The following is a 55,120-nucleotide window of genomic DNA, read 5'->3' on the forward strand; positions in this document are numbered from 1 at the left end:
CTGTCAAATACTTACCGTTGTTGTTTGCCGCCTGGGCCAGCTAAATGACCCGGGCGGTATTGCAGAGGATGTTGGCATGGTTGGGCTGGCGCGCCAGCCCGGCAAGTTCCTCTGTCCAGCAAATGGCCGCGCGAATGCCCTGGTGCTTATTGGCCGTGATAGCCACGCCGTTGGCGCTGCCACAGACCAAAATGCCCAGGTCGAATTCTTTATTTTCCACGGCGCTTGCCACGGGGTGGGCAAAGTCGGGATAGTCGGCCGAAGCCGTGCTGTATGTGCCGAAGTCTTTCAGGCCATAGCCGTTCTTTTCCAGCCATACTTTCAGCGCCTCTTTATATTCAAAACCGGCGTGATCGCTTCCTATCGCTATTTTTTTCATGATGCTTGTTCTTGCTGTTCGCGTAATCTCTCCTCTTCTTCTTCTCTGAGCTTCTGCTTCTGCACGCGTGCCGAGATCAGGATGCTGATCTCAAACAACAGGTACAGCGGTATCGAAATGATCGTCTGGCTCAACGGATCGGGCGGCGTAATAATAGCCGCGATGATCAGGATGATAATAACCGAATGTTTCCGGTATCTCCGCAGAAAGGCCGGTGTAATCAGGCCCAGCTTGGAAAGGAAATAGATCACGACAGGTAACTGGAAAAGGAGGCCTGCACCAAATACCAGCGACACAAAGGTCTGCACATATGACGTGATGTCAAACTCGTTGACGATCATATCATCGATGCGGTAATTTACCATGATGTAGACCATCAGCGGCGCGATAATGTAATACCCGAAAGAAATACCGGCGGCAAACAACGACGATACGGCCGCTACTATTCCTGTGGAATTACGGCGCTCCCGCGTGTGCAGCCCCGGCCGGATGAAGCGCCAGATCTCCCACACGATGTACGGGAAGGCAAAGATCAACCCCAGTACAAAGGCCGCTACGATCGTGATCGTAAACTGTCCCGTCATATACCGGCTTTGCAACTGCAGGGGAATGTCCTGAATACAGAGGTCCTCGGAACTAAACGTCTGGCCGAGCTTACAAAGCATGCGCCAGGTCCAGAAGTCGGCTTTGGCGGGTGCGAGAATGATGTTCTTAAATATCCATTTTACCTCTACAAACGCTACAATGGTAAAGATTACAGTGGCCAGGAGTGAACGGATGATGTGCCAGCGAAGCTCTTCGAGATGATCGAGAAACGACATCTCCTTTTCGCCACTCTCTTCTTCAATCGGATCTTGATCTAAAGGCATGGTATACAGGTAAAATGAACCTGCCCTTCCGGGATTGGACCAGGAAGGGCAGTGATATGATTAATACAGGGGGAATTTCTCCATCAAGCGGTTGACCTTCTTCTTGACAGCTTTCTGGTGCTTGCTGTCTTCGGGTTTTTGGAGTGACTCGTCGATGAGGTCCACCACCTTCACCACGTCCTTCTCCAACAGCCCGCGGGTTGTAATGGCCGGGGTGCCGATGCGCATGCCCGACGTTACCATCGGCGATTGCGTATCAAACGGAACCATGTTCTTGTTGATGGTGATGTCGGCCTGGACCAGAGCGCCTTCGGCCAGCTTGCCGTTCAGCTTCTTCGAGCGCAGGTCGATCAGCATGAGGTGGTTGTCGGTACCGCCCGAAATGATCTTGTAGCCGCGGTCCAGGAATGCCTGGGCCATGGCCTTGGCGTTTTTCGCGACCTGTACGACATACTCCATGTACTCGTCCGAAAGGGCTTCCTGGAAGGCAATGGCCTTGGCGGCGATCACGTGCTCCAGCGGTCCGCCCTGGGTGCCGGGGAATACGCCCGAATCCAGCAGGGAAGTGATTTTGCGGATCTCACCCTTCGGTGTCGTGATACCCCACGGGTTATCGAAGTTCTTGCCGACCAGGATCATACCGCCGCGCGGGCCGCGCAGGGTTTTGTGCGTGGTGGTCGTCACGATGTGGCAATGCTCCATAGGGTCGGCCAGCAGACCGCGGGCAATAAGGCCAGCGGGGTGTGAAATATCAGCCAGCAGAATAGCGCCTACGGCGTCGGCTGCTTCGCGCAGTTTCTTATAATCCCAGTCACGGCTATAGGCAGAAGCACCGCAAATGATCATTTTGGGTTTCTCACGCTTAGCCGTTTCGATCACTTTGTCGAAGTCGATCAGGCCGGTGGATTCCTCCACACCGTAGAAGTGCGGCTCGTACAGCTTACCAGAGAAGTTTACAGGCGAGCCGTGGGTCAGGTGACCCCCGTGCGACAGGTCAAAGCCCAGGATCTTATCACCCGGCTTCAGGCATGCCAGCATGACGGCGGCGTTGGCCTGTGCACCCGAGTGCGGTTGTACGTTTGCCCATTCGGCGCCAAAAAGCTCTTTGGCGCGGTCGATCGCCAGCTGCTCAATCTCATCCACCACTTCGCAACCACCGTAGTACCGCTTGCCGGGAAGGCCTTCCGCATATTTGTTCGTAAGCACGGTGCCCATCGCTTTCATTACCTGCTGTGAGGTAAAGTTTTCGGACGCGATCAGCTCAATGCCATGCTGCTGACGCAGCTTTTCCTTTTCAATGAGGTCAAAAATGACTTTGTCTCTTTTCATCGTGGATGAGGTTTTTATAAGAAGGCTCAAAAATAAAAGAGTGCACGGAAACCGCATAATCCGACCCCCCTAGTTACCAGAGATTCACGGATTAATTTCGGCTCTGTACACGGGCGGTATTTTGCCTGGATCAAGGCTGGTTCTTCTGTTGTTGCGCGACCCACTGGTCGATGCGCGATTCCAATACATCCAGCGGCAGACAGCCGTATTTCAGAACCTCGTCGTGGAAGGCTGCTACGCTAAACCGGTCGCCTAAGGCTTCCGATGCTTTTTTGCGAAGGGCCAGTATTTTGAGCTGCCCGATCTTATACGACAGCGCCTGGCCGGGAATGGCCATATACCGCTCGATTTCAGCCACGGCGCCCTGTTCATTGATCGGCTCGTTTTCCATCATGTATTCAATAGCCTGCTCGCGCGACCACTGCTTGGTGTGGAGGCCGACATCCACCACCAGGCGAATGGCCCGGTGTATACCGTCGCCCAGGTGCCCGAAATATTGATAGGGATCGGTATACAGGCCCAGCTCTTTACCCAGCGACTCCGTGTACAGTGCCCACCCTTCGCCGTAGGCGCCATACCACAGGAACCGACGGAAGTGGGGGAGCTCTTCATTCTCCATTTGCAGGGAGTTCTGGTAATGGTGGCCGGGAATAGCCTCGTGCAGGAAGAGGGTCTCCATGCCGGTATAGTTAAACGTCTTCGCGTCGAGGATCGGCACATAAAAGATACCCGGGCGGGAGCCGTCCGGCGTACCCTGGTTGTATTCGGCGCTGGCAGACGCCGCCCGGAAGGCTTCGGTCTGCCGAACTTCGAACTTAGATCTGGGCACCAGGTTGAAGAGCTTCTTCAGTTGCGGCTCCATGCGGGTGTTGATGGCGCGGAACCCTGCCAATACCTCCTCGGGAGTTTTGTAGGGCATGAACTTCTTGTCATTGTTCACGTAGGCAAAGAATTGTTTCAGATCGCCTTTAAAGCCTGTCTGGTTCTTAACATTTTCCATTTCGGTACGGATCCGTTTGACTTCATCCAGGCCTGTTTGAAAGATCTCCTCGGGTGTGAGGTCGGTCGTGGTCCAATACCGCACGAGGAATTTATAGTAGTCTGTACCTTGCGTAATGCCGGAGATGCCCGCCGTTGTGCGTGTATGCGGAATATACTCTTGCTGCAGGAAGTCGTATAGCTTTTGGTAGGCGGGAACGATCTTCTCCTGGATGGCCCGGGTATAGGCCGCCTCCAACCGCTTGCGGTCGTCGGCCCCGATGCTGTCGGGGAAGTTGGCCAGGGGCATCCAGAAGATGCTTTTCGTTACATCTTTTACCACCATGTCCTTTGCTTGCGGCAATACCCGCTCCATCAGGATCCTGGGAAAGGTATATCCTGCCGCCAAGCCTTTGCGCATGTTTACAATGGCGGTGTCCATCCATACGGCAAAGCCATCGATGCGACTCAGGAAGTTGTCATAATCTTTTACCGTCTTGAAAGGCTGTGCGCCCTGGCCGCTACCAAGCTGTGGCATGGTTAACGTCATGCCCCAGAACTGCTGGATGGGCATATAGTGCTCGGGGAACCTGAGCCGGTCGAGGCTGATCTCCATCTCGCGCACGAAGACGTCGTAGCTCACCTGCTCCTGCTCGGAAAGCCGGGTCCGGTCATACGCACGGATGCCAGAGTCGTAGCGGGTATAAAATGCTTTGAGTGTATCGCGAAAGGCCTGACTGATATCGTTTGGCAGCAGGTGGTTATAGCGGTTGTCGCCCGCCGTGGTGGCTTCCAGCGGATAGAGCGGCAGGCGCTCTTCATAGTATTCTTCCAGGAAATCATGGAGGGACTTTGCAGGGGTCATGACTTCTTTTTTTGGTTCATGCGAACACGCGGCCAGTGCTACGGCCAGCGTAAGGAGAGAAAAATATTTCATGTGCTTAAACGATGTTTCTAAAACACTACCAGGAGCCGCTCGCACCGCCACCACCAAAACTACCGCCGCCGCCGGAGAAACTGCTCCGGGAAGAAGAGCTGCTGCTACTGCCGCCCGACCATCCACCCGACCAACTACCGCCCGACCAGCTGCCACCACTCCGACGGCGGCTGCTATTTTTGGCGGCCTTTTCGGCCATCCGTTTCCCCCAGGGTGTCTTACCGACAATGAGCTTCGCCAGGGGAAAACATACTAAATATAAAACAAGCAAAATCAATCCTCCGGTGGTATTGAGGATGAACATCGGAAATGTGGCGTAGAACGGTATCAGAAACGCATAGAGGAACCAACCGCTGCAGCCGGGCACAAAAACACCGACTGCGGTGAAAATACCCAGGATGGTAAAGACAAACAGACCCATGAACAGACGTTCCTGCCACGACAGGCCCGGTTGCAGGCTGTCGTCCGCTGCATCCGCCTGGTATTCGTTCCGAATGGCCTTTATGATGGCCTGTACCGCGGCCGTAACGCCTTCTTCATATTGTTGTTCGCGAAAGTGGGGCGCCATTTCGTTGCGGATGATGCGGCTGCAGATGGCATCGGTCAGCACACCCTCCAACCCGTGTCCTACTTCAATGCGCATCTTGCGATCTTCCAACGCGACCAGCAACAACACGCCGTTATCGCGATTCTTTTCTCCCAGTTTCCAGGCGTCGTGTGCTACCCGTATCGAGTAGCCTTCGAGGTCTTCGCCTTCGAGTGAAGGAATGATGAGTATGGCAATTTGGTTGGTCGTAGAGTCTTCATGCTCCTTCAGGAGAACTTCCAGCCGGTCGATGGCTGCTTGTGACAACACGTGCGCTTCGTCGTGCACACGGTGGCCCCACAGGTCGGGGATTGCGCGCTGTTGCGCGGCAGCCCCTGTGACCGCCGAAAGAACCATCAGAAAAAGAACAAGCGTCTTACTCATTGTTGCTATCACGTCGTTACCATGAATCACTCGACCCGCCACCGCCGAAGTCGCCACCCCCGCCGTAGTCAGAACCACCGCCGGAGCCCCACGAGCCCGAGCTGGAACCGAAGCCACCGCCGCCGATGGGCGGGAACCAGCCGCCCCCCGACGACCAGTAGCCGCCGCCGCCACCCCCACGCCGGCGTGACAGGAAGATGATCACAGCAATGATAATGATAATCGTGAGGATCGAAGAGTTGTTTCGTTTTGGTCGCTTAGTACGGGGTTCATCGTTCTTGTATTCGCCCTGGATGGCTTTGGTGATGGCCACCACGCCGGCTTTCACGCCGCTGTCGTAATCACCCCGGCGGAAATGGGGGGCGATTTCATTCCGGTCGATACGGCTTGAGATCGCATCGGTCAGGCGCCCTTCCAGGCCATAGCCGACCTCGATGCGCATGCGCCGCTCGGCGATGGAAATGAGCAGCAGCACGCCGTTGTCGTTATTGTCTTTCCCGAGCTTCCACTCCTCTTGCGCGACACGCAGTGAATATTCTTCCATCGACTCGCCCTGCAAGGATGGGACGATCAATATCGCAATCTGGTTCGAGGTCGAGTCGCGCTCGGCTTTCAGCATGTATTCCAGCTCGGCCACCGTCTGAGCCGACAGCACATGGGCTTCGTCGTGTACCCATCGGCCATCGTGGGCCGGTATTGCCAGCTGCGCATACAGGAAAGGAGACGCCAGGAGCAACCCCGCCAGCAGGCAGGTGTAAAGCAGGATAGGTCGGAAACGTACGTTCACAGGGCAGGGAAAATTCATTGGTCAATGCGGAGGTCATCCCGCAGCTCATTGATATCGTCATCGGTTTTGTGGAAACCCTTTTCCAGCAGAATTTCTCCGCAGCGTTTAATGGCCGCCTCCATGCCTTCGACGATCTTGCCGGCGCGGATGCTGCCGATGAGCCCGGCCACGATCTTGTCCCACTGTTTTTGTTCGACCACCTTGCTGATGCCGCGGTCGGCGATAACGATCACTTCGTGTTCAAAAAATGAAATAAAGATCATGATGCCGGTGCGGTGCCGGGTGTTAAAAACTTCTTCTTCCAGGAAAACATTTTCCGCGCGCTGGCGCGTGGCATAGTCCAGCTGCACCTGGCCCACCAGCATGCGCTTCAGGCCGCCCAGGTAGTTGGGCAGCAGGCCGCCGAGAATGCCGCCCAGGGCGACCACCACGAAAACAAAGAGGGGGTCATAGTATAGGGCATACGAGGCATCGGCAATGATGTAGCGGTCCAGGATGATGGTAATCACAAACGTAAAGGCCGCCGCCAGCAACGCGCTGCGGTAGTTGGCCAGGGTGTACTGGCCGCTACGCTCGACAATAACGGGCACGATCTCGCCCGAGATTTTATCTTCGGCCTGTTTCACCGCGGCTTTGATGCGGTCCAGGTCCTGGTCGCTGAATTTTTGTTTCAGGGTCATGATTGCGCGTGATTTGTTTTCAAAGATACGGCGAAGAGTTAAGAACTGAACATGCGCCGGTGGTAAGAAAGTATTCCATTATGACGATAATTGTCTAATTTTAGTCTCTATGGAAGGTTTTTTCGTCGATACACTCGGGTTCTCAGAGAGCGTTTTCAGCTACATCTTTTTGCCCCTCATGATTTTCTGCGCCCGCATTGGCGACGTCTCGATCAACACCATCCGCATCATTTACGTGTTAGGCGGCCGTCGTGTTACCGCCACTGTGCTCGGCTTTTTCGAGTCGTTCATCTGGCTGATGGCTATACGCCAGATCTTCGAGCATCTCGACAACTGGATCTGCTATGTTGCTTACCCCGGGGGCTTCGCCATGGGCATCTTCGTCGGCATGATCATCGAAGAACGCATTGCCTATGGCAAAGTGATCGTGCGGATCATCACCCGCAAAGAGGTGCGCGACCTGTTAACCTACCTCAACCAGCAGCGGTTCCGTTACACCCGTGTGCCTGCCGTCGGCCCCGATGGCGACGAAAACCTGGTGTTCACCGTGCTGGAGCGCGAGCGGCTGGACGACCTGCTGGTCAAGCTCAAAGACATTCTGCCGACAGCATTTTATACCGTGGAGAAAGTGAACCGGGCTGCCGAAAGCGGCACGGTAGTGCAGGAAAATACGCGGTGGAGTATCGGCTCGTGGTTGAAGAGTGTAAAAGGCGACTGAAACAGGGCTACACCTCGGCCATCATGCGCAGAATATCGTCGACATACTCGCGATTGTTCGACAGACGGGGCACTTTGTTCTGGCCCCCAAGCTTACCGCGGCTTTTCATCCAGTTGTAGAACGTACCTTCTTCCACGCTGTGGATGATCGGCGCCACCAGTGCCAGGTCATGCGCACGCTTGGCGTCGTAGTCGGAATTGATCTTGCGCAATGCCTGGTCCAGTACATGGCCGAACTCATGCAGGCTTGCGGGTTTGACTTTAAACTCGATGATCCACTCGTGACCACCTTTTTTACCTTCCGCCAGGTATACCGGTGCAGCGGTAAAGTTGTCGATCACGGCACCCGTGTGGTCGCACGCCGTGGTAATGGCGGCCTCGGCGTTTTCCACGATCACCTCTTCGCCAAAGGCGTTAATGAAATGTTTGGTACGGCCGGAGATCCTGATGCGATACGGCGACAGCGACGTGAACTTGATGGTATCGCCAATGCTATACCGCCAGAGGCCTGCATTGGTCGTGATGACCATGGCGTACTGCTTGTCGAGCTCTACTTCGCTCAGCGGTATCGCGCGGGGATATTCCTTATCGATCTCACCGACCGGGATAAACTCATAGTACACACCATAATCGAGCATGAGCAACATCTCTTCCGAGTTCTTTTGGTCTTGAATACCAAAGAACCCCTCACTGGCATTGTAGATCTCCCAGTAACGCATGCCCTCGAAGGGGATCAACGACTTAAAAAGATTTCGGTATGGTGTAAACGATACGGCGCCGTGGAAAAATACTTCCAGGTTGGGCCATACCTCCATAATGTGTTGTTTCTTTTTCAATTCGACCACCTTCTGTATGAGGAGGATGGTCCACGTGGGCACCCCGGCAATGTTGGTGACGTCGTCCATCGAGCTTTCCTGGGCGAGCTTCTCGATCTTCTCCTCCCAGTTGCTCATCAATGCCGTTTCGAGGCTGGGTGTGCGAATGAACTGCGCCCAGGGGGGGAGGTTGCGCATGATGACCGCCGACACATCACCATAGTAGGATGTGGCCGAGGGGTCTAATTCATTGATGCGATGGCTACCGCCCACGGCCAGGCCCTTGCCGTCAAACAACTTTGTATCGGGGTAGTTGTTTACATAGATCGACAGCAAGTCTTTGCCTCCCTTGAAGTGGCAATCTTCCAGCGCCTCTTGCGACACGGGTATAAATTTGCTGCGTGCATTGGTCGTGCCCGATGACTTCGAGAACCATTTGATCTCCGACGGCCACAGCAGGTTCTGCTCGCCGCGCATCTGGCGTTCGATATAGGGAAACAGTGTTTCGTACGAATGAATGGGAACACGCTCGCGGTACTGCTCGTAGGTTTGAATGCCGCCAAAGTCATAACGCGAGCCGAACTCGGTCAGTCGCCCGGTCTGTAAGAGCTTTTTGAATAGCTCATCCTGTACCTCATGCGGATACTTCATGAAAAGCTCCATTTGGTGGATGCGCTTTTTCATGACCCATGTTAGTATGGAATTGATCAGCCCCATTGCAGATTACAGTAACTTCAAAAATAGCGAAACTTCTCTGGAATATAACGGGTCGCCTGCGCCGTCAATCGTTTTTCGGGATGGTTATTTTAGCACGTCGCAACTCGAAGTTTTGACCCAGATACACCTTGCGCACTTGCGGGTCGCTGGCCAGCTCTTCGGCTGTACCGGATTTAAACAACCGTCCGTCCACCATCAGGTACGCGCGGTCTGTGATCGACAGCGTCTCGTCTACGTTGTGGTCGGTGATCAGGATGCCGATGTTCTTGTTCTTGAGCTTGGCAACGATGGTCTGAATCTCTTCCACGGCGATGGGGTCTACGCCGGCGAAAGGCTCATCCAGTAAAACGAATTTGGGATCCACGGCCAGGGCACGGGCAATCTCCGTGCGGCGGCGTTCGCCACCCGACAGCGACATACCCAGGTTCTTGCGTACCTTGTGGAGGCTGAACTCGTCGATCAGCTCGTCCACCTTCGCCTTGCGATCGGCCTTGCTGATGTCGCGCATTTCCAGCACCGACATGATGTTTTCTTCTACCGTCAGTTTGCGGAACACCGATGCTTCCTGCGCCAGGTAGCCCAGTCCGATGCGTGCACGCTGGTACATGGGCAGGGGTGTGATCTCCTGGCCGTCCAGGTAAATATGGCCCTCGTTCGGTTTGATCAGCCCGACGATCATGTAGAACGACGTAGTCTTTCCGGCACCGTTCGGTCCCAGCAGCCCGACGATCTCGCCCTGTGCCACCTCTACCGACACGTCGTTCACCACCGTGCGTGTTTTATACTTCTTTACCAGGTTTTCTGCCCGCAAAATCATACATCAGAGAAATTTGAGATCCTTAATACGCAGTTGTATAGACGTTGTACCGTTAAAAGTATTTTCCTCGACCGTAAAAGCCATCTTAAACATATCGCGTTTCGACAGGCGGTCATAATGCTCGATCATATCAAAGCCCACCACCGGAAAGACATTGTCGCTGCCATCCTGGCCAGCCAGAAAACGTATGTGTTTATCCTTAAAGCTCGACAGCGCATTAAACACATAGACGTTGTTAGCCTCAAACATCGGCCGGGGGTTCTCGGGACCAAACGGCGCCATTTGCTTCAGCACGTTTACGAACTTCGGCGAGATGACATTAAAGCTCAACGGCATGTCGATGTCGATCATCGGCGTCAACATGTCTTCGGTAATTTTAGAAGAGACCACTTCTTCAAAACGGCGCTGGAATAGCTCGAGGTTTTGCACATCGAGCGTGAGGCCCGCGGCATATTTATGGCCGCCGAATTTCTCCAGCAGGTCGCTGCACTCGAGAATGGCATTGTAGAGATCAAATCCTACAACGCTTCGCGCCGAGCCGGTGATCTTGTTGTTCGATTCTGTCAGGATCACCGTGGGGCGATAATATTTCTCCACGCAGCGCGCGGCGACAATGCCGATCACGCCTTTGTGCCAGGTGTTCTTAAAAAGCACTGTGGACTTTGCCGAGCGCAAGGTCAGATCACCTTCGATCATCGCGATGGCTTCTTCGGTAATGTCAGAGTCGAACTGCTTCCTCAGATCGTTCTTGACATTGATCTTCTCGGCCAGCGCACTCGCTTCTTCTACGGTCTTTGCCGTAAGAAGCTCTACCGCGCCGCGGGCGTGAGCCACACGGCCGGCAGCATTGATGCGGGGCCCGAGTGTAAACACGATACCCGATACGTCGAGATCGTTTTTGATGACGGCAATATCTTTCAGGGCTTTTAAACCCGGCCCCGGGTCTTCGTTCAGTTTCTTCAGTCCAAAGTGGGTCAGCACGCGGTTCTCGTCCACGATCGGTACGATGTCAGACGCTATGCTGACCGCGACCAGGTCGAGATAATGAAATACTTCCTGTTCATCGCGAAAGCGCTGCGCATACGCCTGCATCAACTTAAAGCCGATGCCACAACCGCTCAACTCTTTGAACGGGTAGTGGCAGTCCTTCCGCTTGGGGTCAAGCACGGCTACCGCCTGCGGAATGTTATCGTCGGGCAGGTGGTGGTCGCAGATGACAAAGTCAATGCCTTTTAATTTGGCGATGTTCACGAGTTCGGAAGACTTGATGCCGCAATCCAAGGCAATGATCAGGCCACATTTGCTTTGTTCGGCCCATTCGATACCGGCCAATGACACGCCATAGCCTTCGGCGTACCGATCGGGAATATATACTTCGCAGTTGGTGTAGAAGTTTTGCAGGTAATTATATACGAGCGACACGGCCGTGGTACCGTCTACGTCATAGTCGCCGTAGATCATGATGCGTTCGTTCTCTTCGATCGCTTTCCGCAGTCGGGCCACGGCGGCTTCCATGTCTTGCATCAGGAAGGGATCGTGCAGGTGGCTGAGCTCGGGCCGGAAGAATTTGCGGGCCGTATCAAAGTCTTCGATACCGCGCTGAATGAGGATAGCCGATAAACAGAAGTTTACATTGATGGCCTGCGAAAGTTGCTCGACCTGCTCTTGTGGGGGCTCGGCTCTTTTTAACCAGCGTTTATCCATCTGCCTTAATTCGATTCGAAATTTATTTTGCCCAATCCGCCGGGTATGCCGCTGGTACTTTCTGTTCCGGGTGTGCCGTCCTTGCCGTTCCTGCGCGACGGGCCGAGGCCCGCGGCGCCATGATAACCGGCTCTGCCGGGCCTGCCGGCGTGGCCGCCCTGCATCCTGACGATGATCTTTTTACCGACCCAATCTTTTATTTCCGGCTGCTCGGCACAGCTTAGCGTCAGGACGCCGCCGTCGGCCCCGTTGCCACCGGCACCCGCATTGCCGCCGTTTGCGCCGTTGCCACCGATGCAGTGTACGGTGCCTTGACTGCCACTGCCGCCATTGCCACCATTACCGCCGTTGCCGCCATTGCCGCCCGCCAGATCGATAACGAGTATTCCCGGCAGGCTTATTCTCTCAAGATACAGAAAAAGATTGACCCCCGGCGTGCCGGCCAGGCCATTGGTGGCATTTCTTCCGGGCGTGCCGTTGCCGCACGGCCCGATCGGTGTGTTGCCGGCTTTGCCGTTGCGTCCGGGCTGCCCATCGAGCCCCCGGCCGTCGATCGTACAGTATTTTCCAAAGATGGCCACCTTGGCGCGAATATAGTTTTCGCGTTTCAGCTGGTTCAATACCAGCACCGACGAGTCCATCATGATGAGTGTATCGGCCACAACAATATCTGACTGCACCACCTCATACTTTTCCCCGGCATTGATGCGCAACGTGCCTACACGTATCTGAGCCTTGCTTAGTGTGGCGGTAATTGCACACAAGAGAAAACTCAGAATTCCTGTACGGCTTATGGTGGCGCAAAAATAGGACTGCAAGGGTCTTGTGAAAATTTAAGTACGAGTACAGTTGTGGGTAGATGGAAACGAAGTAAATAAATAAAAAAAGCAGTGCCAACCAAGGCACTGCTCTTCTGTTGCCAGACGTTTTTTGGGAAACTATTTCGTGCTGGCGGCTTTGTCGTTGATAACACCTTCCAGTACGTCTTTGATCTCCACGCGCTGGCCGTCGCGGTACGGCACGATCCAGGCGTCTTTTACGCCCATGTCGCGCATATATTTCTTGAAGGTATCGGCTTCCCAATAGTCGCGGAAGATGCCGATCGTAATCTTTTGCGGTTCGCCGTCACGGGCTTCACCACCAAAGTTGGGGTTGTTGTCAAAGTATTTAGCCAGGTCTTTGTTCTTGAAAGCACCTACCTGCACCTTGAAGACGATGCCTTTGGAGAAGTCCATCGGGTTTACCACCGGTGATTCCTTCAGCTGCGCCAGCTCGGCTTTGGTGGACGTCAGCTGACCGCGCAGTTGCTGAAGCTCATCTTCCAGCGAGGTGATCTTGGCGTCCTTGTCGCTGATGCTGGATTGCATCTGCGTTACCTTTGTATTCAGGGACGAAACTTGCTCGTCGGCGGCGGCTTTATCTTCAGTGAGCTGCTTCAGGTTGGCCGGGTTCTTGGAAAACTCTTTGGCCTTCTTCTTCCACTCTTTCTTTTCTTTCTTCGAGAGCTGTGCGAAGGTCTGTGTCGAGACTGCTACTAATGACAGGCAGAGTAGTAGTACAATAACTTTTTTCATTCTCGGATTGGTTAAAATCACATTAAAGGTACAAATAATTGTGAATAATTGTACATCAGTCGAGGCTGCCTACCATTTTCTCCGGGCGCACCCACTGATCAAACTGCTCCGAGGTGAGGAGGCCGAGCTCTATGGCTGCTTCGCGGAGCGTCTTGTTCTCCTTGTGCGCCTTCTTGGCGATCTTCGCGGCGTTCTCATAGCCAATGTGTGTATTGAGCGATGTTACCAGCATCAGGGAGTTCTCGAGGTGCTGCTTGATCACCGGCTCGTTCGGTACGATACCGTCGGCACACTTGTCGTTGAACGATACGCACGCGTCGCCGATCAGGCGGGCAGACTGTAATACGTTGGCGGCGATCACCGGCTTAAATACGTTCAGTTCGAAGTGGCCCGTAGCACCGCCGATCGATACGGCGACGTCGTTACCAATGACCTGTGCGCAAACCATCGTCAGCGCTTCGGGCTGTGTAGGGTTTACCTTGCCCGGCATGATCGAAGAGCCCGGTTCGTTGTCGGGAATGATGATCTCGCCGATGCCGCTGCGTGGGCCGGAGCTCAGCATGCGGATGTCGTTGGCGATCTTCATAAATGATACCGCCGCGCGCTTCAGGGCGCCCGACAGCTCTACCATGGCATCGTGTGCAGCCAGGGCCTCAAATTTATTCGGAGCCGTAACAAACGGAAGACCGGTAAGCTCGGCAATCTTCTTAGCCACCAGTACGTCGTAGCCTTTGGGTGTATTGAGCCCGGTACCGACAGCCGTACCCCCCAGGGCCAGCTCACGTACCACTTCCAGCGCATTTTTGATCGCCCGTATACTGTTGTCGATCTGTTGTACATAGCCGGAGAACTCCTGGCCCAATGTAAGCGGGGTAGCATCCATAAAATGCGTGCGACCGGTTTTTACAATGCTCTTATAGGTCTCCGCCTTTTTCGCCAGCGTGTCGCGCAGCTTCTTCATGCCCGGCAGGGTTATGTCTACTACCTGCTTGTAGGCGGCGATGTGCATGGCGGTGGGAAAGGTATCGTTAGACGATTGCGACTTGTTGACGTCGTCGTTGGGGTGCAATACTTTTTTCTCGTCGGTGAGCTGGCCGCCGTGCAGTACATGGGCGCGGTAAGCAATCACCTCGTTTACGTTCATGTTGCTTTGTGTGCCCGAGCCGGTTTGCCAGATCACGAGGGGAAACTCCTGGTCGAGCTTACCCGCCAGGATCTCATCGCATGCTTTGCCGATCAGGTCGCGCTTGTCGGCGGTAAGAACACCCAGGTCGTGGTTGGCTTGTGCTGCCGCCTTCTTCAGATAGGCGAAGGCATAAATGATCTCTTTCGGCATGCTGGCCTCGGGACCGATCTTAAAATTGTTGCGCGAGCGCTCCGTTTGCGCGCCCCAATATTTGTCGGCAGGAACCTGCACTTCACCCATGGTGTCTTTTTCGATGCGATAGCTCATACATTGAATAATTTGCGGCAAAAATAGGCACTGGAGCGGGTTTTTGGAACGTTGGGGACCTTTGATTCGCAGAATTGTTGCCCCAACCGCTATCCCGATGGCTATCGGGAGGGGTGGTGGCGGTGGATCAGGCGCTTATCCACCCAGTGAAGAAGGAGCACAAACGCCACGCCGAAGGCCAGGAGGCCCTTGTAGTCGGCCATGCCGCGCAGGAAACCTGCTTCGAACGTAAACTCGGTCAGCATTACTACGGCTGCACACGCACCGATCAGCAGCACGATACCGGCTGCCAGCCAGGCATACGCCACGCGCAACGAGCGCTGTTCTTTCCGTTCAACTTTGCGGAGCACATTGTCGGCAAACGCGTCGGACAGGGCGTAACGCGGTGGTTTTTCCAATGCCTGGAATACCTGCCGGTAAGCCTGCGTATCGGCATGACCGTCGTCAACCCCCATGTTGGCTTCGATCTTTTCCTGAAGTTTTTCTTCGTCGCGGTTCATAGCAGCTCCTCTTTGCCAAGGTACTTGATAACTTTATCTTTTAAAAGGGTACGCGCCCGGAACAGATAGCTCTTGACCGTGCCCTCGGGCATGCCCGTTATTTCACCGATCTCGTCGTAGCGCATGCCCTCTACGTGGTACAGCATCAACACCATTTTATACTGCGGCGGAAGTTTGTCGACCAGCTTCAGCACCATGCCGTCACTGTCTTCATCTTCGAGAATCGCCGCCGGGTTGCGCTCTTCCACAAAGAGATCTGTAAAACGCTCTTCTTCGGGAATGTCGAGAAACGACATCTTTTGTTTTCGCAGGTGGTTGATGGCCAGGCGGTAGGCAATGGTGGCGATCCACGTAGAAAGCTTTGACTGAAAGTTGAAGTCACCGATCTTTTCGAACACACGCATAAAAACATCCTGGCAAAGCTCTTCCCGCTCCTCGTCGTGTTTTACCACCCGCGCAACCATATGGGCCACAAGCCTTTCATGCTGCGTAATGAGCAGCCTGAAAGCCTGTCTGTCTCCTTGTAAGATCCGAGAGATCAGCGCCCGTTCATCTATCATGGATGGGTTAGACAATGCTTCGTTACAGAATGTTGCAGGAATATAGAAAAATAGCGGTAAGACCGGGGGAACAAAAAATATTTAAAGAAATTGCAACACCTGTGCCCGGGCCTGTGTCCTACGGGCAAGATCAAAAAATAAAATACTATGGATGATTTGGTTAAAATATTAATGCCGGTCTCGATCATGGGTACTTTTGGCGCCGCCCTGGTGGCGTTTACCCGCACGCTGACAGATTATATCCTGAAAAAGCGAATGATCGACAAAGGATATGTCAATGAAGATACGCAAGCCATTTTCAAACAACACACCGTTCCGCATGTGGCCGAAAGCCGGTATCCGTCGTTGAAATGGGGGTTGATCATTTTCTTCGCGGGGCTCTCGCTGATCCTGATGGAGTATATTCCGCACGATGTCGAGTCGCCGCTGCCCTATGGCCTCTTTGCCCTTTCGGTGTCCCTGGGCTTCCTGATCTACTTCTTTATTGTCCGGAAGGACCAAAAATAATGCTCGCAGCGCATTGGGAATAAACAAATAAGGGACAGATCAACTGTCCCTTATTTGTAAACAATAGCTGCTATACTACCGATCTTTTTTCAGCGCCTCTTCGTGCGACTTCATCTGTTTGTCCAGCTGTTTTTTGTCGCCTACCAGTACCAGCGTCATGTTTTCATACTTGAAATACTCCCTGGCCAGCGACTGTATCTTCTCCGGTGTTACCGCATAGATGTTCTTCACACGGTTGTTGAGGTAGTCGTCACTCAGTCCGTGCAGGTCGATAAAGTTGAGTTGGTTAATGATACCATTCGGCGTGGAGTTCTGCAGCACAAAGTTGCCGGCTTCGAAGTTCTGAATGCCTTCCAGCTCTTTCTTGTCGACGGGCTCGGTCTGCAGGCGTTTGATCTCTTTGGAGATCTCTTGCAGCGAGGCACCGGTGTGCTCGGTCGTTACGTCCGCTCGTTCAGCCCAATAGGCGCCCTTTACATTGGCGTTCATCGAGGCATACGGTGAATAAGTGTAACCTTTGTCTTCGCGTATGTTAGAGGTGATGCGCGAAATGAAAGAACCGCCCAACAGCGTGTTCGTTACTTGCAAGGCCAGGTAGTCGGGTTGCGAAGGGTCGATCACCGGCAGGCCGAGCATCACAGTGGTTTGTGGCGCGCCCGGGCGATCGATGATTTCCGCCGGGCCATTCTTCGCCGGCTTTGCCACCGGGTAATCTACCGCCGGGCCTTTCTGCCATGATGTAAAAGATTCGTCAATAGCTTTTGTTACCGCATCTTCATCGAACTTCCCTACGACGTACACCACGGTGCGTTGTGCGCCGAAGTTTTTATCGTAAAAAGCTTTGGCGTTCTCCAATGTATAGCTGTCCAGCATCGCCTCGGTTGGAAAGTAGCGACCGTAGGGCTGGTCAGGATACAACGTCTTGCCAAAACGTTCGAACGCCTGGCTCTGTGGTATGCTTTTCTGCACGGACAGTCCACGCTTTAGATCGTTCTTCAGACGGTCCACCTCCTTTGCCGGGAAAGCAGGGTGTATGACAACGTCGGCGAGGACCTTTATCAGGTCCGGTGCATACTCTGACAACACCGACCCCGAAAGGGTGGTTTGGTTCAGGCCAGTGGAAATATTTAATTCACCGCCCATCAGCGCGACTTTCTTCGCCAGCGCTTTGGCGTCAAGTGTTGCGGACCCTTCATTTATCAACTTGCCGGTAAAATCGGCCAGCCATACTTCGTTGGCACCTTCGTGTACGTTGCCTGTCTTGACAATAACACTCACGGTCACTTTCGGTGTAACGCCGTACTCCACCAGCGTCGAGCGCAGGCCGTTGGGCAGCGTATTGACCTTTTTGGCGGGCAGTTTAAAGTCGTGCGGTGCGCCGCCGGGGGGCGGGCTTTGCTTTTGAGCAGAGGCGGCACCTGTCGCCAACAACGTCAGCGCCAGGGTATATACATATAGCGAGGATCTCATAGGTTTGTGGCTTTGGGGTCAATGATGAGGATCGTGCGGTTGGTGGCACGCAGGTATTCTTTGGCGGTCTTTTTGACGACATCGGGCGTGACCTTTTTGAATTCGCTTTCCAGCAGGTTGATGCGGTTGGGATCATCATCAAATAGGGCAAAAGAGGCCAGCAGGTCTGCGCGGCCGAAACCCGAGAGGCGATCCATGGTGTCGTACAGGTCGGAGCGGACTTTTACCAGCGCGAGGTCTACATCTTCCTGCGACACGGCATCGAGTTCCAGGATAGCCTGATCAAACTGGTGAATGATCGAGTCTGCCGGCAGGGCATTGTCGTAGATCAGGTTCGCCATCCATACCATCGGGCCGTTATAGTTATACATATTACCGAGGTAGTTGATGCCGCCGTTCACACGGTCGGTGTAGCCCTTGTCTTGCACGATGCGTTGTGCAAGCTTGCTGTCGTTACCTTGTACCAGCAGCTGGTCGATCAGGCCCATGGCAAAATACTCCGGTGTGTTGCGTTCCGGCATCTTATAGGCAATGGCGATGGCCGGTTTGCTGGCCAGCTTATCTTCTTTGATGTGCCGCTTCTCTTGCTGCTGCACCGGCTCGCTGATGTCGGGCTTCGCCGGCAGTGTTGCCGCGGGCAGGGGAGCGAAGTATTGCTGCACCCACTTTTTGGCTTCTTCCGTGGTAAAGTCGCCTACGATCGTGATGACCGCGTTGTTCGGAGCATAGTATGTCTTAAAGAACTTATCGACATCTTCCAGCTTGGCCGAGTCGAGGTCTTTCAGGTCGCCGTAAAAGTTGTGGGCGTTGTACCAGTTCTCGTTAGCATACTGCGGCATGTCCAGCCAGGGAAATCCGCCGTAGGGTTGGTTGAGCACGTTTACTTTTACTTCGTTCTTGACAACGCCCTGCTGGTTGGTAAGATTCTCCTGCGTGATGGCCAGACCCTTCATACGGTCGGCTTCCGCCCACAGGGCCGTTTCGAGCTTGTGTGCCGGCATAACCTCAAAATAATTGGTAAAGTCAAAACGCGTCGAGCCGTTTAGCAGGCCGCCGTTCTGTTGCACCAATTTGATGAACTCCATTTTGCCCAGGTTCTCCGAACCCTGAAACATCATGTGTTCGAACAAGTGTGCAAAGCCGGTGCGGTCCTTCGGCTCGATGCGAAAGCCGATGTTATAGTATACCGCCACCACCACGGTCGGAGCATGGTGGTCTTCTGAGAGCACAACACGCAAGCCGTTGTCCAGCTTGTAGTACTCTACGGGTACACGAAAGGAGGATGCATCCGCCGTCTCTTGTTTCGCCTCGTGACCGGAGCATGCTGCCAGCACGAGCGCCAGCACGGCCGCCGGCCAGGCGTGTAAGGGTATTCTGGATCGATTCATGGGTTAACTATATATAGTTTGGTTAATGATGACGAAAAATATAAAATCGTTTGTTAAACCGTGGTAATTATTTTTGATGGGCTCGCCGGAACAGGGGAGAGACGGTAGTAATAAGAATAAGTTACACCGGCTTGGGGGATATACTTTGCGATAATTGTAAATTCTTCCCTTATCGGTGTTGAATGGTTGCGGCGATCTGCCGCGCGGCCAGGTGAGAGGTAGTCCATGCGGCCTGGAAATTAAACCCGCCGGTTTCGCCGTCGATATTTAATACCTCGCCCGCGAAGAACAGATTTTTTACCACCCTGCTTTCTAAGGTCTCGGGGTTGATCTCTTTCAGGTCCACACCGCCACAGGTCACAAACTCTTCCTTAAAGGTCGTCTTCCCTTTTATCTGGAAGGGGCAGCGAATGAGATATTCCAGTAATTTATTCAGATTCTTCTGCGGCAATTCCGCCCAGATCCTGGATTCGTCAATCGTGGCAAGCGTACAGAGCTTTTGCCACAACCGTTGTGGCAGCGAAAAGAGCGGATGGCTGTAGATCCGTTGCTTGCCGTGCGCGGCCTTGTGTTCTTGCAGCAGTTGACGCGTAGCCTCCTCTTGCGCCGGCCCGATCCAGCTGACCAGTGCGGTGCATTGGTAGTGGGCTTCGTGCAGGTAGGCGGCAGCCCAGGCAGAAAGTCTGATCACCGCCGGGCCACTCAAGCCCCAGTGTGTGATCAACACCGGGCCGGTCTCCGAGAACTTCGTCGTGGCGATGCGCACCTCGGCATGCGGAACCGCAATGCCCATCAGATCACGAAAGTCCTTTTGCGAATCATTTAACGTAAATAAGGAGGGTATCGGGCGCACTACGGTATGGCCAAGCGCCGCCAGCCATTGATAGGCCTGCGGGTTGGCATGGCCACCTGTCGCAACCAGTACCTGGTGTGCCTGGAGTGTCATACCGTGTTGCGTCGTGAGGGAGAAATGTGCCGGGCCCGGCTGCACCGTAACTTCGCCGGTACCGACTTCGATAGCGACACGGTGGCGTTGTGCTTCGCGCCGAAAGCAGTCGATGATCGTCTCCGAGCTGTCGGTGTCGGGAAACATGCGGCCGTCGTCTTCGACTTTCAGGTTTACACCCCGGGAGGCGAACCAGGCCACGGTGTCTTTTGCCTGGAACGCCCGGAAGAGGTTCTTCAGCAGTTTTTCGCCGCGGGGATAGTGGCGGGACAGGGGCCCGGGCTCAAAACAGGCATGGGTAACGTTGCAGCGGCCGCCGCCCGAGATGCGGACTTTTGAGAGAAGCTTGTTGGATTTTTCGAGAATGAGAATGCGGCTGCCCGGTTTCATTTCGGCTGTCTGCAGGGCGCCAAAAAAACCTGCAGCTCCGCCACCGATCACCGCCAGGTCGTAGACTTGCATGGCCAAATGTAAAGGGCCGGAACACGTAAATCAATCCCCTCCTGTAACCAGGAGGGGACCGACCTAATCAGAGGGGGAAGTGTTTATTGTGTAGAGAGGGTCTTTACGAAAACCAATTATAAAAGATGGCGCTTAACTAATTAAGCCGGGTATTAGAAAGCAGGTCGTTCCAATCCTTGTCTGCTTCAGGCTTCACACGTTCCTGCACGATGTTCGCCAGACGGTCGTCGACGTCACGTTCTACAAGCGTAGCGGCGACACCCAGGGCGTTTCCTAAATGGAGAGTTTTTTCGTTTACTTCATCGGCAATAAAGATAACGGGGGTATTACGGTTAACGGAGTGGGTACGGATTGATCTTACTAGCTCGAATCCTGTGACCACAGGCAGGTCAGTGCCGCAGATTATGAGATCGAAATGTTCGATTCGCGAGGTTAGGAGCCCATCCAAACCAGACTCGGTGTGAAGCACAACGGGATTACATCCGCTAAGCACTGACTTTATCTGCACAACTGTGTCTTTCTGCCTGTGAACCACAAGTATTTTCATTACTTCTAGGAGTGCTGAGTTAAACATCACCTGATCGTGTTGATCGTGTAATTCCTTGAACCTTTTATGAAAGTTCGCGAATTGATCCCGATCGTTCCGGCAGAAGTGGACCGACGCGATGATTGTTGAAACAATGATCCGGCGAAAACCGTGAAAAAGAGATGAATAGGTAGTTACCGACGGAAGGGCGCTGGTAAAAAAGTACCATAAAAATAGTACAATTGTACTAGGCCACCTTTTTGGGGAAATTAGCTCACAATCCCGGCTTCGTACGCAAACTTGACCAGGCCGACTGTATTATTAACACCGATCTTGTCCATCATGTTCACGCGGTGATTGCGTACCGTGTTCTCGCTCAGCGAGAGTTTTTGTCCGATCTCGCGTATCGTCAGCTCGCGACAGATCAACACCAGAATCTCCTTCTCGCGCTCGGTTAGCTCGGCGCTGCGAAACTGCGGGCGCTGCCCTGACTTGCGTTCCGTAACGTTCTTGCGCAGCACGGCCGCCACCAGGTCGTTGTGATAAAAGTCCTTCTCAATAACGGCGTAGATCGCCTTTTCGAGCTCGTCCGGCTCGGTGTTCTTCAGCAGGAAGGCATGCACACCCATTTCCATCATGTGGAGGATGTATTTGTTGCTGTCGTGCATGGTCAGGATGATGATCTTGACCTCGGGGTGTTTCTTGATAAGCTGTTCGCAGGTCTCGGCGCCGTCCATCACGGGCATCTGCAGGTCTACGATCGCCACATCGGGTTGCTCGTACTTGATGAGCGTCAGCAGCTCCTTACCGTTCTCGGCGTCCTTTACTTCCAGCACACGGTGAAACGACCGCAGCAGGTTTACCATGGCTTTCCGGAAGAGCGTATGATCGTCGGCGATGTAAACTTTATACTTTTTCATACGGGATAACCAGGGTGATTTTGCTTCCATGCGAGCGTGTCGTGTCAAACTCTACCGTCGCGCCCAGCAGGCGCGCGCGGTTCTGAATGTTGAACAGGCCCAGTCCCTTGCCACTTTGTGACGAGTTTTTGATAATTCCCGGATCAAATCCCACGCCATTATCCTCCACGGACAGTTGCAGATTGTGGCTCGCATGCATCTGCACGGAAATTTCCGTTGCCTGCGAGTGCTTCAGGGCGTTGTTAAGCAGCTCCTGAACAATGCGGTACAACATCAGCTCGCGGCTTTTTTCAAAGCTTCTGACTTCTCCTTGCTCTATGCAATGTATGGGCAGAAGGGATGTCGCGTGAAACCGCTCACATAATTCCTTCACGGCATGCGAGAAACCGAACTTCTCCAGCGTGGAGGGCATCAGGTCGCGGCTGATGCGTCGCACCGATCCGATCGTGTCGTCCAGCATTTGCTTGGATTGCTCCAGCGCCTCGGAGTTGGAACCGAGCCGCGCCATGGTGGTGATACCCACCCGGATGGTCGAGAGCATGGCCCCGATGCTGTCGTGCAGCTCGCCGGCCAGGCGTCGTCGTTCGTTCTCTTGCGACTCCAGGGCCGCTTCCATCATCTTTTGCTGGTAGGTAAGCTCGAGCTGCTGCCGCTTGAACTGCTCCTGGATCATCTTCTTCTGGTAAAATACCATGAACAGGATAATGGCAATCGCCAGGAAGAGCATGCCTACGGTTCCAATAGCGATGATGAGGGCGATTTGATATTCCGAAGGTCCTGCCATAGTCCGATCATTACAACCAAAAGTTGTATGACATTCATGATGTTGTGAAAAGTCCAGTAAATCAATAAATCATTATGCAGAACTTCAACTAAATACGTCGTAAAAAGATAAAGAAATAACGTTCCAGCATTAAAAATCAGCATACCGGCATTGAACCAGAACATCGGCACGCGGTGCAGATGCTGTACGGGTAGGTCTACCATGAGGCGGTAGAAATACAAAATGCTATAAAACAGGAATACGATCGCACTGAACGTGTAGTTGTACGTATTGATCTCATCCTTTTGCACGAAACAAAGGTTTGATACGGCAAACACCAGGTACAAAAGGCCCACGATCGTGAAACCGCGATGGTACCGGCCGTTGAGGGCCTTGTCGTATAGCAAGCTTAGCGGAATAAAGGAGACAATGCCGTAAATGGCACTGGCGATGTTTACTTCCTTGCCGCGCAACGTGAGGATATCGGCCATCTGATCATTGAGAAAACTCAGCAGGAAGGTCAGTCCCAGCAACTTGACCTCGGCCTGTCGTTTATCGAAATAGATAAACGACAGGACCGTTACCAGGGCTGCCAGGACTGTTTGAACTTTAAACGTTAACAGGTAGGTCTCCAACGTCATTGGGTGCGGTGCTTACAAAACGCTTAGGGGCAATAAGGGGGACACTGAAGTCCTTTATCATAGGGATTTTGGGCGTCCATTACCTTCATGGCAGCGGCATCCGTGCCGGTTGATTTTGCCGTAGCCTTGATCGTACCGTCTTCGTAGGTAGGATAAAGCACCAGCTGAACGGTCTTTTTGTTCGGGTCAGCCTCTGTCGGCTTCAGGGCCAGGTAAAAGGTGATGCCGGTGGTACCTTCTTCCGACAGCATCTTCAGCAGCGCGTCACGACCATAGAAGACCGCCTTTGTGTCCACCAGTTTGTCTTTCCGCATCACGCGGTCATACTCGTCGATCCATTTCTGCGCTTCGCCGGCATCTATCTGGCGGCCAACATTTGGTTTAAACTCTTTTGCCATAAATTTTAATTGTTGAGGTTAAGTGAAACATGGCCGTAAAGTATTGAAAAATTTTTAATGTAATTTTTTGGTCCCTATACGAACCTTACTTTAGTAGCATATATGATACACGGCAAAACTTCTAAACTCACCCAAAGTATTCATGCCGGCTCGCATGAGTACCTGGCCCATGGGGGCGTAGTGACCCCCATCTTTCCATCGTCAGCCTACGACAACGAGGGGGGCGGCCCATTGCAGTATCCCCGGTACTTTAATATACCCAACCAGCGGGCAGTGGCGGGCAAGGTCGCTGCACTTGAGAACGCCGAGGCCGGCGTGGTCTTTTCCTCCGGCATGGCGGCAATCCTGACAACCCTCTTCAGTCTGCTCAAGAGCGGCGATCACGCTGTTTTCCAGCGCGACCTGTACGGCGGTACGCACCACGCCCTGGCACAGGAAATGCCCCGCTTTGGTATCGCCTACACATTGGTGGACGGCGCTGATCCTGCCAACTTCGAAAAAGCCATTCGCCCCGAGACGCGCCTGCTCTACATCGAGACGCCTTCCAACCCCACGCTCAAGATAACCGATATCCGGGCCGTGGCCGCCATCGCGCGCCGCCATGGCCTTTTGACCCTCATCGACAACACCTTTGCTTCGCCCGTCAACCAGAATCCCATCGATCTGGGCATTGACATCGTGCTGCACAGCGGCACCAAGTATATCGGCGGGCACAGCGATCTCTGCTGCGGTTTTGCCGTAACGACCCAGGACCTTACACAGCGTATTCTGGCCAGCGCCGTGAACTACGGCGGTAGCCTCGATGCCCACACCGCCTGGCTTGTCGAGCGAAGCCTGAAGACCATTGTGCTGCGTGTGCGCCAGCAAAATGAAAATGCACTGGCCATCGCCCGGTACCTGAAGACCGACGATCGCATCGGCCGGGTGTATTATCCCGGCCTGGAAGACCATCCCGACCATGCCATCGCCAAGGCGCAAATGCCGGGAGGCTTCGGCGGCATGCTTTCGTTTGAGGTAAAACGTGATGCGCAGGCATTCATGAGTAAGCTGGCACTGATCCAGCGCGCGGCCAGCCTGGGTGGTATCGAGTCGACCATTATCAGCCCGGCGCGTACCTCACACGTTAAATTGAGCGCCGACGAACGGAAGGCCATCGGCGTCACAGACGGACTGGTGCGCTTGTCTACGGGCATTGAAGAGGCCGGCGATCTGATAGACGATATTAAGCAGGCACTCGCATGATCACGACCAGACGCGCTACGCCCGCCGACATTCCTGTGCTGATCGATTTTCAGCAGCGGCTGGCGCAAGAGACAGAGAACATCGCGCTCGACGCAGTGGTATTGCAACAAGGCTTGCAGAATTTAATGGCCGATCCCGCCAAGGGTTTTTACGTCGTGGCCGAACTGGACGGTGCCATCGCCGGCTGTCACATGGTGACGTACGAATGGAGCGAATGGCGCAACGGTACCGTGTGGTGGCTGCACTCCCTGTATGTGCCGGTGGCATACCGCCAGCGTGGCGTGTTCCGGGCGATGTTCCAGGCGCTCACAAAAACCGTGGAGGCCGACCCCTCGCTGCGCGGCCTGCGGTTGTATGTCGACAAGACAAATGCCCGCGCCATGCGTGTGTACGATGCCATGGACATGAACGGCGAGCACTATACAGTATACGAAAAGATGAAATCATGAAAGAGAAAAACCGATGCGGCTGGTGCCTGGGGTTTGATGCGTATATCCGCTACCACGACGAAGAGTGGGGCGAGCCTGTGCACGACGACAACATACATTTTGAATTCCTCATCCTCGAAGGCGCGCAGGCCGGCCTGAGCTGGTCCACGATCTTAAAGAAACGCGATGGCTACCGCAAGGCGTTTGCCGGCTTTGATCCGACAAAGGTTGCGCGCTTTACAGAAGCAAAGCTGGAAAAGCTCCTGCTGGATCCCGGTATCATTCGCAACCGCCTGAAGGTGTATGCGGCTGTAAATAATGCCAAACGATTCCTGGAAGTTCAGGAAGAGTTCGGTACGTTCGACAAATACATCTGGAGTTTTGTCGGCGGCAAACCCATCGTCAATAAATGGAAATCGCTCGGCGAAGTGCCGGCCACCACACCCGAGTCCGACGCACTGAGCAAGGACCTGATCAAACGCGGGTTTAAGTTTGTCGGCAGCACGGTGATCTATGCCCACATGCAAGCGTGCGGTCTGGTAAACGACCACCTGGTGGACTGCTGGAAGCGGGCTTCGCGAAAGAAATAGTACGCGAAGGGATCAACAAAAAAAGGTGCGCCGACGGATCTGCCGGCGCACCTTTGTTGTTGTGTATAGTTGCTGCGTTACTTGCGCGGCATTTTTTCGTCGCGCACGGCGGCGAGCCAGGCGAACGCCGCAACAATAGAAGCGTTTTGTTTGAGATCTCCCTCGACTGCTTTGTCGTATACGTCCATGCTGGTGTGGTGCGTGCGGGTGCCGTACTCCAGCGGGTCCTGGATGAACTGGAAGCCCGGCAGGCCGATGGCGTCGAACGACAGGTGGTCGGTGCCACCGGTGTTTTGCAGGGTAAGTGTAGCGGCACCCACCTTGTTAAAGGGCTTGAACCACACGCGGAAGATGTTGCCGATGTTTTCATTGCCCTGCAGGTATATCCCGCGGAAGCGGCCGGAGCCGTTGTCCATGTTGAGGTATATTGAAAACTTCCCGGCCGCCGGTGTCACCCTGATCGAGTCGTACGGATAGGCCCGGTCGAGGCGCTCGCCATACGTACGTTTCACATACGACTTCGAGCCCAGCAGGCCTTGCTCTTCACCGCCCCACAGGGCAATGCGGATGGTACGACGCGGCGACACGCCCAGTGTTTTTAAGATCCGTATGGCTTCGAGCATGACGGCCGAGCCGGCGGCGTTATCGGTGGTGCCGGTGCCGCTGTGCCAGGAGTCTAAGTGCGCACCGATCATCACGACCTCGTCTTTCAGGTCGGTGCCTGGTATTTCGCCGATGACGTTATAGCCCGGCGCCGACGGTGTGAACTCCGTTTCCAGCGCAAGCTCCAGCTTTACCGTCTGGCCTTTCTGAATTTGGCGCACCAGGCGGTTGTAATGCTCGGCCGACACAACGACTTGCGGCAGGATCTTCGGGGCGTTTGCCTTATAGGCCGCCACGCGCTTGCTGAACGGCGTCTCCGCCGGGTACGGTACGGTCGCCGCCGCTACGGTAAGGGTACCGTCTTCCAGACGGAAAGACGAGCTCGCTTCGATCACCGCGACAGCACCTTCTTTCTGGCAGAGCGCCCATTTTGCATAGGCAAGACGTTGAGGTTCCTGCGGCGACGAAAAACGACGGCCGCCTTGTGCTTCCACCACACCGGCGTTGGCCATCACCAATAAGGTCGAGTCGCTCAATCGCGTGGCGTCGGGCTTGAAGCCGGGCTTCACCGGTGTCGGCAGGCTGAACATAACGATCTTGCCTTTCAGTTTGCCCTCGTACTTTTTGAGGTCTTCTTCTTTGCTGATGTCGAGGTATACAGCCTCTGCCTGGACGGCACCTTTTATACCCGGCGACCAGGCTTTCGGATATGCGATCATGGGAAAATACGCCGGTGCGAGGGAGCTCAGGCTGAACTTCTTCAACTGCCAGCCGCGGCCGAAGTCTTCTTCCCAGGTATCAAAATAAACGTTTTGCACACCCCATGACTCCAGGGTGGTTTTGGCATAGTTGGCGGCGTTCTTATAGCCAGGGGAGTTTGTAAGCCGCGGGCCGTGAATGTCGGTCAGCATGCTCAGGATGTCCATCACCTGCGAACGGTTCATGCCCTCGTTCCTGATCTTCGATACCATGGCGGTATCGATCTTTTCTACCGTCTGTGCTGCCAGGAAAAACGGGGCTACCAGCGCTGCCAGGGTCAGCAGGCTTGTAAAGGGTTTCTTCATAAGTTTCGGTTTTGGTCAATGATGCCTAAATGTAGTGTGTATTCCGAACCGGAGCGATACCGTTCATTTAAAATCTTTCCAACGAAGGATTGATTTCCGGTGTCTATACATGCATAACAAATGAAAATCATGAGAAAGAAAGGTTCTGCCATTATTATCATTGGCATGTTGTTGATCACCCTGTTGTCCTGCAAGGATGATGACGACGGTATAGGGTCAGATTGTATCGATCCAAGCCTGATTAACGAAGACGTCATCTGTATTCCCATACGATACGCTCCTGTTTGCGGCTGCGACGGAAAAACGTATTATGGACCGTGCGAGGCCTCCGCCGCCGGTGTACTCCACTGGACCGAAGGCGTTTGTCCATGATGGAATAGTTTTTTAGCCTACGCCTGGGAAACTAAAGACTAACGTTATGAGAAAAAGCTGTTATGCCATGATCCTGGCCCTGCTGTTTATCGCATCGTTTTCCTGTAGTGACGACGATGATAACAACCGCGCAACGGGCTGCATCGATCCTGAGAAGATCGATGATCATGCTATGTGCCCGGCAGTCGTAGACCCTGTCTGCGGTTGCGACGGTAATACATACGATAATGATTGTGAAGCACAGGCAAACGGGGTCCTGAAATGGACGACCGGCCGGTGTCAGTGATGCGGCGCAGAAACGATGACCTGTTTCTTGGACAGGTAAATATTCCACACCCCATCCAGCTTCTCTACGCCGTCGGGCATCGGGCTTACCACGGGCTTGGAGTATAAAATGGAATCGTAGCCACCTTGCCGGGCGTCTGTATATAGGCGCTGCACATTGTCTTGCAGAGAGCCCGTTACCATACCTGAAATATAGGCTTCGATAAGCTGCTGTTCGATTTCCTGATTGTTGGCCGTGCCTGGTACGGTCCAGTGGATGCGTACTTTGTATCGCGCGCCGATCGAGTCGGCTTTCGCAGGGTTGAAATGTACTTTCTCCAGTGCCGCAAACACCTCACGGCCGCGTTCGTGCGCCGTGGTCATAATTTCCGCATCCGTCATTTGCACGATCTTTTGCTGTTCCATGCCTTCGTGCAGTTTGCGACGTTGTTCTTCGGTCATAGAGCCACCGCACGCGGTCAGGCAGAGCAATAAAATGACGGTCCTGGGTTTCATGACCCAAAGGTTGTGGGTAAGCACTGAAAATCCAAATTGTTGTCTCGTCAGCATCAACCCTCGCCCCGGGAAATCCGTATTCTTTGTCGTAACTTTGCAGGCTGATTACATTGTATGATAGAGAAACTCGAAGAAATAAAGCTGCGTTTTGAAGATGTGGGCCTGCTGCTGGCCCAGCCCGATACGGTAAACGACCTGAAGAAGTTCTCGCAACTGAGCAAAGAATACCGCGATCTGGAAAAGATCGTATTGAAATACAATCAGTTCAAAGATGCCCGCAACCACCTGCAACAAGCCAAAGACGTGCTGGCCAAGGAAAAAGACAGCGAATTGCGCGAGCTGGCCAAGATGGAGATCGACGAGCTGGAACCGCGCATCGACGGCTTTGAAGCCGAGCTGAAAGAACTGCTCATTCCCAAAGACCCCAACGACGACAAGAACGTATTGCTGGAAATCCGCGCGGGTACCGGTGGCGACGAAGCAGCCATCTTTGCCGGCGACCTCTGGCGTATGTACCAACGCTTCTGCGAAAAGCGCGGGCTGAAAATGGCTGTGCTCGACGTGACCGAAGGTACCGCCGGTGGCTATAAGGAAGTGATCAGCAGTGTAAGCGGCGAAGGTGCCTACGGCATGCTGAAATTCGAGTCGGGTGTACACCGAGTACAGCGCGTACCGGCTACCGAGCAACAGGGCCGGGTGCACACCTCGGCGGCCTCTGTCGTGGCGCTGCCCGAAGTAGAAGATGTAGAGGAGGTCGTCATCAACCCTGCCGACATCGAAGTACAAACGGCACGTTCCAGCGGCGCGGGCGGGCAGAACGTAAACAAGGTTGAAACCAAAGTACAGCTTACCCACAAGCCTACCGGCATCGTCATTACCTGCCAGATCGAACGCTCCCAGCACGGCAACCGCGAGCGCGCCTTGCAGATGCTGAAGACGAAGCTCTACGAGATGGAAGTCACAAAACAGGCAAACGAGCTGGGCGCCGCCCGCCGTTCCCTGGTGCGCAGCGGCGACCGTTCGGAGAAGATCCGGACCTATAATTATCCGCAAAGCCGCGTAACCGATCATCGCATTGGCTACACGGTATACAACCTGCCGGCCGTCATGAACGGCGATCTGGAAGATTTCGTAGAACAACTGCGCATTGCCGACAGCGCTGAAAAAATGGCAGAAGGTGCCGGAGCGGCCTGATTATTGATTCCGAATGGCTATATTCAAAGCATATAAAAAACTATGAGCAAAGGATTATTGACCGTACTGATCGTATTAGGTGTCATTGTCGTAATTGTTTTCGGATTTATTTCCTGGGGCAGCGGTATCTATGATAAAGCTGTCGCCGCACAGGAAGATGTCAACGCCCAATGGGCTGACGTGCAGGCTACATACCAACGCCGGGCGGATCTCATTCCTAATCTCGTGCAAACGGTAAAGGGTGCCGCCGAAAACGAAAAGAGTATTTTGACGCAAGTAACACAGGCCCGTGCCGGCATAGTCAATGCCAAAACACCGGAAGACCTCGAGCTTGCAGGTCGCCAGATCAATACCGCCATCAATCTCGCATTTGAGGCCTATCCTCAGATCCGGTCGACCGAAAATTTCCAGGAACTGCAATCGCAATTAGAAGGCACGGAAAACCGCATCAACGTAGCCCGTCAGCGCTACAACGAAGCCGTACGGAACTATAACGTCTTCGTCCGCGGTTTCTTTAAACGCTTCGCCCTCGGCCTCTTCGGTGGTGGCGAAGATTTCAGCGTACGCAAACCGTTTGAAGCTTCTGCCGACGCACAAAACGCACCTAAAGTAGATTTCGGCGACAGCAAATAGATAGATTTTCACTCTCTGCTTGCACTTAGAGAGGGCCTTCCGCCGGCTGGCGGAGGGCTTTTTTATTATAGGGCGTACATAGGATTCAAGTAGGGGAAAGATAGGGGTTTGATACGGGTGATCCTGCCCAAAGCCAGGGCAACGTTAGGGATTACCCGTATCAACGCTATACCATAGCCATACTTGAGCTATGCCTGACATATAGGAACCTATTACAAAACGCCCCAGAACCATAAAAAAAGGCCATTCGCCGGCTGGCGAATGGCCTCATATTTTGAGCCCAGGCGACTATTCCGCCACCAGGCTTCTCTCTGTCATAAATTCTGCAATCTGCACAGCGTTTGTCGCGGCACCCTTACGCAGGTTATCGGCTACAATCCACATATTCAGCGTGTTCGGTTGCGATTCATCACGACGCAGACGGCCAACAAATACCTCGTCACGGCCGTGTGAGTTGATCGGCATCGGGTAAATGTTGTTTTTCGGATCGTCTTGCACGATCACGCCCGGGGTGTCGGCCAGGATCGACCGCACTTCGCTTAGTTTGAAGTCTTCGTGGAACTCTACGTTCACGGCCTCCGAGTGACCGCCAACGGCGGGAATGCGCACGGTGGTAGACGTCACCGCAAGTGACTGGTCACCCAGGATCTTGCGGGTCTCGTTCACCATCTTCATCTCTTCTTTGGTGTAACCGTTATCGAGGAAAGAGTCGATGTGCGGCAGCACGTTCATGTCGATGTTGTGCGGGTATACTTTCGGGCCGTTGATGCCCTGGCGCTCATCCATCATCTGTTGTACGGCATCTTTGCCGGTACCGGTTACAGACTGGTAGGTCGAAACAACAATGCGTTTGATCTTGTATTTGACATGCAGCGGCGCCAGCGCCATCACCATCTGAATGGTAGAACAGTTGGGGTTGGCGATGATGCGGTCGTCAATGGTGATTTCGTGACCATTGATCTCGGGAACAACCAGTTTTTTAGTCGGGTCCATGCGCCATGCCGAAGAGTTATCGATCACGATCGTGCCCACCTCTGCAAATTTCGGCGCCCACTCCAGGGAAGTATTGCCGCCAGCCGAGAAGATAGCTACATCGGGAGCCAGCTTTACAGCTTCCTCCATGCTCTTAATGGTATATTCCTTACCCTTAAACTTTATGATCTGCCCCACCGATTTGGCTGAGGCTACAAGATATAACTGGTCAAACTTAAAACTTCTCTCCTCCAGTACTTTGAGGATTTCCTGGCCCACCAAACCGGTAGCGCCGACAACTGCGAGTTTCATTTTGTTATGATTTTATTATAGTTTACAAAAATAATCTATTCCCGTTGTGCCTATGTGGAAGCCCGTACAAATATTCATTTTTTCCATCCTGAAAACGTTTACGGAAAATAGTTTTATAACGTTTGCGTTTTTGCTCGCCAGCCAACAACTGTTCGCTCAAGTGTCTGATTCTTTTGCAGATGGAAACTTTACCGGCAACCCGGCGTGGACCGGCACCGCCGCATACTTCACGGTGTCGTCCGGCCGACTGCGGTTGCAGGCGCCCGGGGAGGCGGGCGAAGCTCACCTCGCAACGCCCAGTCAGGCGTTGGCCGAGGCGTCGTGGGAGTTTTCGGTGTGGCTCGGGTTTGATCCCTCGTCGGTGAATTATGCGCGCGTGTACCTGGCGTCCAGCACCGCCAACCTGAACGGTGCGTTGCAAGGCTACTACGTCATGATCGGTGACACCGACGATGAGATAAGCCTATACCGTCAGACCGGCACCACACGGATAAAGATCATCGACGGCGTAAACGGCCGCCTGGCATTTCCTAATTCCAGTATGCGAATTAAGGTAACGCGCGACGCCACCGGCCATTGGCAACTTCATACGGACATAGGCATGACCGGTCGCTATGCAGTAGAAGGAATTGCGACCGATGTCACGCATGCCACCTCGCAATATGCCGGTGTCTATTGCGACTACACCGCCACGCGCTCCAACCTTTTTTACTTCGACGACTTTCTCATTACGGGCAAACCAGCGGCGCCGGGCACACGACCGACCTATAAGGATGTGATCATTTCCGAGATCATGGCCGACCCGACGCCCGAAGTGGGACTGCCCGATGCCGAATTTGTGGAGGTTCACAACCGCAGCAACAAGACGTTCAACCTTGGCGGCTGGATACTGACAGACGGGACAACCCGCGGCATCTTACCCGCGGTGACGCTACCGGCCGGCGGCTATGCCATCATTACCGGAGCCGCCGGAGCGGATGCCTTTCCTGCGCATGGACCCGTAGCCGCCACGACCACCTTCCCCTCCCTCAACAACGCCGGAGATGTAATCGTCCTTCGCCTGGCCGACAGTACGGTCGTCGACTCGGTGCAGTATTCAAACCGTTGGTATAGCAGCGCCGACAAGCGCGGTGGCGGGTGGTCGCTGGAGATCATCGACCCAAACGACCTCTGCGGTGACGATGCAAACTGGACCGTCTCGTCTGCACCTGCCGGCGGGACACCAGGCACACAGAACAGTGTCTGGGCGCAACGCGCGGACAACACGGGTCCTGTGTTATTATCTGCCATTCCAACAGACGCCGCGCACGTCACATTGCTCTTTAACGAACGCCTGGCCGCTACGCCACCGGCCGTCACAAACGTAACCTTGTCTCCCGCCGTGCCCCTGGCTTCCGTCTCGTTCACCGACCCGTCCTTGCGCCGTCTGCAACTGGCCCTCCGTACACCGCTCGACGCGGAAACAACCTATACACTTACCGTGCAAAATATCCGGGACTGCACCGGCAACCCGTTGCTGTCGGTCAACGGCCGCGCTACCTTCCGTCTACCTGCGGCACCGCAAGCACAAGAAGCCGTGTTGAACGAAGTGCTCTTTAACCCGCGCCCGCAGGGCGTAGATTTTGTCGAGATTGTAAACACTTCCCCGCAATACTTTAACGTGAAAGGCTGGGCGTTAGGCAACGTTGTGAACGACCAGGTGCAGGATGCCGGGATCATCAGCGAAGACGATCTGCTGCTGCCACCCGGTGGCTACCTGGCGTTGACCACGGATGCCGCCGTGCTGGCCAATCATTATCCCGCCGCGCAACACCTGGTTGAAATGACACTGCCGTCCCTCAACGACGACGAAGGATCCATCGCCCTGACAGACAGCACCGGCCGGATACTCGACAGCTTTCATTATAGTCAGACGTATCATTCGCCCTTTCTGAAAGACGCCGAAGGTGTTTCGCTCGAGCGCATCTCCTTCGCCGGTGCCACGGAGGCACCGGATAACTGGAAGTCGGCGAGCACAACCGCCGGGTATGCCACGCCAGGTTACATCAATTCACAAGCCCGGCCCGTACACGTGTTTGACGATGCCGTCGTTGTAACGCCGGAAGTCTTTATACCGGTTGTCGGCCAACCCGATTTCACGGAGATACACTACCGGCTCGATCCGGGAGGCTATGCAGCCAACGTGCGGATCGTCGATCCGCAGGGTCGGGTAATTCGTGAGCTCGCAAACAATGCCTGGCTGGGCAGCGAAGGTTTTCTACGCTGGGATGGCGACTGCGACGATGGCACGAAAGCACGGGTGGGCTACTATATGGTGTGGATCGAGCTGGTCGACCCGCAGGGAAATGTACAAACCATACGCAAACGCGTAGCGGTCGCTTTCCAACGCTGAAGCTTGGGCGTAATTGCCCCCAAAGCCTTGGCGCAGGAGGGCAGGCTCTCCCACTCCTCGCTGGTAGAATTTAGCTCTTTAGCTGTTTGAGATACAGTTGAATGGTGTTTTCCAGACCGTAATACAAGGCGTCGGATACGAGGGCGTGACCGATGGAGACTTCGTCGAGGTGTGGAATATTCTGGTGCAGGTATTTCAGGTTGTTGAGGTCCAGGTCGTGGCCGGCATTGACGCCGATACCCCCCGCGTGGGCTACCTTTGCACTTTCGATATAGGGCTTGATGGCGATCTCTTTGTTGACGAGATACTCTACGGCGTAGGGTTCGGTGTACAATTCAACGCGGTCGGCACCGACGGCAATGGCGCCCTCGACCATGCGGGGCGAAGGGTCTACAAAAATAGAAACACGCACACCGAGTGACTTGATCTCCTGAACAATGTCGCGCAAAAAGGCGGCGTGTTTGATCGTGTCCCACCCGGCATTGGAGGTGATGGCGTTGGGCGGATCGGGCACCAGCGTGGCTTGTCCGGGCTTTACCTCGTGCATCATGTTAACATAACGTTCGTCAGGATAGCCTTCGATGTTGAACTCGGTCGTGACAACATCGCGCAGCATGAGCACATCCTTGTAGCGGATGTGGCGTTCGTCGGGCCGGGGATGCACCGTGATGCCCTGCGCGCCAAACCGTTCGCAGTCAATGGCGACCTTGATCACATCCGGATTATTTCCTCCGCGTGCATTCCGGAGTGTGGCAATTTTATTAATATTGACGCTCAGTCTGGTCATAGGTCGTTCCCCCCGATGCTTTGATAAAACTGGATACCCGTAAATTGTTTCGAAAATTAGTATTTAAAAAGAAATTCATATGAGCCTGAAGCAACAAATAGATGGTGATATCAAAAAAGCCATGCTTGCCAAAAACAAAGAAGAGTTGGAGGCGTTGCGCAGCATCAAGTCGATGATCCTGCTGGCCGAGACAGAGAAGGGTGGCTCGGGGGATGTATCGGCCGATGCCGAGAATAAGATCCTCATGAAAGCGGCCAAACAACGGAAAGAATCTTCCGACATTTTTACACAGCAGGGTCGCCAGGACCTGGCCGATAAAGAAAACTTTCAGCTCGAGATCATCTCGCGTTACCTGCCCAAGCAGCTTTCCCAGGCAGAGATCGAAGCCGCTGTGAAAGAAATTATTGCCGAAGTGGGCGCCAAAGGTCCGCAGGATATGGGTAAGGTGATGGGCACCGCCACAAAAAAACTGGCCGGGCAGGCCGATGGCAAAATTATTTCCGAACTTGTCAAAAAGTTGCTCACCCCGTAAGGAGTCATGAGTAAAGTCGACATAACCCTCGCAATCATTATCCTGGTAGGCGCGTACAACGGATTCCGCGATGGATTCCTGTTGGAGCTGATCTCGTTCCTTTCCATTTTGCTGGGTATCGTCGCAGGCTTCAAACTCATGGGCTGGGTCATGGTGCACCTCGAAGAGCGTTATCATATCGACGCAAAAGCATTGCCATACATTGCCTTCACGGCTGTTCTTGTACTCGTGGTATTTGTTGTCAACCTCCTGTCCAGGTTTATCTCCAAGAAAGTAGACCACACATTTTTAGGGAAGGTAGACCAGGTGGCCGGCGGGTTCATGGGTCTGTTTCGCTCGGGCTTTATGATGAGCGTGTTCCTGTGGCTTTTTTACTCCATGAAATTTGCCTTTCCCGATGACTGGACGGCCGATTCATGGGTCTTACCGATGGTCTCGAAGCTTGCCCCCAATATTATCCACGGTATCGGGTATATTTTGCCCTTTTTCAGAGGTATTTTCTAACACTGGAATTTTTTCATTCTAATAGAATTTTTTCTTTACTTATTGACGTTTAATAGAACAACAATGGCCATCGCGGTTAAAGAGAAGGACGGGTTTAAGTTTGTCGACGAAGGGCAGGGAGACGTTTTGCTGCTCTTGCACGGTTTATTTGGTGCATTGAGCAATTGGGAAGGCGTTGTAAACCGGTTCTCGAAGAATTTTAGGGTAGTGATCCCGATGCTGCCTATTTATGAGATGCCCATCAAGGAAGCCGGCCTGGAAGGACTCAACAAATTTGTGGAGGACTTTGTCGCCGCGCAGAAATTGAGCGGCATGACGATCATGGGCAACAGCCTGGGCGGCCACATTGCCTTGATCTACACGCTGCGGAATGGCGATAAGGTAAAAAAGCTCATCCTGACCGGTAGCTCCGGCCTGTTTGAAGATTCCATGGGAGGATCTTATCCCAAACGGGGAAATTACGAGTACATCCGAGAACGTGTGTCGTATACTTTTTACGACCCCGCCGTGGCGTCCAAGGCGTTGGTGGACGAGGTGTTTGAAATCACCAATAGCATCCCTAAATGCATGCGGATCGTGGCAATTGCCAAGTCTGCCCAACGCCATAACATGGCAGAAGAAATACCCAATATCAAGGTGCCGACATTGTTGGTATGGGGTTTGAACGATACTATTACGCCACCGGTTGTGGCGCACGAGTTTAACAGGTTGATCCCCCATTCGACGCTTAAATTCGTCGACAAGTGCTGTCACGCACCGATGATGGAACACCCTGATAAATTCAACGAACTCGTAGAAGATTTTATCCTGCACTGAGAACGGACTGGAAACGCTGAAAATATAACCTACTTGCTGGCGGAAGACCTCATAAACCACATGATCCCTCCATTGAAGGGGACAGACGATGCTCACAAAGCTATTGTCTGGATGGAAGAGTTTCGCTGTAACTATATGCCGGTGATCGAAGACGGCAAGCTGTTGGGATTTATTTCAGAAGAGATCATTTTCGAGCGGAATGAAATGGACAAGCCTGTGCGCGACTTTGCGCTGGTAGGCCAACAGTGTTATGTGCATCTCGACACACACTTTTACGATATCCTGAAGGTTGCCGCCGAGCACAAGCTGCAAATGGTCGCGGTGCTGAACGAACAAATGGCGTACTGCGGAGTGATCACGGTACAAGATACGCTCACGTCGTTCGCACAAACGGCTGCGGTACAACTCCCCGGTGGTATCCTGGTGTTGTCGATGAACTTTAACGATTACTCGTTGTCCGAGATCAGCCGCCTCATCGAAGAGAACCACGCGAAGATCCTGAGCAGCATTGTCAAAGAAGATCCGCTCGACGCCGGCAAGATCCGCCTTACACTCAAGATCAATCAGCAAGAGATGTCACGCATCGTGGCGACCCTCGAGCGTTTTAACTATAAGGTGATCGGTCGTTACCAGGAAAACAAACCCATCGCGGGCGAGAAAGATCGCATCGACATGTTACTGCGTTACCTGGACATCTAAGTCCAACGGGCCGTTATTCCACCCACTTCATTACCAGCTCTACAAACTCCTGCGGCTTTTCGGCCTGCACCCAGTGGCCTGTCTCCAGTGTTTCCAAGGTTGCCTGCGTGAATACTTGTTGTATGCGCGCGAAGTCAGCGTCTGCTATATATTTCGAATACTTACCGCGGATGAACAGCGTGGGCTTGTCGAACGCGCCCGGGTATTGTAAGTCTACACCGATGTTGCTAAGCTGCTCGGTGATCAGCGGCAGGTTGATCTTCCACGAAAACCCACCCTCTGCTTTGCGCTGTAAATTCTTCAACAAAAATTGGCGTACGTCGGGCTCGGGTACATACTCCGACAGGCGCTCGTCTGCTTCCTGGCGCGAGGTGACAGTATCGATGCCCAGCGCATTCAGACCCTTTACGATGGTGTAATGCTCGAGGTCGTAGTACCGCGGGGCGATGTCGACGACAATTAATTTCGAAAGCTTATCGGGATGGGCGAGGGCAAAGTTCATGGCTGTTTTGCCGCCCATGGAATGACCCAGGATGACGGGGTTCTGAATATCCTGGTCGGCCAACAGCTCGGCCAGGTCGGCTACCATGGAGGGATAATCAAACCGATCGCTGTGCGGCGACTGGCCGTGGTTGCCCTGGTCTACCGTAAATACGCGATAGTGATGGTTGGACAGCACGCGGGCCTGTGTCAGCCAGTTGTCGGCCGAGCCGAACAGGCCGTGCAGGATAACGATTGGTTGGGTGTTCTGGACGGGGTCTACAGCCGGGTACTCGCGAAAGAAAAGCTTCATGGGCCAAAAATAGAATTGAAAATCCACAAGTCAGATTAGAACCGCCCCCTTATATTTGAAACTTTTAGTTTTTTACATGGAACGATCACACGACACGTACACCCTGCAGGGCGTACCGGTTTTATCGCTGGCAGAACAGTTTGGCACCCCTTTGTACGTATACGATGCCGCCGTCATCGTACGGCAGATCAAACGCCTGAAAGATGCATACTCGGCATCCGACGTACGCCTTAAATACGCTGCCAAAGCACTGACCAATGTGTCGATCCTGAAGCTCATGCGCAAGCACGGCGTGGGCCTGGAGGCCGTGTCGCTCGGCGAAGTGTTCCTGGCGCGCCAGGCCGGCTACGCACCCGTCGAGATAACGTTTACCCCCAGCGGTGTAGACTTCAGCGAAATTGAAGAGGGTGTGGCCCAGGGATTGGCCATCAACATCGACAACCTATCGACCCTGCGCAAGTTTGGTGAAAAATATAAAGGCACCTACCCCTGCGGTATACGCCTGAACCCGAACATCATGGCGGGAGGCAACATCAAGATCTCTACCGGCCACAGCAATTCGAAGTTCGGCATCTCGGTGCTGCAACTGCAGGAGATCCAGGACCTGATGAAGGAGCACGGCATCCGCATTCGCGGATTGCATATACACACAGGCTCGGACATAAAAGAAACGGAAGCGTTCCTGAAAACCGCCGAAGTGTTGTTCGATACCGCCAAACATTTCACCGGTCTGGAGTTTATCGACTTTGGCAGCGGTTTTAAAGTAGCCTATCGGGAGGGCGACGTGGTAACGAACGTCGAAGACCTCGGTGCACGCCTGACAAAGGCTTTCAATGAATTTTGCGCGCAGTACGGCCGTACGCTGGAGCTGTGGCTCGAACCCGGTAAGTTCCTCGTCAGCGAGGCCGGCACGTTGCTCACCCAGGTGAATGTTGTAAAGCCTACGCCCACCGTCACCTTTGTGGGGGTGAACTCGGGCTTGAACCACCTTATCCGCCCCATGATGTACGATGCGTATCACCACATTGTGAACGTGTCCAACCCCGCAGGAAAAGAGGCTGTGTACACCGTCGTGGGGTATATTTGCGAAACCGATACTTTCGGCAGCGACCGCCCGTTGAGTGAAGTGCGCGAAGGCGATATCCTGGCCTTTAAAAATGCGGGCGCCTACGGTTTTTCGATGGCCTCCAACTACAACTCGCGGCCACGGCCGGCGGAGGTGCTGATCGTAGAAGGCCAGCCCAAACTGATCCGCGCACGCGAGCAGCAGGACGATCTTTTGAAGAATCAGGTAATCATAGACTTGTAAAATACGGCCGAACCACATTAGGGTTAGCCGTATGTGTATTGTACTAAACTTTTATCGCCGGCAGTTCGTTACTTTCGGAGCAGAATTCTCATTTAACCTTATGCTGAAACGTATTCTTGTGTGTGCAGGGCTGTTATGGGCCCTGGCCAGCCAGGCGCAGATCCTGGAACCGGCCCGTCTGGTGAGTGTGCCGGTAGACAAAAAAGTCAAGGTAGGCGACGTGGTGGAGCTTGTCTTTAAAGCCGACATCGATAAGACATGGTATATATACTCGGTAGGGTTTGACGCCGACTGCGGCCCGATACCCATGTCCATAACCATTGAAAAGAACCCGGGCTTCCAACTGGAGGGCGACCTGGTGGCCGTGCACGACAAAGCCAAGCACGACAAGATCTTTGATTGCGACGTGCGCACATTCGAAGGCACAGGTGAATTCCGTCAGAAAGTAAAGATCCTTGCGCCCAACGTGACCATCAAAGGCGCCTACGAAGGACAGGTATGTTCGGAAGTAGAGGGTAAATGCGTATTGTTCGACGGTGATGTTTCATTCACGATCCAGGCCGAAGGTAAAGCCATGACGGCACCGTCGGCAGACGATAAAAAAAAAGAAGACCCTAAGCAGCCCGCCGGCGCTGTAGCACCGACTGCCAACGCGCCGTCTGTCGTAACAGCACCCGCCCAACAGCAGGAAGTCATTATTGACACAGTATATTCCGATGATAAGAATGCATCAGCGGCTGAACTACTCGCAAAATATGGTGAGATAAAAGGCCCGATACTCGATCCGGATCTGAAAGAAGATGAATCGAAGGAGTCGCTATGGCTTTTCTTTTTCATAGCATTTGCTACAGGTCTTACGGCGCTTATCACACCGTGTGTGTTCCCGATGATCCCTATGACGGTGAGTTTTTTTACAAAAGGCAATTCCAGGGGGCAGGCGTTGTTGTATGGCTTTTTTATCGTTTTGATCTATACCCTCATTGGCGCGGCATTGGCGCCGCTGATGGGTCCTGAGACCGCCAACCACCTGGCTACCGAGTGGATTCCGAACCTGATATTTTTTGCCGTGTTTATCATCTTCGGCGTCTCGTTTTTGGGATTGTTTGAAATCACACTGCCGGGCAGCCTGGTAAACAAAGTAGATCAGCAGGCCGAAAAAGGTGGCTTTATCGGCGTCTTCTTCATGGCCTTTACCCTGGTGCTTGTTTCATTTTCGTGTACCGGCCCGTTGGTCAGCAGCTTGCTGGTAGCGTCGGCGGGTGGCGAATTCACTAAGCCTATCGTAGGCATGCTGGGCTTCTCATTGTCGTTTGCCGTACCGTTTACGTTGTTTGCATTTTTCCCGAGCCTGCTAAAGTCGCTGCCCAAGTCAGGTGGCTGGCTGAATTCGGTAAAAGTAATCCTGGGCTTTATCGAGATTGCACTGGCCTTTAAGTTCCTAAGCATAGCCGACCAGGCATTCCACTGGGGCGTACTGGACCGCGAAGTCAATATTGCCATCTGGATTGTGGTTGTAGCGCTCATTGGCCTCTATCTCATGAAAGCCTTCCGCTTGCCCGGCGATACCGGGAAGGATGTGGAGGACAAACGCATACCCGTGCCACGCCTGATGCTTGCCATTGGGACCTTTACATTTTTAGTATACCTCATTCCCGGCATGTGGGGTGCACCGCTAAAAGCCCTGGCAGGCTACCTGCCCCCGGCGTATACCCATGACTTTGATTTATACTCCGCCACACGCAAAAGCGAAACGAACGAAATCTGCGAAGCGCCGAAGTATGCCGAGTTTTTACACCTGCCGCACAACCTGAGCGGCTATTTTGACTACGAACAAGCCATGGCCTGCGCCCGCCAGCAAAACAAGCCCCTGTTCATCGACTTCACCGGTCACGGCTGCACCAACTGCCGCGAGATGGAAGCGGTGGTATGGTCCGACCCGGCTGTACTGAACAAGCTGCGCAACGACTTTGTGGTGGTGGCCCTGTATGTGGATGACAAGACGGAACTGCCCGAGTCTGAGTGGTATACATCTAAATACGACCAAAAAGTAAAGAAAACCATTGGCAAACAGAATGCCGATCTGCAGATTGCCAATCTGCAGCACAATGCTCAGCCTTTCTATGTGCTTGTGGGGTTGGATGAGCATGTGTTGGTCAAGCCGTATGGATATGACAAGGATGTGGACGAGTTTGTGAAGTTCCTGGAATTGGGCGAAAAGAAGTTCGCCGAGTTGTATAAGAAGTAAATTCCTACGCGCTTCTTGGGCGATAACAATAGAACAGGTTGTCTCAGAAGGACAGCCTGTTTTTTTGTTAGTGAATGTTAATATGACGCAATCGACCGCTACATATTCCATGATGCTTGGCTCAAGCCGTAGCATATGCTCATGTCACGCAACTATTTAGTATATTAGCTGATATAGAAGTCCAATTTCCAGCCGTTAACATCATGAAAAACCATAACACTTTGCTAAAGGGAATGTTATACATCGCACTTACGGTGATGATCGCAAGTTGTTCGCTTATGCCCGTAGACCTCATAACTATCAATGAGATCAGATCGATGGCTGGATGTGACAACGCTACGGTTAACTGGAGCTCCAATTACGACTCAAATACCGGGACCAAAAAGCGGATCGAGGTGACGCTCATCAATCCCGATAAGATCTACCTCGAAGACCCCGAGAAGACGAAGGAGCTATCCGAAAAGATCGTGGCAAAGTTTGTCGATGCTCCCGGAGACTTGGGAGACAACTGGCGTTTTGTTCTGATCCTTAGCCGCGGTGACAATAAGACCACCGTGGAGATGGATGAGGAGCACGTCCGGGAGATCCTCGACAAGCAGACAGCTGACTTTTAATCCAAGCAATCAAAAAAGCCGGCTACTGCAGTTATAGCTTTGGGTAAAACCCTTAATTTCTCAACGATTCAGAAATTGCCGATGTGACATCCTACAAACTTTTTTAATAACCGGGTAGCGGTATTTGCACAGGTTTTACGTGGTAGAAACCGCTATCTTTGAAACGCTAACCTACTCTGCATATGCTCGACATCGTTATAGAAGCACGCAAGGCTGCCATCGCGCCCGGTATGGAAGTAAAACGGATCCTTCCGTTCCGCCTTCGGCGTATGGTCGGACCGTTCATCTTTATGGACCACGCCGGTCCGGTGGATATTCAACCACAGAACGCTTCGTCGATGGACGTGCTGCCGCACCCACACATCGGCCTTTCTACGGTGAGCTATCTTTTTGGCGGCCAGGTGACGCACCGCGATAGTACGGGTGCGCTACAGGTCATCCGACCGGGCGAAGTGAACTGGATGACTGCCGGCAAGGGCATATCGCACTCCGAACGATTCGAAGACCCTGCCGTGCTGGCGGGCGGTGCGCTGGAAATGATCCAGACCTGGGTAGCGCTGCCAGAGAAAGACGAAGAGTCAAATCCTACCTTCAACAATTATAAGGAACAACAACTACCCATCTTTACGGAGAAAGACGTATGGATGCGGCAGATCGCCGGCAATGCGTTTGGTTTAAACAGCGCCGTGAAAACACATTCTCCACTGTTCTACATACATGTAGTGCTGAAGAAGGGCGCGCGGTTCGGTTTGCCCAAAGAGTATTCAGAGCGGGGGATTTACGTCGTGAAAGGCAGTATCGAAGTATCGGGGCGGCCGTATACGGCAGGACAGATGCTGGTGTTCACAAAAGGTGTAGACCCGGCGTTGAACGCACTGGAAGACACTACGCTGATGATGCTGGGGGGCGAGCCCGTAGGAGAGCGCTACATCTGGTGGAACTTTGTGTCGTCGCGCAAGGAGCGCATCGAGCAGGCCAAAGCGGACTGGAAAGAAGGCCGGATCATCCTGCCGCCCACGGATAATCATGAGTTTATTCAGCTGCCGGAGGACCACACCCGCCCGGCCGGCGGCAGCCACCCGGCACCGGGCTTACTTTCGTAGGGTCATAAACTTTTTTATAGCTGCGGTATTGTTCTTCCTGACATAAGGCTGTCACCGACTCCTCCGTTCTTTCGGAAAAGATCACTGCATTTATGGAGCCATTAAAGGAAATGTTCGGCAAAGCCTACTATCAAAACCTGGCGCGAACCATTTCGTCCGTACACAAGCCATTCCCGGCGGCACCCTTCCTGAAGGAAGTCACGACCGGGCTGGAACCTCTGTCGCTCAACGAGCGGATGCGTCACACCTCGCGGGTGCTGCAGAAACACCTACCGGAAAAATATACGACTGCCGTCGGCATCCTGAAAGAGGTTGTGCCCTTGCTGAATACGGGGTATACCACGCTCGTCTTTCCGGACTTTGTCAGTCAGTTTGGTACGAAGGACTTTCGTACGTCGCTCGAGGCGCTGAAATACTTTACGCAATTCGGCTCCTCCGAATTTGCCATCCGCACATTCTTTAAACAAGACCAGGAAAAGACATTGCGTGCCCTGTATACCTGGTCGGAAGACGACAACGTGCACGTGCGGCGCCTGGCGTCGGAGGGAAGCCGGCCCCGGCTGCCCTGGTCGTTTAAGCTGGACGCGGTCATTACCAACCCGGCCCTCACGGCGCCGATCCTGGAAAACCTGAAGGCCGACGACGAGCTGTATGTGCGCAAGTCGGTTGCCAACCACCTCAACGATATCACTAAAGACTCTCCCGACTATGTCATGAATCTGATCCGGTCGTGGGACAAAACCCATACGCATACTGCCTGGATCATTAAACGGGGTTGCCGCTCGCTGTTGAAACAAGGACACGAAAAGTCTATGGCGGTCTTCGGCCTGACGGCCGACGTGCGGGTAAAGCTTGGAAAGCTTAGGCTCGACAGCGCGACCATACAGTTAAACGACGAGCTTCGGTTTGCTTTCGAGATCACGTCTGAGAAAAGGACCGTGCAAAAGCTGATGATCGACTACCGCATTCATTATGTCAAAAAGACAGGGGTACAACTGCCCAAAGTCTTCAAGCTAAAAGAGATCGCGCTGGCGCCGGGGGATACCCTGCACATCGTCAAGAAGCAACGCTTCCAGGATTTCACGACCCGCCAGCTGCATGCCGGGACACACTTGCTGGAGGTGATGGTGAACGGCAAGGTTATGGCCAGCAAAAAATTCGAGCTGGTGCGTTAACAATGTTGTGTCGTGGCGGCCTTCCCCGGGCCGAAGATTATCGTTACCTTCGCTGCAAAGACCCGATAGCACGAACGCTTACCTCACCATTTCCATGCCAGACGCACAACTCAGCACCGCCGCAACCGCCCCGGCATTAGCACCAAAACGGATGGATGTTACCATCGTTCGGTGGTTAGGGGTATTACTGGTTGTTACTGTTTGGACCAGTGCAGGGTTGTTTGGCCTCTATATCATCGCTTTTTATGCCATGGCGCTGGTCGATGGCAACATGGTCAAATGGAATGAGGTGCTGCCGGGATTGTATGAGGAGGGATCGCGTACAGCCACCACGGGCATCGGCCTGCACTTTGCCATGGGCGGGATCATCCTGATACTGGGCAGCATTCAATTGATCGAAGCCTTGCGCGTACGGTATTCGGCGTTCCATCGCTGGGTGGGACGTGTGTATGTTGTGGCGTCGTTGCTGTCTGCGCTGGGTGGTCTGACGTTTATATTTATCAAAGGTACGATCGGCGGTCCGCCGATGGACATCGGCTTCGGCCTGTACGGCATACTAATGCTGGTAGCGGGGATCGAGACCTATCGGCACGCGGCCGCCGGGCGTTATGAACAGCACCGCGCCTGGGCGCTGCGGCTCTATGCGCTGGCTATCGGCTCGTGGTTATACCGCATGGACTATGGCTTCTGGTTTATGTTAGCCGGCAAGCTGGGACACACCAGCGAGTTTAGCGGGATGTTCGATCGCATCATGGCTTTCTTCTTTTATATTCCCAACCTGGTCGTAGCCGAAATCTTTATCCGCCAGCGCAAATATACTGCACCGGCCGTTGTAAATGTCTTGTCGGCGACACTGTTGTTGTTGATGACCGCTTTCCTGCTGACGGGCACCTACTTCTTTACCAAGTTCTATTGGGGCCCGGCCATTATCGGTATGTTTGGCATATGAAGCAACAATCAAACCGACTGGTTCACAAAGTGCGCGGTGACCTGCAGAATAGAAATTCACCGGCCTGGAAAAGACTTTGCGAATATGTAGAGCAGGTGGCAGCAGACGGAACAGAAGAGTTTTCGCCATTGGAAGCATTGGGACAGGACCTCTTTCAGCAGATTCACACATTGCCGGAGAGCATCTCCAGGCTTAAAAAGGTGAAGAAAGTTTGGTTGTACGGTAGTATGCTAACCCAGCTTCCACCAGAGATAGGACAGATGGAAGCGCTGGAAGAATTCGATCCGTATACCTCCTATTATTTACACTGGTATCCCTACGAAATAACAAATTGCAAAAATTTGAAGGCTAGTCGGGTGAGCACCCGCGCGCTATACGGAAATTATAAGAATCGGATGCCATTTCCGAATTTGCGGCACAACCCTGTTCGTTATACCGGAGAAACACTGAAATGTAGTATCTGCAACAAAGAGATTACGTATGCCCAGACGAACCAATTTTGGATCTCGTTGCGAGTCGGAACCGACATGTTGCCATTGCTGGTCAACGTCTGTTCAGTGGAATGTGAAAATAAAATTCCACAATCTCCAAAGGGGTTCGTGTCCGGCCACCACAAAGGTGGCAGTGCCATACAAATACCAACTTTTGACGAATGGTCGGAAGCCAACACCCGGAAGATATCGCTGAAAGACATGAACTACGATACTTCCAACGAACCACCTAAAAACATTCCCGTGTTGCAGGTCATACGAAAGATCTGGGATAAGTTCGGAGACACGTCCCGCCACGATACAGACGCTCGAGAAAAGTAACACAACAAGAAACCCAACGCTGGATCCCATCGTTGCAAGCCGCATACCTCCTTATCGCAGGGGTATGTATCCTTGAACATTTTTCAAGCCCTGAACGATATTATTTCAGAATAAAAATGACGGCGGCGAACAAATCCGCTGCCGTCATAAACCAAGGATACGTTACTTCTTTCCAACCCGCCTGAACCGGTATATATAATAGGGAGGTTTTCCTTCATCACCGGCACCGGTAAACGCGGGCGTTGTGTTCAGCTGGTTTACCGAGATATAGATCCATCCGTCAGAAGAGAGATCGACATTGTCCGGCCACTGCAATCGTTCATCCTGAATCAGGTTGGAGAGTTTACCATCCGGCGTTAAGATGTGAATCGTGGCGAATACACGGCCGGTCTTTGAGACAGCAACGTTTCCAGGACGAATGTCCAGCGATGCTACAACCTCCAAATTGCCGGCACCTGCTGTGCTAAAACAATGTGACTACCGAAAACAATCGATATCAATAAAAAACGAAAATACTTTCATGTGCTTACAAAGATTAAGAATACAAGAGTTGATACTACTACGCTGATTTCGAAGTCGTAAGCAAAGTAACGGGCTGCACGGTGCCGTGTTCGGTACTATTTTTCTTTCGGTATAATTAAGAGGTTGCTGCGCCAGAGCCGTTAACCTTGCACCGGTATCGGTTCACGAGGTTTCTTTTTCAATACCAATGCACTAATCAATGCGACCACAAGGCCAATCGGTAATACTTCTGCATAGCTGGCGAGCACGACAAACAGTGGGCTTTTGTAGTTCTCCTGAAACTTCTTCATGTAGGATGCCGTATCGGCCAGCTCTGCGGCGGTTGCACCGCTACGCTCGGCGTTTTTCATAACATGGATAACATACTTGTCCATAAAGTCAGGAATGACAAGGTAATAATACGGTAGCCACAAGGCTACGTAGATAGTCGATCCCAATAGCGCAATCAACGCGCCCGTTTTGAGGGCCTGAACAAATGTGATGCTTCCCCCCAACTGTTTGTTGCGGTAGTTGCGGGTACCAAAGAAGATCAGGGAAAGCACGACGATCAGGGCCGTATAGCCCAGGGTATCGTGGCTTTCAAATTCAGGATGGTTGTAGCATCGGGTACACATGAACAGGCCGTTTACAGCCAGAATGGTACCCAGAATGGAGCCGAAGATGAGGACGTTGCGTTTCATACAGAGGTTGGTTTTGATCTGGCCGTAAAACTAGGCCGTACGCCTCTGATCCAGCTCATACTAAAGTACCGAAGTGCATTTTCAGACCAAAGTACCTGTGGGCCTAGGGCGTGATTTTCAAACGCTTAGCTTTTTCAATGGCCTTCGTACGGCTGGTCACATCCATTTTTACAAACAAATTGGACGCGTGCGTCTTGATCGTGCTGAGGGAAAGAAACAGGGCTTCTGCGATTTCGGTATTGCTGCAGCCCTTCGCCATAAGTTGAAGCACCTCATACTCGCGAGCCGTGAGATTTAAGTTCTCCAGCGCGGAAGCGTCCACGATAAAGGGAGTTTGAACGGGCACGGGAATTTCTTTTTCAATGACAACGGTGCGAACTACTTTGCGCCGATCGAATTGCCGTGACACAACAATGCCCAATACGGTAAAAAAGAGGGCAATCAAACCGATGTAAATTTCTATGGAACCCTCCGCAATCAGAAACCGCCACTGCAGCCACTTGAGCACAAACACCAGCACCGCCATGAGAAGACCATAGACGGCGATGTACCGGTAGCGGATAAATGTGTTTTTCAGGGAGCCCATCATTCAAAGGTAATGTCCCTGTTTGTTTGAACCAAGCCAGCGACAGCGGGACCTATATATATAGATCCCTGGCGTCGGCCTGCGCCACCTCCAGGAAAAACGCGGCCACCTTCTCTGTAGCGGCTTTGAAATATCGTTCGCCCTTATCGGCATTGGCCTGGCGCGGGTCGCCTACGCCGGTGTCTTTCGTTACCTGTGACCATTTGCGTTCGGCCCAGGCCCATCCTTCGCGGATGCCGCCGATGCGGAACTTTTTGGCGGCGCCGTCGCCGGCTTCCGACAGCGGGCTGACCAGGTGGGGCTGCAGGTGCATGATCACGCTCGTTTCCATTTCGCCGCCGTGATCGTCTTTGTGTTCGAAGTATGCCTTCTGGTCTACGGCCTGCCACCAGTTGCAGCTGCATAAGAACATCTTCGGGTATTGCAGTCCCAGCTCGCGGATCATCGTGCGGAAGTCGTTGCCGCCGTGGCTGTTGAGGATGATGAGCTTATAGATGCCCTGGCGGTTCAATACTTCGATGACGTCGCGCAGCACGGCCAGTTGTGTGCTGGGGTTCATGTTCATGTCGAGCTTGATATCGCTCTGGCCGGTATTGACGCCAAACGGTATAACGGGCAGCACCGTGAGCTTGGCGCCTTGTTCCCACGCGATGCGCGCGGCTTCGGCGGCCACCAGGCCGGCTTCGAGTATGTCGGTGCCGTAGGGCAAATGGTAGTTGTGCGCTTCGCAGGCGCCCCAGGGTAACACCGCTACTTCATAGGGCGTAGCGGCGACTGTCGTCCAGGTATTTTCGGCAAGGATGTACGGACGGGGTCCGGCGTGGGTGGTGCTCATGCTCTATATACTTTATACTTTATGAAGGGATGGCGATACGATAGTGCCCGCCGCGTTTTACGGTAAGCTTCTCCTGCCGCAGCCACGGGTTGTGGCGCTTCAGCAATTTATAGTTGATACCCTGGCTGCGCGAGAAGTCCACCAGGTCTTTGATCGTCTCGTTTACGTCTACGTACCGCAGCGATTCCTCTTCGTAAAGATGCTTCGGGTTGATGCGGAAGCCGTACTTCGCCGGGTTGTTGATGATCTCTTTGATGGCAATGATGCGGAAGACATAGCGCGACGTTTCATCGTTGAGGTACAGATCGTAGTACGAGTCCACGCGCTGGTCGGCCATGGCGCGGGCCATGCCACCCATGCCGCGGTTGTATGATGCCGCCACGAGTGTCCAGTCGCCGAATTTATTGTAGGCGGTGCGGAGGTACTTGCAGGCCGCTTCGGTTGCCTTGAGTGGGTCGTAGCGTTCGTCTACCTCATTCGTAATTTCAAGGCCGAGCTCTTTGCCCGACGTCGCGAGGATCTGCCAATAGCCCACGGCGTTGGCCGGAGATGTCACGTTGAGCAGGTTGCTTTCGATCAGGGGCAGGTACTTGAAATCTTCGGGAATGTTGTATTGTTTCAGGATCTTCTCCATCTGCGGCAGCCAGCGGTGAGCGCGTTTGATGAGGAAGATGGTATTACTGTGTAAATAACAATTTATTTGCAACTCCTTGTCCAGGCGCTCGCGTACGTCGGGGATGTTGAGCGGTACGGGCTCGTCGGCAAAGGCGATCTTTTCGGGTATGTCGAAGGATACGGCAGGCACACGCAGGAGGTCGTCGACGCCGGTTTCGATCACACCTTCGTCGGAGATCTCTTCCTCCATCCTGGATGCTGCCGGCACCAGGCGACCCTCCTGGTACACAATGTATCCGAACAGTATGACCAGGGTGGCAATGGAGATGAATGTGGCTGTGGTAAGATCTTTTAACATAATACAAGTCTGTGGGTCTTTGCACCAGAAAAGTAGTCATTGCCTATGATATGCGCATGGCAAAAATTCTAAAAGATCATTCCTGTAATGCGCGCACCAGATTTTCGATGACGGTGCTCAGGCCGCGGCGCGTTTCCCAGTCGGTGATGTTTCCCGCGGCGTCGATCTTGCTGCGGATGAACGGCACCAGCAAGGAAGCTCCTTCGGGTACGATGGCCGAAATGGCCGACAGCGTGAGCAGCAGCGAGGCATGCGCGCTTTCGCCCCGGGTGGAGGCTGTGATGAGTCCCACGGGTTTGTTGACGAATTCTCCCGAAGAGATGGTCCAGTCGAGCGCATTTTTTAAGGCACCGGGCACGCCAAAGGCATACTCGGGGGTGCAGATGAGCACAGCGTCGGCGGCCTGGATCTGTTGTTTGAAGTCGGCCACGGCGGCGGGAATCTCTTCGTGGTCGTCAAAAGCGGGCAGCGACGCGAGGCCCAGGTAGCGGGTGAATACAAGCGTGCCCTGGCCCAGCTTTTCGGCGGCCCGTAGAACGTGCGCCGTAGAAGAATTTTCGCGGAGGCTCCCGGCGATCGTGAGGATATGGTAGGTGTCGTTCATGCCGTCAATAGGGACAACAAACGTGAATGTCGCAAAGATGTTGGGTGCGACGTCCGTGTCATACTATTTTTTAAGTAATTTCGTTGTGGAGGTAACTCAAAAACACCAGGATAACGTATGCGGTCAAAGGTAATTTTTGCTGCACTATTGTTGGCGGGAGCCCATGTGCCGGCGTTCGCCCAGGAGGGAAGCGCGCCCGAAGAGCAACGGTTTACGATCGACGCGCCGGCCAGCCTCGACTTCAGCCAGGAGGAACAGACCGAAGAGCCCAAAAAGAAAAAAAAGAAAAAGAAAGTCTTTTACGGCATTAAAACCAAAAAGGGCTTTACACGCAAAGGCTTTGGGGACCGGACCACCTTCGAGACGTTCTATTACATCAAGAACTCCGAAAAACCCCAGACGTTTGTACGCGACATTTATTGGTACGACTTCACCCGCAAGGAAGTCCGCAAGACTTCGACGTTCGATCCTACCAAGGGCGTGCTGCTGCACGGCCCCTATGAAAAACGGCAGGGCGAGGCTGTCCTTGTCAAAGGCATTTATTACAAGGGCCTGCGCCACGGTCGCTGGCTGAGCTACAACCGCGACAGTGTGCTGACCGACAAGGAAAAATTCTACCGCGGCTGGCCCCGCGAGTCGACGGTGACCTACTACGACCCCATGGAGCGCAAGCGGATGAAGGAAATGACACCCATTGAATTCGGAGAAAAAGAAGGCTACTACTACCTCTTTCACGAAAACGGCACCCTGGCGGTGCAGGGTGAATACCATTGGGACCAGCGCGTGGGCGATTGGACCGAGTTTTACCCCAGCGGCAAGCGCAAAAAGATCGTCACCTATTCCAAAGAGGCATTCGACAAAGAGGTCAAGCCCTATATCAAAGTGGAATGGAACGAGAAGGGCAGGGAGATCTATCGCAACAACAAGATGGTCGCTAATTGATGGCGTCTTCGAAGTGGTCGATGGTGGGCTCGAAGCCCAGCTTCACCGCCACGACGTCAAACCGCACGTGTCCCTGCCAGTTGGTGCTAAAGATATAATGCTCGGCTGCCCGGAATATGTGCCGGGCTTTCAGGGCGCTGACGGCCTGCTCGGGCTCGCCAAAGGCAGTAGAGCTGCGCGTTTTTACCTCGACAAAAATGACCCAGTTATCGCGTTTTACGATCAGGTCGATTTCGGTGTAGGAAGCCCGGTAATTTCGAACCAGTACCTGGTAGCCTTTCTTTTCCAGGAAGGCTGCTGCCAGTTGCTCGCCGTGTCTACCGATTTCCAGGTGTCTTGAAGTCTTCATAACGGTGTATTGGATAACGTTGTACTGCAGAGTAGACAAATATACGCAGATAAGCGTCGATAGAACTTGTTTAGCCCTTCTTTCGTTATACCTTTATAGTAACGTTTCATTTTTTAAACGCACTGGTATGAAAGCTCCCATGAGTGACCTTGTACGAAGAATCCTGGCCGATCGCACGCTCTCCAAGCGGCTGATGCTGGCGGTTCAGTCAGAACGGCGGAATCCCGACGACATCGAGGGGCGTACCATTACCGTAGACGGCCAGAAACTTACCCTTACCCGCGCCACCGCCATTACCTATAACCCCCACAAGGAGTAACGCTGAAGCATGAGTCTAGTATTCAGCTCGCTTTTCCTCTTTATTCTTATTTCGCCGGGCCTTATTTTCCGGTTCTCGTACTTGCAGGGCACTTACGCCAAGCTGACATTTAAAGTGTCGGCAGTAGAAGAAATTTTCTGGGCACTGATACCGGCCTTGTTCTTACAGCTCGCCGCCATCCTGGTGGTCGACCAATTTACGGCATACGAAGTTCAGCTGGAAGTTATCTACCAGCTCATCACCAGCAACGACGCGCTCGACTTTCATGTGATCGAGCAAAGCCTGCTGCCCTTTTTGCTATACATCACTCTGTTGCTCATGGCCAGCGCCGTGTTTGGCGTCATCGCCCGCCGCCTGGTGCGCCGCTACAGGCTGGACCTGCATACTAAGTTTCTGCGCTTTGGCAACGAGTGGCATTATTTATTCAGCGGCGAGGCATTCTATCTCTCCAAGAACATCGACCCTTCCTCCATTGCTTTTATCCAGATCGACGTGGTGATGGGATCGAGCGAAGGCGATATGATCTATAGCGGCATTCTCGAAGACTACTACCTGTCGCGCGATAACAACGGGCTGGACAGGCTCTATCTCACCAATGTATACCGCCGCCTGCTGAAAGACGACCTCGACGCCGATGTGCCCAACGTGGGCTTTCTGAACCGACACCTGGACGAGCGTTATTATGCCATGCCCGGCGACTTGTTTGTCGTTACCTATGACGACATCAAGAACCTGAACGTAACCTACATGATCGAACTGACGGATACCACCCTGGAGGAGGCGAATGAACGTGATGAACCCGGTACAAAATAAAAAGACACGCTTTATAGACATTGGTCTGAAAGACTATCAGCAGGCCTGGGACTATCAGGCTTCCCTGTTTGAACAGATCCTGGCCACTAAAACGGCCAACCGCGACCTGCCTGCCGACGCGCAGCAAGCCACCGATAACTACCTTGTATTTTGCGAGCATCCACATGTGTTCACGCTCGGCAAAAGCGGCCACGAAGAGAACCTGATCATTCCCAAAGAAGAATTGGCGGACGTGCAGGCCACGTACTATCGCGTGAACCGCGGGGGCGACATCACCTATCACGGTCCCGGGCAGATTGTGGGATACCCCGTGATCGACCTGGAAAATTTCTTCACCGACATTCACCGCTACATGCGGTTTATGGAGGAGGCTGTCATCCAGACGCTGCGTGAATACAAGATTGAAGCGGGACGCAGTCCCGGGCAAACGGGGGTGTGGCTCGATCCCGACGACGCGCACCGGGCGCGCAAGATCTGTGCCCTGGGCGTGCGCACCAGCCGCTGGGTGGCCATGCATGGATTTGCTTTTAATGTTAACCCGGACTTGCGATATTTCGGCTACATTGTGCCCTGTGGCATCCAGGACAAGGCTGTCACCTCCCTGGAGAAAGAGCTGGGCAGAAAGGTAGACCTCGAGGAGGTCAAGCAAATCCTCAAGGAAAAGATTCGCGTACAATTTGACATGGAGTGGCTATGATGAAGGATATCGAAATACCCGAAGTAAAGAACGTGACACTGGCCGTGGCGCGGCAGCGCACGGAAGGCCAGGATGAATGGCGCGTATACCTCATCAACAACAACGACTTCCCTATTGAAAACACGCTGGTGGCCAGCCAGGGCTATGGCGAAAAGGACGGCGAGCAACAGCGCACCTCGGTGCTGCGCCATTTTCTGGCCACGATTGCCGAGCATGCCGCCGTACTCATCGAACCCATCGATCCGTCGGTATTTCACCTGAACAACGAGTATTGGGTTAGCTATTACATAGGCCGGCAGATCTATGACAAACGTTTCATCTTCGTGCCCGACGCCATTCGCGAAGAGAACATTTCCTTTATCAAGGAACTGGAAATGGAAGGCGTCTTACATTCCTAGCCATGTTGCCCGAGCTGCGCGATATACTTTTCCTCGACATTGAAACCGTTTCGGCGGTCGAAGACTTTGGGTTGTTAGATGAGCGCATCCAGTCCCTGTGGTCGCGCAAGGCGGCCAACCTGCGCCGCGACGGCGACCTGACCGACGGCGAACTATACCTGGATCGTGCCGCGATCTTTGCCGAATTTGGCAAGATCATCTGCATTTGCGTGGGCAAGTTTGTGGATGGCGAAAACGGCGCGCTGACACTGCGCACCAAAGCATATTACGGCGACGACGAGAAAACCCTGCTGCTGGAGTTCAAAGCCATGCTCGAGCGCCTCAGCGTCTCGGGGCGGCTATGCGCGCACAACGGCAAAGAGTTCGACTTTCCTTACCTGTCGCGCCGCATGCTCATCAACGGGGTAGTGCTGCCCGGTCTGCTGGACCTGGCCGGCAAAAAGCCCTGGGAGGTACCGCACTACGATACGATGGACATGTGGAAGTTCGGCGACTATAAACACTTCACGTCACTCGACTTGCTGGCAGCCGTGTTCAACATTCCCTCCAGCAAAGAAGGAGGCATCGACGGCAGCCAGGTGAACCGCGTGTATTATGTGGACAAAGACCTGGAAAAGATCAAAGACTACTGCCTGCGGGATGTGGCCGTGCTGGCGCAATTGTTCCTGAAACTGC

At 53.5% G+C, this 55,120-nt stretch carries 61 protein-coding genes and 1 pseudogene (1 of these 62 cut by a window edge); 27 read left to right on the forward strand and 35 right to left on the reverse strand.

From position 1 onward, the window contains the following. Positions 1-43: 43 nt before the first annotated feature. The 7 genes and pseudogenes from KK078_RS22475 to KK078_RS22505 all read right to left on the reverse strand — a co-directional run. Positions 44-379, reverse strand: a pseudogene (locus KK078_RS22475) (RpiB/LacA/LacB family sugar-phosphate isomerase); the annotation flags it as partial. Beyond that, positions 376-1,248, reverse strand: coding sequence for a twin-arginine translocase subunit TatC (tatC, locus tag KK078_RS22480; RefSeq protein WP_254092573.1), 873 nt, complete (start codon positions 1,246-1,248; stop codon positions 376-378). The pseudogene KK078_RS22475 and the gene tatC, both read right to left, overlap by 4 nt. 60 nt (positions 1,249-1,308) lie before the next feature. Beyond that, entirely contained in the window at positions 1,309-2,577 is a 1,269-nt protein-coding gene (gene glyA, locus KK078_RS22485; protein WP_254092574.1) for a serine hydroxymethyltransferase, read from the reverse strand. A 130-nt stretch (positions 2,578-2,707) separates the two neighbouring features. Beyond that, entirely contained in the window at positions 2,708-4,492 is a 1,785-nt protein-coding gene (locus KK078_RS22490; RefSeq protein WP_254092575.1) for a DUF885 domain-containing protein, read from the reverse strand. Between the two features lie 25 nt (positions 4,493-4,517). Then, the gene (locus tag KK078_RS22495) at positions 4,518-5,462 is read right to left on the reverse strand and encodes a TPM domain-containing protein (protein WP_254092576.1); all 945 of its coding nucleotides are present in this window, start codon (positions 5,460-5,462) and stop codon (positions 4,518-4,520) included. 16 nt (positions 5,463-5,478) lie between these two features. Then, positions 5,479-6,249, reverse strand: coding sequence for a TPM domain-containing protein (locus KK078_RS22500; RefSeq protein WP_254092577.1), 771 nt, complete (start codon positions 6,247-6,249; stop codon positions 5,479-5,481). A gap of 14 nt (positions 6,250-6,263) precedes the next feature. Continuing rightward, positions 6,264-6,929 carry a TPM domain-containing protein gene (locus tag KK078_RS22505; protein WP_254092578.1) on the reverse strand — a complete coding sequence of 222 codons (666 nt, stop codon included), beginning with the start codon at positions 6,927-6,929 and terminating at the stop codon, positions 6,264-6,266. A gap of 109 nt (positions 6,930-7,038) precedes the next feature. Between KK078_RS22505 and KK078_RS22510 the strand changes: the two genes are divergently transcribed. Continuing rightward, the gene (locus tag KK078_RS22510; protein WP_254092579.1) at positions 7,039-7,647 is read left to right on the forward strand and encodes a DUF2179 domain-containing protein; all 609 of its coding nucleotides are present in this window, start codon (positions 7,039-7,041) and stop codon (positions 7,645-7,647) included. Between the two features lie 7 nt (positions 7,648-7,654). Here KK078_RS22510 and KK078_RS22515 read toward each other — a convergent pair whose 3' ends face one another. The 8 genes from KK078_RS22515 to KK078_RS22550 all read right to left on the reverse strand — a co-directional run bounded on the left by KK078_RS22515 (position 7,655) and on the right by KK078_RS22550 (position 15,786). Further along, a complete protein-coding gene (locus tag KK078_RS22515) occupies positions 7,655-9,145 on the reverse strand; it encodes a GH3 auxin-responsive promoter family protein (RefSeq protein WP_254092580.1) in 1,491 nt (496 codons plus the stop codon). A gap of 97 nt (positions 9,146-9,242) precedes the next feature. After that, positions 9,243-9,995: an LPS export ABC transporter ATP-binding protein gene (lptB, locus tag KK078_RS22520; RefSeq protein WP_254092581.1), complete on the reverse strand. Its 753-nt coding sequence runs from the start codon at positions 9,993-9,995 to the stop codon at positions 9,243-9,245. A gap of 3 nt (positions 9,996-9,998) precedes the next feature. Beyond that, positions 9,999-11,699: a single-stranded-DNA-specific exonuclease RecJ gene (recJ, locus tag KK078_RS22525; protein ID WP_254092582.1), complete on the reverse strand. Its 1,701-nt coding sequence runs from the start codon at positions 11,697-11,699 to the stop codon at positions 9,999-10,001. 5 nt (positions 11,700-11,704) lie between these two features. Further along, positions 11,705-12,463 (reverse strand): hypothetical protein, encoded by a 759-nt coding sequence (locus KK078_RS22530; RefSeq protein ID WP_254092583.1) that lies wholly within the window; start codon positions 12,461-12,463, stop codon positions 11,705-11,707. A 174-nt stretch (positions 12,464-12,637) separates the two neighbouring features. Continuing rightward, entirely contained in the window at positions 12,638-13,273 is a 636-nt protein-coding gene (locus KK078_RS22535) for a coiled-coil domain-containing protein (RefSeq protein ID WP_254092584.1), read from the reverse strand. A 55-nt stretch (positions 13,274-13,328) separates the two neighbouring features. Next, positions 13,329-14,726, reverse strand: coding sequence for a class II fumarate hydratase (gene fumC, locus KK078_RS22540; protein ID WP_254092585.1), 1,398 nt, complete (start codon positions 14,724-14,726; stop codon positions 13,329-13,331). Positions 14,727-14,827: 101 nt separating this feature from the next. Continuing rightward, positions 14,828-15,226 carry a hypothetical protein gene (locus tag KK078_RS22545; RefSeq protein WP_254092586.1) on the reverse strand — a complete coding sequence of 133 codons (399 nt, stop codon included), beginning with the start codon at positions 15,224-15,226 and terminating at the stop codon, positions 14,828-14,830. Further along, the gene (locus KK078_RS22550) at positions 15,223-15,786 is read right to left on the reverse strand and encodes an RNA polymerase sigma factor (RefSeq protein WP_254092587.1); all 564 of its coding nucleotides are present in this window, start codon (positions 15,784-15,786) and stop codon (positions 15,223-15,225) included. Before KK078_RS22550 ends, KK078_RS22545 begins: the two co-directional genes overlap by 4 nt. Before the next feature lie 147 nt (positions 15,787-15,933). Here KK078_RS22550 and KK078_RS22555 point away from each other — a divergent pair, with 147 nt between their 5' ends. Next, on the forward strand, positions 15,934-16,293 hold the full coding sequence (locus KK078_RS22555) for a DUF6249 domain-containing protein (protein WP_254092588.1): 360 nt from the start codon (positions 15,934-15,936) through the stop codon (positions 16,291-16,293). Positions 16,294-16,368: 75 nt separating this feature from the next. Here the strand turns inward: KK078_RS22555 and KK078_RS22560 are convergent, their stop codons facing one another. From KK078_RS22560 to KK078_RS22595, 8 genes are all read right to left on the reverse strand, one after another. After that, positions 16,369-17,763, reverse strand: a complete 1,395-nt coding sequence (locus tag KK078_RS22560; protein WP_254092589.1) for a M16 family metallopeptidase — start codon at positions 17,761-17,763, stop codon at positions 16,369-16,371. Beyond that, positions 17,760-19,151: a M16 family metallopeptidase gene (locus KK078_RS22565; protein ID WP_254092590.1), complete on the reverse strand. Its 1,392-nt coding sequence runs from the start codon at positions 19,149-19,151 to the stop codon at positions 17,760-17,762. The genes KK078_RS22560 and KK078_RS22565 overlap by 4 nt, the downstream gene beginning before the upstream one ends. A 169-nt stretch (positions 19,152-19,320) precedes the next feature. After that, entirely contained in the window at positions 19,321-20,559 is a 1,239-nt protein-coding gene (locus tag KK078_RS22570) for a BaiN/RdsA family NAD(P)/FAD-dependent oxidoreductase (RefSeq protein WP_254092591.1), read from the reverse strand. A gap of 136 nt (positions 20,560-20,695) precedes the next feature. Then, positions 20,696-21,133 (reverse strand): response regulator, encoded by a 438-nt coding sequence (locus KK078_RS22575; protein WP_254092592.1) that lies wholly within the window; start codon positions 21,131-21,133, stop codon positions 20,696-20,698. A 221-nt stretch (positions 21,134-21,354) separates the two neighbouring features. Continuing rightward, positions 21,355-22,005 (reverse strand): response regulator transcription factor, encoded by a 651-nt coding sequence (locus tag KK078_RS22580; RefSeq protein ID WP_254092593.1) that lies wholly within the window; start codon positions 22,003-22,005, stop codon positions 21,355-21,357. Next, positions 21,992-22,789, reverse strand: coding sequence for a sensor histidine kinase (locus tag KK078_RS22585; protein ID WP_254092594.1), 798 nt, complete (start codon positions 22,787-22,789; stop codon positions 21,992-21,994). Before KK078_RS22585 ends, KK078_RS22580 begins: the two co-directional genes overlap by 14 nt. Beyond that, positions 22,735-23,409 carry a hypothetical protein gene (locus tag KK078_RS22590; protein WP_254092595.1) on the reverse strand — a complete coding sequence of 225 codons (675 nt, stop codon included), beginning with the start codon at positions 23,407-23,409 and terminating at the stop codon, positions 22,735-22,737. The genes KK078_RS22585 and KK078_RS22590 overlap by 55 nt, the downstream gene beginning before the upstream one ends. A gap of 23 nt (positions 23,410-23,432) precedes the next feature. Continuing rightward, complete coding sequence (locus KK078_RS22595) at positions 23,433-23,807, reverse strand: hypothetical protein (RefSeq protein ID WP_254092596.1); 375 nt, start codon at positions 23,805-23,807, stop codon at positions 23,433-23,435. A gap of 102 nt (positions 23,808-23,909) precedes the next feature. Here KK078_RS22595 and KK078_RS22600 point away from each other — a divergent pair, with 102 nt between their 5' ends. The 3 genes from KK078_RS22600 to KK078_RS22610 are packed head-to-tail and all read left to right on the forward strand — an operon-like array spanning position 23,910 to position 26,067. Next, the gene (locus KK078_RS22600) at positions 23,910-25,049 is read left to right on the forward strand and encodes a trans-sulfuration enzyme family protein (protein WP_254092597.1); all 1,140 of its coding nucleotides are present in this window, start codon (positions 23,910-23,912) and stop codon (positions 25,047-25,049) included. Next, positions 25,046-25,498, forward strand: coding sequence for a GNAT family N-acetyltransferase (locus tag KK078_RS22605; RefSeq protein ID WP_254092598.1), 453 nt, complete (start codon positions 25,046-25,048; stop codon positions 25,496-25,498). Before KK078_RS22600 ends, KK078_RS22605 begins: the two co-directional genes overlap by 4 nt. After that, entirely contained in the window at positions 25,495-26,067 is a 573-nt protein-coding gene (locus KK078_RS22610; RefSeq protein WP_254092599.1) for a DNA-3-methyladenine glycosylase I, read from the forward strand. The genes KK078_RS22605 and KK078_RS22610 overlap by 4 nt, the downstream gene beginning before the upstream one ends. A 77-nt stretch (positions 26,068-26,144) precedes the next feature. Here the strand turns inward: KK078_RS22610 and KK078_RS22615 are convergent, their stop codons facing one another. Next, a complete protein-coding gene (locus KK078_RS22615; RefSeq protein WP_254092600.1) occupies positions 26,145-27,734 on the reverse strand; it encodes a M20/M25/M40 family metallo-hydrolase in 1,590 nt (529 codons plus the stop codon). 129 nt (positions 27,735-27,863) lie between these two features. Between KK078_RS22615 and KK078_RS22620 the strand changes: the two genes are divergently transcribed. Together KK078_RS22620 and KK078_RS22625 are read left to right on the forward strand one after the other, a co-directional pair. Then, a complete protein-coding gene (locus tag KK078_RS22620; protein WP_254092601.1) occupies positions 27,864-28,106 on the forward strand; it encodes a Kazal-type serine protease inhibitor domain-containing protein in 243 nt (80 codons plus the stop codon). A gap of 46 nt (positions 28,107-28,152) precedes the next feature. Continuing rightward, positions 28,153-28,392 carry a Kazal-type serine protease inhibitor family protein gene (locus tag KK078_RS22625; RefSeq protein WP_254092602.1) on the forward strand — a complete coding sequence of 80 codons (240 nt, stop codon included), beginning with the start codon at positions 28,153-28,155 and terminating at the stop codon, positions 28,390-28,392. Here the strand turns inward: KK078_RS22625 and KK078_RS22630 are convergent. Continuing rightward, a complete protein-coding gene (locus tag KK078_RS22630; protein WP_254092603.1) occupies positions 28,386-28,886 on the reverse strand; it encodes a hypothetical protein in 501 nt (166 codons plus the stop codon). The genes KK078_RS22625 and KK078_RS22630 overlap by 7 nt on opposite strands. A gap of 114 nt (positions 28,887-29,000) precedes the next feature. On the opposite strand from KK078_RS22630, the gene prfA reads away from it, so the two are divergent. Together prfA and KK078_RS22640 are read left to right on the forward strand one after the other, a co-directional pair. Further along, entirely contained in the window at positions 29,001-30,080 is a 1,080-nt protein-coding gene (gene prfA / locus KK078_RS22635; RefSeq protein ID WP_254092604.1) for a peptide chain release factor 1, read from the forward strand. Positions 30,081-30,122: 42 nt separating this feature from the next. Further along, positions 30,123-30,713, forward strand: a complete 591-nt coding sequence (locus KK078_RS22640) for a LemA family protein (protein ID WP_254092605.1) — start codon at positions 30,123-30,125, stop codon at positions 30,711-30,713. Between the two features lie 288 nt (positions 30,714-31,001). Here KK078_RS22640 and KK078_RS22645 read toward each other — a convergent pair whose 3' ends face one another. Continuing rightward, positions 31,002-31,997: an aspartate-semialdehyde dehydrogenase gene (locus KK078_RS22645; RefSeq protein WP_254092606.1), complete on the reverse strand. Its 996-nt coding sequence runs from the start codon at positions 31,995-31,997 to the stop codon at positions 31,002-31,004. A gap of 160 nt (positions 31,998-32,157) precedes the next feature. Here KK078_RS22645 and KK078_RS22650 point away from each other — a divergent pair, with 160 nt between their 5' ends. Then, the gene (locus KK078_RS22650) at positions 32,158-34,389 is read left to right on the forward strand and encodes a lamin tail domain-containing protein (RefSeq protein WP_254092607.1); all 2,232 of its coding nucleotides are present in this window, start codon (positions 32,158-32,160) and stop codon (positions 34,387-34,389) included. Positions 34,390-34,459: 70 nt separating this feature from the next. Here KK078_RS22650 and KK078_RS22655 read toward each other — a convergent pair whose 3' ends face one another. Continuing rightward, entirely contained in the window at positions 34,460-35,176 is a 717-nt protein-coding gene (locus KK078_RS22655) for a pyridoxine 5'-phosphate synthase (RefSeq protein ID WP_254092608.1), read from the reverse strand. Between the two features lie 79 nt (positions 35,177-35,255). Between KK078_RS22655 and KK078_RS22660 the strand changes: the two genes are divergently transcribed. The 4 genes from KK078_RS22660 (at position 35,256) to KK078_RS22675 (ending at position 37,727) form a co-directional block, all read left to right on the forward strand. Further along, positions 35,256-35,708 (forward strand): GatB/YqeY domain-containing protein, encoded by a 453-nt coding sequence (locus tag KK078_RS22660; RefSeq protein WP_254092609.1) that lies wholly within the window; start codon positions 35,256-35,258, stop codon positions 35,706-35,708. A 6-nt stretch (positions 35,709-35,714) separates the two neighbouring features. Further along, positions 35,715-36,212 carry a CvpA family protein gene (locus KK078_RS22665; protein ID WP_254092610.1) on the forward strand — a complete coding sequence of 166 codons (498 nt, stop codon included), beginning with the start codon at positions 35,715-35,717 and terminating at the stop codon, positions 36,210-36,212. A 63-nt stretch (positions 36,213-36,275) separates the two neighbouring features. After that, positions 36,276-37,028, forward strand: a complete 753-nt coding sequence (locus KK078_RS22670; RefSeq protein WP_254092611.1) for an alpha/beta fold hydrolase — start codon at positions 36,276-36,278, stop codon at positions 37,026-37,028. Positions 37,029-37,088: 60 nt separating this feature from the next. Then, entirely contained in the window at positions 37,089-37,727 is a 639-nt protein-coding gene (locus tag KK078_RS22675) for a CBS domain-containing protein (RefSeq protein WP_254092612.1), read from the forward strand. A 13-nt stretch (positions 37,728-37,740) separates the two neighbouring features. On the opposite strand, the gene KK078_RS22680 is transcribed toward KK078_RS22675, so the two are convergent. Then, the gene (locus tag KK078_RS22680) at positions 37,741-38,520 is read right to left on the reverse strand and encodes an alpha/beta fold hydrolase (RefSeq protein ID WP_254092613.1); all 780 of its coding nucleotides are present in this window, start codon (positions 38,518-38,520) and stop codon (positions 37,741-37,743) included. 76 nt (positions 38,521-38,596) lie between these two features. Between KK078_RS22680 and lysA the strand changes: the two genes are divergently transcribed. The 7 genes from lysA (at position 38,597) to KK078_RS22715 (ending at position 46,727) form a co-directional block, all read left to right on the forward strand. Then, positions 38,597-39,829, forward strand: a complete 1,233-nt coding sequence (gene lysA / locus KK078_RS22685; protein WP_254092614.1) for a diaminopimelate decarboxylase — start codon at positions 38,597-38,599, stop codon at positions 39,827-39,829. A 100-nt stretch (positions 39,830-39,929) separates the two neighbouring features. Continuing rightward, a complete protein-coding gene (locus KK078_RS22690; RefSeq protein ID WP_254092615.1) occupies positions 39,930-42,074 on the forward strand; it encodes a protein-disulfide reductase DsbD family protein in 2,145 nt (714 codons plus the stop codon). Between the two features lie 257 nt (positions 42,075-42,331). Next, positions 42,332-42,688: a hypothetical protein gene (locus KK078_RS22695; RefSeq protein ID WP_254092616.1), complete on the forward strand. Its 357-nt coding sequence runs from the start codon at positions 42,332-42,334 to the stop codon at positions 42,686-42,688. Positions 42,689-42,870: 182 nt separating this feature from the next. Next, positions 42,871-43,791 carry a pirin family protein gene (locus KK078_RS22700; protein WP_254092617.1) on the forward strand — a complete coding sequence of 307 codons (921 nt, stop codon included), beginning with the start codon at positions 42,871-42,873 and terminating at the stop codon, positions 43,789-43,791. Positions 43,792-43,883: 92 nt separating this feature from the next. Beyond that, positions 43,884-44,966 (forward strand): DNA alkylation repair protein, encoded by a 1,083-nt coding sequence (locus KK078_RS22705; protein ID WP_254092618.1) that lies wholly within the window; start codon positions 43,884-43,886, stop codon positions 44,964-44,966. Between the two features lie 94 nt (positions 44,967-45,060). After that, entirely contained in the window at positions 45,061-45,915 is an 855-nt protein-coding gene (locus tag KK078_RS22710; RefSeq protein ID WP_254092619.1) for a DUF2306 domain-containing protein, read from the forward strand. Then, positions 45,912-46,727 carry a leucine-rich repeat domain-containing protein gene (locus tag KK078_RS22715; protein WP_254092620.1) on the forward strand — a complete coding sequence of 272 codons (816 nt, stop codon included), beginning with the start codon at positions 45,912-45,914 and terminating at the stop codon, positions 46,725-46,727. The genes KK078_RS22710 and KK078_RS22715 overlap by 4 nt, the downstream gene beginning before the upstream one ends. A 162-nt stretch (positions 46,728-46,889) precedes the next feature. Here the strand turns inward: KK078_RS22715 and KK078_RS22720 are convergent, their stop codons facing one another. The 6 genes from KK078_RS22720 to KK078_RS22745 form a co-directional block, all read right to left on the reverse strand. After that, positions 46,890-47,171, reverse strand: coding sequence for a hypothetical protein (locus KK078_RS22720; RefSeq protein WP_254092621.1), 282 nt, complete (start codon positions 47,169-47,171; stop codon positions 46,890-46,892). A 218-nt stretch (positions 47,172-47,389) separates the two neighbouring features. Further along, positions 47,390-47,929: a DUF4199 domain-containing protein gene (locus KK078_RS22725; protein ID WP_254092622.1), complete on the reverse strand. Its 540-nt coding sequence runs from the start codon at positions 47,927-47,929 to the stop codon at positions 47,390-47,392. A gap of 103 nt (positions 47,930-48,032) precedes the next feature. Then, entirely contained in the window at positions 48,033-48,455 is a 423-nt protein-coding gene (locus tag KK078_RS30540; protein WP_262898768.1) for a helix-turn-helix transcriptional regulator, read from the reverse strand. A gap of 112 nt (positions 48,456-48,567) precedes the next feature. After that, positions 48,568-49,350, reverse strand: a complete 783-nt coding sequence (locus KK078_RS22735) for a creatininase family protein (RefSeq protein WP_254092623.1) — start codon at positions 49,348-49,350, stop codon at positions 48,568-48,570. A 19-nt stretch (positions 49,351-49,369) separates the two neighbouring features. Continuing rightward, positions 49,370-50,323 (reverse strand): lytic transglycosylase domain-containing protein, encoded by a 954-nt coding sequence (locus tag KK078_RS22740; protein ID WP_254092624.1) that lies wholly within the window; start codon positions 50,321-50,323, stop codon positions 49,370-49,372. A gap of 76 nt (positions 50,324-50,399) precedes the next feature. After that, a complete protein-coding gene (locus tag KK078_RS22745; protein WP_254092625.1) occupies positions 50,400-50,927 on the reverse strand; it encodes an NADPH-dependent FMN reductase in 528 nt (175 codons plus the stop codon). 117 nt (positions 50,928-51,044) lie between these two features. Between KK078_RS22745 and KK078_RS22750 the strand changes: the two genes are divergently transcribed. After that, entirely contained in the window at positions 51,045-51,869 is an 825-nt protein-coding gene (locus KK078_RS22750) for a toxin-antitoxin system YwqK family antitoxin (protein WP_254092626.1), read from the forward strand. Here the strand turns inward: KK078_RS22750 and KK078_RS22755 are convergent. After that, a complete protein-coding gene (locus KK078_RS22755; protein ID WP_254092627.1) occupies positions 51,862-52,218 on the reverse strand; it encodes a YraN family protein in 357 nt (118 codons plus the stop codon). The genes KK078_RS22750 and KK078_RS22755 overlap by 8 nt on opposite strands. 127 nt (positions 52,219-52,345) lie before the next feature. Here KK078_RS22755 and KK078_RS22760 point away from each other — a divergent pair, with 127 nt between their 5' ends. The 5 genes in view from KK078_RS22760 to KK078_RS22780 are tightly spaced (at most 9 nt apart) and all read left to right on the forward strand, a layout consistent with a single transcriptional unit that may run on beyond the window. After that, the gene (locus KK078_RS22760) at positions 52,346-52,537 is read left to right on the forward strand and encodes a hypothetical protein (RefSeq protein WP_254092628.1); all 192 of its coding nucleotides are present in this window, start codon (positions 52,346-52,348) and stop codon (positions 52,535-52,537) included. Positions 52,538-52,546: 9 nt separating this feature from the next. Next, positions 52,547-53,350 carry a hypothetical protein gene (locus tag KK078_RS22765; RefSeq protein WP_254092629.1) on the forward strand — a complete coding sequence of 268 codons (804 nt, stop codon included), beginning with the start codon at positions 52,547-52,549 and terminating at the stop codon, positions 53,348-53,350. Next, positions 53,331-54,047, forward strand: coding sequence for a lipoyl(octanoyl) transferase LipB (gene lipB, locus KK078_RS22770; protein WP_254092630.1), 717 nt, complete (start codon positions 53,331-53,333; stop codon positions 54,045-54,047). Before KK078_RS22765 ends, lipB begins: the two co-directional genes overlap by 20 nt. Continuing rightward, entirely contained in the window at positions 54,044-54,445 is a 402-nt protein-coding gene (locus KK078_RS22775; RefSeq protein ID WP_254092631.1) for a hypothetical protein, read from the forward strand. Before lipB ends, KK078_RS22775 begins: the two co-directional genes overlap by 4 nt. A gap of 2 nt (positions 54,446-54,447) precedes the next feature. Continuing rightward, positions 54,448-55,120, forward strand: partial view of a 3'-5' exonuclease gene (locus KK078_RS22780; protein WP_254092632.1) — the 5' portion only. The gene runs 44 nt beyond the window's last position; only the first 673 of its 717 coding nucleotides appear in the window; the start codon lies at positions 54,448-54,450; its stop codon lies beyond the right edge, outside the window.

The organism is Dawidia soli, from assembly GCF_018598185.1.
Classification (GTDB): Bacteria; Bacteroidota; Bacteroidia; order Cytophagales; family Cyclobacteriaceae; genus Ohtaekwangia; species Ohtaekwangia soli.

Excerpts from the sequence above, each read along its gene's own strand:
- tatC (WP_254092573.1), bottom strand. The coding sequence starts at position 1,248 with ATGCCTTTAGATCAAGATCCGATTGAAGAAGAGAGTGGCGAAAAGGAG.
- glyA (WP_254092574.1), bottom strand. The coding sequence starts at position 2,577 with ATGAAAAGAGACAAAGTCATTTTTGACCTCATTGAAAAGGAAAAGCTG.
- KK078_RS22490 (WP_254092575.1), bottom strand. The coding sequence starts at position 4,492 with ATGAAATATTTTTCTCTCCTTACGCTGGCCGTAGCACTGGCCGCGTGT.
- KK078_RS22495 (WP_254092576.1), bottom strand. The coding sequence starts at position 5,462 with ATGAGTAAGACGCTTGTTCTTTTTCTGATGGTTCTTTCGGCGGTCACA.
- KK078_RS22505 (WP_254092578.1), bottom strand. The coding sequence starts at position 6,929 with ATGACCCTGAAACAAAAATTCAGCGACCAGGACCTGGACCGCATCAAA.
- KK078_RS22510 (WP_254092579.1), top strand. The coding sequence starts at position 7,039 with ATGGAAGGTTTTTTCGTCGATACACTCGGGTTCTCAGAGAGCGTTTTC.
- KK078_RS22515 (WP_254092580.1), bottom strand. The coding sequence starts at position 9,145 with ATGAAAAAGCGCATCCACCAAATGGAGCTTTTCATGAAGTATCCGCAT.
- lptB (WP_254092581.1), bottom strand. The coding sequence starts at position 9,995 with ATGATTTTGCGGGCAGAAAACCTGGTAAAGAAGTATAAAACACGCACG.
- recJ (WP_254092582.1), bottom strand. The coding sequence starts at position 11,699 with ATGGATAAACGCTGGTTAAAAAGAGCCGAGCCCCCACAAGAGCAGGTC.
- KK078_RS22535 (WP_254092584.1), bottom strand. The coding sequence starts at position 13,273 with ATGAAAAAAGTTATTGTACTACTACTCTGCCTGTCATTAGTAGCAGTC.
- fumC (WP_254092585.1), bottom strand. The coding sequence starts at position 14,726 with ATGAGCTATCGCATCGAAAAAGACACCATGGGTGAAGTGCAGGTTCCT.
- KK078_RS22545 (WP_254092586.1), bottom strand. The coding sequence starts at position 15,226 with ATGAACCGCGACGAAGAAAAACTTCAGGAAAAGATCGAAGCCAACATG.
- KK078_RS22550 (WP_254092587.1), bottom strand. The coding sequence starts at position 15,786 with ATGATAGATGAACGGGCGCTGATCTCTCGGATCTTACAAGGAGACAGA.
- KK078_RS22555 (WP_254092588.1), top strand. The coding sequence starts at position 15,934 with ATGGATGATTTGGTTAAAATATTAATGCCGGTCTCGATCATGGGTACT.
- KK078_RS22560 (WP_254092589.1), bottom strand. The coding sequence starts at position 17,763 with ATGAGATCCTCGCTATATGTATATACCCTGGCGCTGACGTTGTTGGCG.
- KK078_RS22565 (WP_254092590.1), bottom strand. The coding sequence starts at position 19,151 with ATGAATCGATCCAGAATACCCTTACACGCCTGGCCGGCGGCCGTGCTG.
- KK078_RS22570 (WP_254092591.1), bottom strand. The coding sequence starts at position 20,559 with ATGCAAGTCTACGACCTGGCGGTGATCGGTGGCGGAGCTGCAGGTTTT.
- KK078_RS22575 (WP_254092592.1), bottom strand. The coding sequence starts at position 21,133 with ATGTTTAACTCAGCACTCCTAGAAGTAATGAAAATACTTGTGGTTCAC.
- KK078_RS22580 (WP_254092593.1), bottom strand. The coding sequence starts at position 22,005 with ATGAAAAAGTATAAAGTTTACATCGCCGACGATCATACGCTCTTCCGG.
- KK078_RS22585 (WP_254092594.1), bottom strand. The coding sequence starts at position 22,789 with ATGGCAGGACCTTCGGAATATCAAATCGCCCTCATCATCGCTATTGGA.
- KK078_RS22590 (WP_254092595.1), bottom strand. The coding sequence starts at position 23,409 with ATGACGTTGGAGACCTACCTGTTAACGTTTAAAGTTCAAACAGTCCTG.
- KK078_RS22595 (WP_254092596.1), bottom strand. The coding sequence starts at position 23,807 with ATGGCAAAAGAGTTTAAACCAAATGTTGGCCGCCAGATAGATGCCGGC.
- KK078_RS22600 (WP_254092597.1), top strand. The coding sequence starts at position 23,910 with ATGATACACGGCAAAACTTCTAAACTCACCCAAAGTATTCATGCCGGC.
- KK078_RS22605 (WP_254092598.1), top strand. The coding sequence starts at position 25,046 with ATGATCACGACCAGACGCGCTACGCCCGCCGACATTCCTGTGCTGATC.
- KK078_RS22610 (WP_254092599.1), top strand. The coding sequence starts at position 25,495 with ATGAAAGAGAAAAACCGATGCGGCTGGTGCCTGGGGTTTGATGCGTAT.
- KK078_RS22615 (WP_254092600.1), bottom strand. The coding sequence starts at position 27,734 with ATGAAGAAACCCTTTACAAGCCTGCTGACCCTGGCAGCGCTGGTAGCC.
- KK078_RS22620 (WP_254092601.1), top strand. The coding sequence starts at position 27,864 with ATGAGAAAGAAAGGTTCTGCCATTATTATCATTGGCATGTTGTTGATC.
- KK078_RS22625 (WP_254092602.1), top strand. The coding sequence starts at position 28,153 with ATGAGAAAAAGCTGTTATGCCATGATCCTGGCCCTGCTGTTTATCGCA.
- KK078_RS22630 (WP_254092603.1), bottom strand. The coding sequence starts at position 28,886 with ATGAAACCCAGGACCGTCATTTTATTGCTCTGCCTGACCGCGTGCGGT.
- prfA (WP_254092604.1), top strand. The coding sequence starts at position 29,001 with ATGATAGAGAAACTCGAAGAAATAAAGCTGCGTTTTGAAGATGTGGGC.
- KK078_RS22640 (WP_254092605.1), top strand. The coding sequence starts at position 30,123 with ATGAGCAAAGGATTATTGACCGTACTGATCGTATTAGGTGTCATTGTC.
- KK078_RS22645 (WP_254092606.1), bottom strand. The coding sequence starts at position 31,997 with ATGAAACTCGCAGTTGTCGGCGCTACCGGTTTGGTGGGCCAGGAAATC.
- KK078_RS22655 (WP_254092608.1), bottom strand. The coding sequence starts at position 35,176 with ATGACCAGACTGAGCGTCAATATTAATAAAATTGCCACACTCCGGAAT.
- KK078_RS22660 (WP_254092609.1), top strand. The coding sequence starts at position 35,256 with ATGAGCCTGAAGCAACAAATAGATGGTGATATCAAAAAAGCCATGCTT.
- KK078_RS22665 (WP_254092610.1), top strand. The coding sequence starts at position 35,715 with ATGAGTAAAGTCGACATAACCCTCGCAATCATTATCCTGGTAGGCGCG.
- KK078_RS22670 (WP_254092611.1), top strand. The coding sequence starts at position 36,276 with ATGGCCATCGCGGTTAAAGAGAAGGACGGGTTTAAGTTTGTCGACGAA.
- KK078_RS22675 (WP_254092612.1), top strand. The coding sequence starts at position 37,089 with ATGATCCCTCCATTGAAGGGGACAGACGATGCTCACAAAGCTATTGTC.
- KK078_RS22680 (WP_254092613.1), bottom strand. The coding sequence starts at position 38,520 with ATGAAGCTTTTCTTTCGCGAGTACCCGGCTGTAGACCCCGTCCAGAAC.
- lysA (WP_254092614.1), top strand. The coding sequence starts at position 38,597 with ATGGAACGATCACACGACACGTACACCCTGCAGGGCGTACCGGTTTTA.
- KK078_RS22690 (WP_254092615.1), top strand. The coding sequence starts at position 39,930 with ATGCTGAAACGTATTCTTGTGTGTGCAGGGCTGTTATGGGCCCTGGCC.
- KK078_RS22695 (WP_254092616.1), top strand. The coding sequence starts at position 42,332 with ATGATCGCAAGTTGTTCGCTTATGCCCGTAGACCTCATAACTATCAAT.
- KK078_RS22700 (WP_254092617.1), top strand. The coding sequence starts at position 42,871 with ATGCTCGACATCGTTATAGAAGCACGCAAGGCTGCCATCGCGCCCGGT.
- KK078_RS22705 (WP_254092618.1), top strand. The coding sequence starts at position 43,884 with ATGGAGCCATTAAAGGAAATGTTCGGCAAAGCCTACTATCAAAACCTG.
- KK078_RS22710 (WP_254092619.1), top strand. The coding sequence starts at position 45,061 with ATGCCAGACGCACAACTCAGCACCGCCGCAACCGCCCCGGCATTAGCA.
- KK078_RS22715 (WP_254092620.1), top strand. The coding sequence starts at position 45,912 with ATGAAGCAACAATCAAACCGACTGGTTCACAAAGTGCGCGGTGACCTG.
- KK078_RS22725 (WP_254092622.1), bottom strand. The coding sequence starts at position 47,929 with ATGAAACGCAACGTCCTCATCTTCGGCTCCATTCTGGGTACCATTCTG.
- KK078_RS30540 (WP_262898768.1), bottom strand. The coding sequence starts at position 48,455 with ATGGCGGTGCTGGTGTTTGTGCTCAAGTGGCTGCAGTGGCGGTTTCTG.
- KK078_RS22735 (WP_254092623.1), bottom strand. The coding sequence starts at position 49,350 with ATGAGCACCACCCACGCCGGACCCCGTCCGTACATCCTTGCCGAAAAT.
- KK078_RS22740 (WP_254092624.1), bottom strand. The coding sequence starts at position 50,323 with ATGTTAAAAGATCTTACCACAGCCACATTCATCTCCATTGCCACCCTG.
- KK078_RS22745 (WP_254092625.1), bottom strand. The coding sequence starts at position 50,927 with ATGAACGACACCTACCATATCCTCACGATCGCCGGGAGCCTCCGCGAA.
- KK078_RS22750 (WP_254092626.1), top strand. The coding sequence starts at position 51,045 with ATGCGGTCAAAGGTAATTTTTGCTGCACTATTGTTGGCGGGAGCCCAT.
- KK078_RS22755 (WP_254092627.1), bottom strand. The coding sequence starts at position 52,218 with ATGAAGACTTCAAGACACCTGGAAATCGGTAGACACGGCGAGCAACTG.
- KK078_RS22760 (WP_254092628.1), top strand. The coding sequence starts at position 52,346 with ATGAAAGCTCCCATGAGTGACCTTGTACGAAGAATCCTGGCCGATCGC.
- KK078_RS22765 (WP_254092629.1), top strand. The coding sequence starts at position 52,547 with ATGAGTCTAGTATTCAGCTCGCTTTTCCTCTTTATTCTTATTTCGCCG.
- lipB (WP_254092630.1), top strand. The coding sequence starts at position 53,331 with ATGAACCCGGTACAAAATAAAAAGACACGCTTTATAGACATTGGTCTG.
- KK078_RS22775 (WP_254092631.1), top strand. The coding sequence starts at position 54,044 with ATGATGAAGGATATCGAAATACCCGAAGTAAAGAACGTGACACTGGCC.